Below are 55765 nucleotides of genomic sequence, written 5' to 3' on the forward strand. Positions count from 1 at the left end.
TTGAAGGGTTGTTCACCGCCGAAGAAGGCAAGCTGGGCGTGCTGGTCACGTTCCTGGCGGTGCTGGAACTGGCCAAGGAGCAGCTGCTGGACATCATCCAGGAAGAACCGCTGGCGCCGATCTACGTGAAGTCATTGGCCGCCGGCAACACCAACGCCCCGCTGCAGTTCAGCAGCGAGTTCGACGACAACGACGCCGCCAATGCCAACGAGTGAGCGCTGACTGCCGATGGATCAACCGCTGATCGACCGCATTGTCGAAGGTGCGCTGCTAGCCTCCAGCCAGCCGCTTACCCTGGCCCAGCTGAAGGACCTGTTCCCGGAAGAGGAACCGGCACCGCCGGGCAGCATCGAACGTGCGCTGGAACGCCTGCGCGACGCCTGCGCAGGCCGCGGCGTGGAACTGGTCGAGGTCGCCTCAGGCTTCCGCTACCAGGTCACCGGCGAAGTGCACGGCTGGATCAGCCGGCTGTGGACCGAACGCAAGACCCGCTACACCCGCGCCACTTTGGAAACCCTGGCGCTGATTGCCTACCGGCAGCCGATCACCCGCGGCGAGATCGAACAGGTGCGCGGCGTGGCGGTCAGCAGCAACATCATCCAGGCGCTGGAAGAACGCGAGTGGATCCGCGTGGTCGGGCACCGCGACGTGCCTGGCAAGCCGGCATTGTTCGGTACCACCAAGGGCTTCCTGGACTACTTCGGCCTGAAGCGACTGGATGAACTGCCGCCGCTGTCGGAACTGAAGGACCTGGGCGAACTGGAGCCGCAGCTGTCGCTGGACCGCGATGCGCCGCCCCGGGCTGGCGCCGAAGGCCCCGATGTTTCGGCCGGTGGTCACGATGACGCCGCCAATGATGACGCCGGCCTGGCCGGCAGTAGCACCCCCGATTCCGCCGATGCAGCCCCTGCCTCGGCCTCCGATGAGCAAGCACCTTCGCCCTTCGATGATGGGCATCCCGATTCCGCGCCGGGCGAGCGCGCGGTGCCAGTGAACGAACGCGAAGACAACGCCGTCGCGATGACGACCGTGGCTGTTGACCAAGCCGATTCCAAACCAGAGGCCGACCCCGAAACCGTCGGCCGGAGCAAAACTGATGAGTGACACCCCCCGCAAGCCCTCGTTGAACAAGCTTTCGCTCAAGCGCGAAGCCACCTCCGAGCAGTTCAAGCTGGAAGAACGCCTGCACAAGGTCCTGGCCCAGGCCGGCCTCGGCTCGCGCCGTGCGCTGGAACAGCGCATCGCCGAAGGCCTGGTCAAGGTCAACGGTGAAGTCGCGCAGACCGGCATGTCGGTCAAGAGCGGCGACAAGATCGAGCTGGACGGCCGTGGCTTCGTCGCCACCGCCCTGGCCGAGCCGTCGCGCGTGCTGGTCTACAACAAGCCGGAAGGCGAAGTGACCACCCGCGAAGACCCCGAAGGCCGCCCGACCGTGTTCGAGTCGCTGCCGCCGCTGAAGGGCGCGCGCTGGATCGCGGTCGGCCGCCTGGACATCAATACCACCGGCCTGCTGCTGGCCACCACCGACGGTGAGCTGGCCAACGCCATGATGCACCCGTCGTTCGAGGTCGAGCGCGAGTACGTGGTGCGCGTGCGTGCCCCGGAAGGCGAAGAGAAGGTCTCCGACGCCATCATCGACCGCCTCGGCCGCGGCGTCGCGCTGGAAGATGGCCCGGCCAAGTTCGACGAGATCGAACGCATTGGCGGCACCGATTCGCACGACTGGTTCCGTGTTGTGGTGAAGGAAGGCCGCAACCGCGAAGTGCGCCGCCTGTGGGAATCCCAGGGTTGCCAGGTCAGCCGCCTGAAGCGCACCCGCTACGGCAAGGTCACCCTGCCGCGCGAACTGGCCCGAGGCCATTCGGTGGAGCTGGGCAGCGCCCAGGTCGAAGCCCTGCGTGCGCAGCTGAAGCTGGAAGAAGGCGCGCCGTCGGCGCTGACCCTGCAGCCGGTGATCGGCCAGCGCCGCGCCGCCAAGACCACCGTGCGCGTGCGCGAAGGTGGCCGTGGCAATGCCTACGTCAACGGCCACAACACTGCCGACGAAGGTCGCGAGCTGCGTCGTTTCGACAATGTCCGCGAAGACCGCGGCCGTGGTCGTGGCGGCAAGGGCGGCGGCTTCAAGGGCGGCCTGACGGTCAGCGGCGAAGCGGCGGCCAAGCAGTCGCAGAAGCCGTTCAAGCAGCGCGCACAGAAGAACGATCGTTCGCTGCCGGAAGGCAACCCGGCGGCATTCCGTACCTGGTATGTGCCGGACGGTGTCAGCACCGGCCCGAGCGGCCACCGCAATGCCGGTCCGGGTGCTCGTGGCCCCGGCGCACGCGGTCCGGGTGCAGGCGGCCAGGGCCGTCCGTACGGCAAGCCGAAGGGTCCGGGCGCAGGCGCCGGCGGCCAGGGCCAGGGCCGTGGTGGTTTCGGTGGTGAAGGCCGTGGCGGCGCTGGCGGCCAGGGGCGTCCGACCGGTGCCGGCAACCGCTCGCAGGGCCAGGGCAACAAGCACCCGTACGGCCATCCGGGCAATGCCCCGAGCTTCCCGTCCGACCACGCCACCCCGGGCTTCAACCCGTATGGCAGCCCGAAGCCGGCGCAGGGCGCCCGTCCGGGCGGTCGCGGTCCGGGCGGTGGCAACAACCGTGGCCCGGGCGGTAACCGTGGTCCCGGTGGTCCGGGTGGCAACCGAGGCCCGGGCGGCCCCGGTGGCAACCGCGGTCCGGGCGGCCCGCGCCGCAGCGGCCCGCGCGGCGGCTGATCAGCGATCCGACTGAAATGAAAAACCCCAGCTCCGGCCGGGGTTTTTCTTTAAAAAGGGGACGGAGGGGATTAAGTCGTTTTTGCCACGGCGTGTGTCGAAGGGGCGAAAGCGACTTAATCCCCTCCGTCCCCTTTTGCGTGGCGCTGGAACGCGGCGGGTGTGGTGCCGGTCATGCTGCGGAAGAAGGCGATGAACGGGCTCTCGGCGGAGAAGCCGGTATCCTGCGCCACATGCGCGACGCGATGGCCGAGCAGCAGCAGCTCCATGGCCCGCATCAGGCGCCATTGCTGACGCCAGGCCTGGTAGCTCATGCCGGTATCGCGTTGCATCAACCGACCGACAGTACGCGCGCTCAGGTCCGTGCGCGCGGCCAGCTCCCCCAGTTCGGGCGGCAGCTGTTCGGCCAGCGGCAGACAACGTGCGATCCGCGGATCACGCGGCAGAGGCAGGTCCATCGGCGCCACCGGTGCAGCGACGATTTCCAGCACGCACAACGCCAGTTGATGGTGTGCGCGCGGCGACTGCCAGTCATGGTCGAACGGTGCCTGCGCGATCGGTTCCAGCAAGGCCTGCAGCAGCGGACCTACGCCGATGATGGCCGGCTGGCGGGGCAGCTGGGCCGACAGGGTGGCGTCGAAGTACAACGAACGGTAGTCGACCGCCTGGCGCATCTGCGCGCGATGGCGCAGCCCACCCGGAATCCACGCTGCGCGCGCGGGCGGCAGCAGGCTGACGCGATCACCATAGGTCAGGCGAGTACAGCCCTGCCGGGTGTACAGCAGCTGCGCGCGCGCATGCTGGTGCCAACCCGAATCGTGATCCGCCAATGAGGCCGCGATACCCAGCACCGGAGCGCCCCAGGCATCGGCGTCGAAGTGTGCATCCGGCTGCAACCAGGCCATGTCTTATTTCATGTATTCGATGACAGGATATACAGAGTGCGCCATTGCGGACGCGACCACAATGCGCGGCCCTGTTCCTGGAGCGCCCGCATGTCGCGCCGCCTGTTGCTGCTCACCATTGCACTGCTGATGTTTCCGCAGTTGGCACAGACCCTGTACAGCCCGGCCCTGGCCGATCTGGCCGAACGCTTCGCCCTGCCGCCGAGTGCCGCCAGCCAGGCCATGAGCCTGTACCTGTTCGGCTTCGCTGCAGGCGTGCTGCTGTGGGGGCGCCTGGCCGATCGTATCGGTCGTCGCCCTGCCCTTCTCTGTGGCCTCGGCGTTTTCGCAGCGGGCGCATTGGGCGGGCTGGTGGCTGGCAGCTTCGGCCAGGTGCTGCTGGCCCAGGCGTTGGCCGCAGTCGGCGCCGCCGCCGCTTCGGTGGTGACCCAGACCGTGCTGCGCGACCATCTGCAGGGGCCAGCGTTGGCCCAGGCATTCTCCTGGATCGGCATGGCCCTGGCCCTGAGCCCGGCCATCGGTCTTGCACTGGGCACGCTGCTGGTCGCCGCCAATGGCTATGTCGGCGTACAGTCCGGCCTGCTGCTGATAGCTGTCCTGCTGGCAGTCGCATGCCTGGCAGGCCTGCGCGAAAGCCGCCCTGCACATATCCCGCACACGCCCATGCTGCCGCTGCTGCGGGAACTGCTGCGCGATCGCTGGATCTGGTCACACGCGTTGCTGGTGATGGCCTTCAACGTGGCGATGTACAGCTGGTATGCACTCGGCCCCTTCGTGTTTGCACGCCTGCACTGGCCAGCCACCTGGTTCGGCGCCAGCGGCGCGGTGCTGGCATTGGGCTCGGCACTGGGCGCGTGGGGCAATGGCCGCCTGCTGCGTGCAGGCGTTGCCGCAACCACGCGCATCCGCATCGCCGCAGGCCTGGTTCTGACGGGAGGCCTGCTGGCCGCGCTGCTGCATGATCACCCTGCCCTGGTCGCGGCGATGGTGCCGGTGGTGACGGGCTTCGGCCTTGCCATTCCCAATGTGCTCGGCCAGGCCCTGCGCGGCTATCCGCATTGTCTCGGCAGCGCAGGCGCGCTCTTCGGCCTGCTCTACTACCTGTTGATCGGTGCGGCAATGGCGCTGGTCGGTGCAGTGCAGCTGCTGGCACCGACCCTCATCGTGTGTGGCCTGCTGGCCTTGTGGCTGCAGCGGCGGCGTCCCGCTGCAGCCTAGGAATTGCTGCAAAAGCAGCGCACTGTGCGCGACTTCCGGGAACGGCTTTGATTCCCTGGCTATCGTGCGCGCTCTCCCACACCAGGCAGATGCCCATGATCACCATTACCGCCGAACAGGCACGCGCCAACGCCGATGCCGCCAAGCGCCCGATCGAGCAGTTCTGCCGCGACCTCGACAACTCGATCCAGATCGGCTCGGAGAATGGCCGCCGCTATCTCGTGTTCGGCTTCAGCCAGGTGATGGCCAGCGAGCAGCTCGTCGAAGACGTGACCGCACAACTGCTCAAGAATGGTTTCGGTGTCGAACGGTTGTTGAGCGATTCCGAACAGCACTACATCCGCATCAGCTGGGGATCTGCCGAGCCGTCGCGCCTCAGCGCCGGCTGAGGGTGAACGCGGTGCCGTCCACGCCCAGGTCCCAGCCCTTGCCGGTACCGGACAGGGCCAGCGAGATGTCGCCCTTGGTCATCACCTGCGCGTTGCTGGACTTCACCGCACCGGCGTGCGCACCCACCGAGGCGTAAGTACCCAGTAGTTCGTTGACGCTGACCGCGCCGGTGAAGCTGCCACGCCCGTTGGTGATCTTCGACTTGCCCACGGTCAGGCCGCCGCCCTTCATCTGGATGCGCACCGGCATGCTGGCGCCGTTGCTGCAGGTGACCGTGCCATTGCCGGAGGCGGTCTTGTAGATCAGCGACCAGCCGGACAGGTTGTAGCGCAGCTGGCAATCGAGGTTGCCGGCGGCGTGCGCGGCCGGGGCCAGCGATGCGGCGGACAGGGCCAGCAGCAGGGCGAAGGACGTGTTCATGGCAGGACTTCCAGTTCGGTCGGACTGGCGGCGAATCTAGCAGCGCGCGCGTGCACGTTGAATGCAGGCGCGCGTGCTGGTGCGGCGGCGTTCAGGCCATCGCTCAGGCCTGCTCGTCCAGGTGGAAGGCATCGGCATCAAGCATCGCCGGGAAGCGCGCACGGTGTGCGGCCAGCGCCTCGGCCGAGATGGTGGTGGTGACCACCTGTTCGCGCTCGCGGATTTCCACCTGTGGCTGGCCGAGGAAGTCGATCACCGCGCTGTCACCGGCGTAATGCAGCTGGTTGCCATCGACGCCGACACGGTTCACCGCGGCAACGAAGCACAGATTCTCGATCGCACGTGCACGCAGCAGTGTCTTCCACGCATAGGCGCGTGCCGACGGCCAGTTGGCGACGAATATCTGCAGGTCGAAATCCAGCTGCTGTGGACGTTCAACGTTGTAGCGGTTGCGGCAGAACACCGGGAAACGCAGGTCGTAGCAGACCTGCGGATTGATCCGCCAGCCCTTCCATTCCACGCTCAGGCGCTCGCGACCGGCCGCATAGCGCTCGTGCTCGCCGCCATAGCGGAACAGGTGGCGCTTGTCGTAGTACTGCAGCTCGCCGTCGGGCGTGGCGAACAGCAGCCGGTTGTAGACGCCTTCGCCATCACGCAACTGAACGCTGCCGATCACCGCCGCGTTCAAGGCTCTGGCCTGTTCGCGCACCCAGGCCACGGTCGGACCATCCATGCCTTCGGCCTGGGCGATGGCGTCGTTGGAGAAGCCACTGGTGAAGGTCTCCGGCAGGATCACCAGGTCGGTGGTGCCCGCCAGCGGTGCCAGCAGCGCGCCGTAGTACTCACGGTTGCCCGCCGGGTCGTGCCAGCGGGTGTCGCCCTGGACGAGGGAAATGCGCAGGTCCTGCATGTTCAAGCCTCGCTCAGAGCAGGCGCAGGCGTTCGATCGCCGCGTCCATCGTTGCTTCATTCTTGGCGAAGCACAGGCGCACCAGGCGCTGGCCGGCCGGCGGATTTTCGTAGAACGGCGACAGCGGAATGGCAGTGACGCCCTTCTCGATGGTCAGCCACTTCACGAACTCATGGTCCGGCAGGTCGCTGATGGCCGAGTAGTCGACCAGCTGGAAATAGCCGCCCGGCACCGGCAGCGCCTTCAGCCGGGTGCTGGCCAGCTGCTCGCGGAAGCGGTCGCGCTTGGCCTGGTAGAACGCACCCAGCTCCAGGTGGTGTTCGGGCTCATCGCGGATCATCGCGGCGAAGCCGTACTGCGCCGGGCCGAAGCTGGTGAAGGTGTTGTACTGGTGCACCTTGCGGAACTCGGCGGTCAGCGCCGGCGGGGCGATCGCATAGCCGATCTTCCAGCCAGTGCAGTGGTAGGTCTTGCCGAAACTGGAGATGACGAACGCGCGTTCGCGCAGTTCCGGGTAGCGCAGCGCCGATTCATGGCGGCGGCCGTCATAGATGATGTGTTCGTACACCTCATCGGAGATCAGGTAGATCTGCGTGCCACGCAGCAGCTCGGCCAGCGCCTGCATGTCCTGCGCCGACAGCATCGCACCGGACGGATTGTGCGGGGTGTTGACGATCAGCATGCGGGTACGCGGGGTGATCGCCGCACGCACGCGGTCCCAGTCGACGGCGAAGGTCTGCGGATCCAGCGACACATGCACGGCCTTGGCGCCGGCCAGATCGATCGCCGGCTCATAGCAGTCATAGGCCGGGTCGAGCACGATCACTTCCTCGCCGGCACGCACCACGGCGTGGATGGCGTTGAAGATGGCCTCGGTACCGCCGCTGGTGACAGTGATCTCGCTGTCCGCATCCACCTGCGCGCCGTAGCAGTCCAGCGCTTTCTGCGCGATGGCCTGGCGCAGCGGCGCCACACCCGTCATCGGCGGGTACTGGTTCAGCCCGGCGGCCATCGCCCTGGCGGTCTCGTCGATCAGACGCTGCGGCGCCGAAAAGTCCGGGAAACCCTGGCCCAGGTTGACCGCGCCGTGTTCGGCAGCGAGCTGGGACATCACGGTGAAGATCGTGGTACCGACCTTGGGCAGCTTGGTGTTGGGTTGCATCGGCCTGGGGATATGGGGAGACAGGCCCCTGAGTTTACGCAATCCCTGCTTCGGTAGTGCCGGCCGCTGGCCGGCAATCCGGGACTATCTGCGACGCTTGGTCGCGCCTGCCGGCCAGCGGCCGGCACTACCGTATGCATTCACCGCTACAATTGCCGCCGCACTCCGGCATGAAGACCCTGCCCCTTGAACACCCCTGCATTGCTGGCCGCCAGCGGCCTGAGCTTCTCCCGCAATGACGAGCCGGTGTTCGGCCCGCTGGACTTCCATGTGGACGCCGGCGAGGCGCTGCTGGTGCAGGGCGGCAATGGTGCCGGCAAGACCACCCTGCTGCGCGTGCTGGCGGGCCTGGCCCGGCCTGGCGCCGGCCAGGTGCAGATCGATGGCAGGCCGGCCGGCAATGCCGACCGCGCGCGTTACGTCGCCTACCTCAGCCATCTGCCGGCCTTGAAACCGGACCTGGATACGCTGGAGAACCTGCATTTCCTGTGCGGCCTGCACGGTCGCCGCGCGCGGCAGATGCCGGGCAACGCGCTGGCCATCGTTGGCCTGGCCGGCTACGAGGACACCCTGGTGCGGCATCTGTCGGCCGGACAGAAGCGGCGTCTGGCACTGGCACGCATCTGGCTGTCGCCGGCGCCGTTGTGGCTGCTCGACGAACCCTATGCCAACCTCGACCTGGAGGGCATTACCCTGGTCAACCGGATGATTTCCGCGCATCTGCGTGCCGGCGGCGCTGCACTGGTCACTACCCACGGCGCCTATGCCGCACCGCCGGTGCGTACCCGCCAGCTCGACCTCGGCGGTGCCGCATGATCGCGCCGGGTACCGAACCGGGCCTGTGGCAGACCGCAGGTGCACTGCTCAAGCGCGACCTGCGCCTGCTCTGGCGCCGACGCGGCGATGCGCTGCAGCCGCTGCTGTTCGCGGTGCTGGTGGTGGTGCTGTTCGCGTTGGCCCAAGGGCGCGAGCCGCAACTGCTGTCCGCCACCGCTGGTGCGGTGCTGTGGCTGGCCGTGCTGCTGGCGGGCCAGCTGTCGCTGGATTCACTGTTCCGCTCCGATGCCGAAGACGGCTCGCTGGAACAATGGCTGCTGGCGCCAGTGCCGCTGGCCTGGCTGGTGCTGGTGCGCGTGCTGCTGCACTGGGCCACCACCGCCCTGCCGTTGATCGTGGTCAGCCCGCTGCTGGCCGAAATGCTGCATCTGCCGCATGACCAGTTGCCGATGTTGCTGGCATCGTTGCTGCTGGGAACACCGCTTCTGAGCCTGATCGGTGGCGTGGTCGCGGCACTGACCGTAGGCATCCGGCGCTCTGGTATTCTCGTGGCGTTGCTGTCGTTGCCGCTGTACGTGCCGGTGCTGGTGTTCGGTGCAGGCAGCCTGGCAGCGGCGGGACGCGGACAGGATCCGGTCGGTGCACTGCTGATGCTGGGCGCCGGCCTGCTGGTCGCGCTGGTGCTGGCGCCGTTGGCCACCGCTGCTGCAATACGTATTTCTCTGAGTTGACCGAGCTGAGAGCCAATCCACCCCTGCTGGATAGCCGCCACGCATGAATCCGATTGTCCGCTGGTTCCACCAACTCGGCTCGCCCCCCACGTTCGACCGATTCGCTGCCCGCTGGTCGCGGGTGTTCTACCTCGCTGCGGTGCCGGTGCTGCTGGTCGGCATGTGGCAGGCACTGCTGGTGGTGCCGCCGGAAGCCAAGCAGCTGGACAGCTTCCGCATCCTCTACATCCACGTGCCCAGTGCCTGGATGAGCCTGTTCGTATTCGCGCTGATGGCGCTGTATGCCGCCATCGCCCTGATCTGGCGGATCAAGGTCTGCGAGATCCTGGCCATGGCCTGCGCGCCGATGGGCGCCGGCTTCACCCTGATCACCCTGCTCACCGGCAGCATCTGGGGCAAGGGCACCTGGGGCACCTGGTGGGACTGGGACCCGCGCATGACCAGTGAACTGGTGCTGCTGTTCCTGTACCTGGGCGTGATCGGCCTCTACCACGCCATCGAGGACCGTCGCAGCGCCGCTCGCGCGGCTGGCCTGCTGGCCATCGTCGGTGTCAGCCTGCTGCCGGTGATCCGCTATTCGGTGGACTGGTGGGGCGGCCTGCACCAGCGCCAGTCGATCAACGTGTTCGGTGAATCGGCGATCAGCAGCGCGATGATCGCGCCGCTGTGGTGGATGGTGATCGGCACCAAGTTCTGGTTCGCCGGTTCGGTGCTGGCCAAGGCCCGCGCCGACAATCTCGACCGCGAGGCCGGCAAGGCCTGGGTCGGTGGCCGGGTCGATGCCGCACGCCCGGCCGGGGAGGCCCAGCCATGACCCATCTGCCTTACGTGATCGGCGCCTACGCCGCGTTCGTGCTGGTGCTCGGCGCCGATGCCATCGGTTCGTGGCTGCGCCTGCGAATGGCCCGTCGCCTGGCCCTGGCCCGGCAGCAGCGGCAGCAGACCCGCGCCGGCAAGCAGGAAGCCGCGTCGTCGTTGCCGACGGAGCTGGAACGATGACCCCGGTACAGCGTCGCCGCCTGGTCTGGGTGCTGTTGGCCCTGCTTGCGTCCGGCCTGGCCACCGCGCTGGTGGCGATGGCACTGGAGCGCAACATCGCCTACCTGTACACGCCCTCGGAGGTGCTGCGCGGGGATGTCGATGCGCAGTCGCGCTTCCGCCTGGGCGGCATGGTGGTGAAGGGCTCCTTCAACCGCCCGGTCGGTTCGCTGGAAGCACGTTTTGAAGTGACCGACGGCGATGCCCAGCTGGCGGTGACTACGTCGCGGATCCTGCCGGACATGTTTGCCGAAGGCACTGCCGTGGTTGCCAGCGGCCGCCTGCAGGACGGAATCTTCGTCGCCGATGAAGTCCTGGCCAAGCACGATGAAAAGTACGTGCCGAAGGAAGTGGCCGACAAGATGGGCGATGCCCATCGCAAGCATGATGTGCCGGTGACGGCACCCGAGGTGCGCTGAGTGCTGCCCGAACTGGGTCAGATCCTGCTGTTGTGTGCGCTGCTGGCCTCGCTGCTGCAGGCCGGCCTGCCGCTGGCCGGCGCGCAGCGCAACAACACGGCATGGATGGCGGTGGCACGACCGGCCGCATTCGCACAGCTGCTGCTGCTTGCCGGCGCCTTCGCGGTGCTCACCGCCGCGTTCGTGCAGCAGGACTTCTCGGTGCGCTATGTGGCCGAGAACTCCAATTCGCTGCTGCCGATGATCTACCGCTATTCGGCGGTCTGGGGCGCGCACGAGGGCTCGCTGCTGATGTGGGCGCTGGTGCTGGCGCTGTGGACCGGTGCGGTGGCGCTGTTCTCGCGGCACCTGCCAGCACCGGTACAAGCGCGCGTACTGGCGGTGATGGGTGTGGTCAGCGTTGGCTTCCTCGCCTTCCTGATCTTCACCTCCAATCCGTTCCTGCGCCTGAACCCGGCGCCGCTGGAGGGTCGTGACCTCAACCCGCTGCTGCAGGACCCCGGGCTGATCATCCACCCGCCGATGCTCTACATCGGTTACGTCGGCTTCGCGGTGCCGTTCGCGTTCGCGGTGGCCGCACTGCTGGAAGGACGCGTCGACGCCCGCTGGCTGCGCTGGACGCGGCCTTGGACCAACGTCGCCTGGGGTTTCCTGACGCTGGGGATCGCGCTGGGCAGCTGGTGGGCTTACTACGAGCTCGGCTGGGGCGGCTGGTGGTTCTGGGACCCGGTGGAGAATGCGAGCTTCATGCCGTGGCTGGTCGGTGCGGCGCTGATCCACTCGCAGGCCGTCACCGAGAAGCGCGGCACCTTCGGCAGCTGGACGTTGCTGCTGGCAATCGCCGCCTTCGCGCTGTCACTTCTGGGTACGTTCCTGGTGCGCTCCGGGGTACTCACCAGCGTGCATTCGTTCGCTGCCGATCCCTCGCGCGGCCTGTTCATTCTGGTGTTCCTGTCGGTGCTGGTCGGCGGCAGCCTGCTGCTGTATGCGCTGCGGGCGCCACGTCTATCGGTGAACGCCGACGATCCGCGCCGTGGCTTCACCGCGACATCGCGCGAAACCCTGCTGCTGGCCAACAACCTGCTGCTGGCCACTGCCTGCGCCATGGTCCTGCTCGGCACGCTGTACCCGCTGCTGGCCGATGCGCTGTCGCTGGGCAAGATCTCGGTCGGCCCGCCCTACTTCGGCAGCCTGTTCCTGTTGCTGATGGCGCCGATGATCCTGCTGCTACCGTTCGGCCCGCTGGTGAAGTGGCAGCGCGACCAGCCTTCGCGTGCATTCGCGTTGCTGGCACCGTGGCTGGGGCTGGCCATGTTGCTCGGCGCGCTGGCCTGGTGGCAGGCACCGCAGAATGGCTGGAAGGCTGGTCTCGGTGTCGCTGCAGCGGCCTGGGTCGGGTTGGGCACCGCCCGCTTCGTCTGGCAGCGCCTGCGCGGCAACGGCCGCTTCACCGCCGAAATGCTTGGCATGATCGTCGCCCATGCCGGCATTGCCGTGTTCCTCGCCGGTGCGCTGCTGGTGGAAGCACTCAACGTGCAGCGCGAAGTAGCGCTGGCACCCGGGCAACAGGTGGTGGTCGGCCGCCATGAAGTGCGCTTCGAAGGCGTGGACCATCGCGAAGGTCCGAATTTCATCGCCGACCGCGGCCATCTGCGCGTGTTCCGCAACGGCCGCGAACTGGCCCTGCTGCATCCGGAGAAGCGCCAGTACGCCAGTGGCGGCCAGGTGATGACCGAGGCCGGCATCGATGCACGCTTCGACGGCGATGTCTACGTGGCATTGGGCGAGCCACTGGGCAACAATGCATGGGCGGTACGGGTCCACATCAAGCCGTTCGTGCGCTGGATCTGGCTGGGCGCGCTGCTGATGGCCCTGGGCGGATTCATCACCGCCGCCGACCGCCGCTTCCGTCGTCCGTAGGAGTTCCCATGTCCGAGTCCCCCGCCCCGCGCCCCTCCCGCCCGCTGCCGCCGGTAGCCATCGTGATCGGCGTGCTGTTCTTCTTCGGCCTGCTCGGGCTGATGATCTACGGGGTGATGAAATCCGGCGACCCGCAGCGCGACGTGCTGCCGTCGGCCCTGATCGACAAGCCGGCGCCGGCGTTCGCGCTGCCGGTGCTGCACGACCCGGAAATGATCGTGCACAGCGATGAGCTGCGCGGCGCGCCCTACCTGCTGAACGTGTGGGGCAGCTGGTGCGCGGCCTGCCGCGAGGAACATCCGGTGTTGACCCGTTTCGCCGAGAGCAAGCGCGTACGCGTGATCGGCTACAACTGGAAGGACGAACCGACCGATGCCCTGCACTGGCTGGAGCAGCTGGGCAACCCGTTCATGGTCGTGCTCAGCGACATTGAAGGCCGCACCGCGATCGACTGGGGCGTGACCGCTGCACCGGAAACCTTCCTGGTCGATGGCAGCGGCATCGTGCGCTGGAAGTACAGCGGTGCGATGACCCAGCGCGTGGTCGACGAGAAGCTGATCCCGGCCCTGGAGAAGATCGAGAAGGCCCAGGGCAATGCCGGCAACACTCTGCATACGGCGCCCTGAACCGATGCGCTGGCTGCTGGCGCTGCTGCTCCTGATGCTGCCGTTGGCCGCGCTGGCCCAGCAGCCACTGCACGACCCGCAGCCGCTGCAGTTCCGCGATGGCGCCGAGGAACGCCGCTTCCACGACCTGGCTGCGCAGCTGCGCTGCGTGCAGTGCCAGAACCAGTCGCTGGCCGACTCGAACGCGCAGATCGCCCAGGACCTGCGCCGCGAGGTGCTGCAGTTGATGCAGCAGGGCCACGATGACGCACAGATCAAGCAGTTCCTGGTCGCCCGCTATGGCGAGTTCGTGCTCTACCAACCACCCCTGCAGCCGGGCACCTGGTTGTTGTGGGGCGGTCCGCTGCTGGTGCTCGGTGCCGGTGCGCTGGTGGTGGTGGGTATCGTCCGCCGCCGTGGCCGCTCGGTCGGCGCTGCACCAACCGGCAAAGCCGATGAGGGAGATGGCTGGTGAGCCACTGGTTGCCGCTGCTGGCAGGTGTGACCGCTGCATTGATGGCAATCCTGGTGCTGTGGCCGCTGCGCCGTCACGGCCGCCGCGGTTTCGCGCTGGCGGCACTGGCGCTGGGCGTAACGGGCGCCTGCCTGTACCTGCTGGTGGGAGACCCGCGTGCGGCGCAGGTGCAGCCTGCGCCGTCGGTGGCCACCCTGCGTGACGGCGTGCAGGCCCTGCAGGATGCGTTGCAGCGTGATCCGCAGCGCGCCGACGGCTGGGCGTTGCTGGGACGTTCGCAGGCCGAGCTGGGCAACACGCCGGCTGCGGCGGAGGCCTTCGCACGTGCCGCCGCCCTGGCCCCGGATGACCCCGGCGTGCTGGTGGAAGCGGCGCAGGCACGTGCGCAGGCCGATGCCGGCAAGCAGTTCGATGACACCGCGATGGCCTGGTTGCAGCAGGCTCGTGCGCTGGCGCCCGATGCAGAGCGCGCCAGCTGGCTGCTGGGCATCGCCCTGCGCCAGCGCGGAAAGAATGCCGAGGCTGCCGACGTCTGGAGCGGCCTGCTGCCACGGCTTGAGCCCGGCGCCGCGCAGGCGCTGCAGGCGCAGATCGCCATCGCCCGCGAAGCCGCCGGCCAGGCGCCCGATGCTGCCGCTGCGGCGCCACCGGCGCTACTGCAGGTGCGCGTGCAGCTGCCGGCGCTGAAGAACACCGAGTGGCCCGCCAGCACCCAGGTATTCGTGCTGGCCCGCGCCGTGGGTGGACCGCCGATGCCGGTGGCCGCACGCAAGCTGCCGCTGGCGGGCTTCCCGGCCACGGTCGGGCTGGGCGACGCAGACAGCCCGATGCCGACCGCACCGCTGTCGGCCCATCGCGAAGTGGAAGTGCTGGCGCGCATCTCGCGCAGCGGCAGTGCCAATCGCAGCGAGGATGACCTGCAGAGCACGCCGGTGAAGGTGAGCCTGCCGCATGAAGGCGTGGTTGAGTTGCGGTTCCCGTAGTGCCGGCCGCTGGCCGGCAACCACGCGGGCGCATCCAGATTCATGAGGTTGCCGGCCAGCGGCCGGCACTACCGGGTGCATCGCCGATGGAAACCAGCGTGTCGCCAGCTCCACATGCGGCCCCGCTAGAATGACTGCATGACCGAATTCATCCCGCCCGGCACCCGCTTCCACGCCCTGCCCTCGCCATTCCCGTTCAAGCGCGGCGGCGCCCTGCACGGTGCGCGCGTGGCCTACGAAACCTGGGGAACACTGGACGCCGATGCCGGCAACGCGATCCTGATCGTCACCGGCCTGTCGCCGGATGCGCATGCCGCCGCCAGCGACGCCAACCCGGCACCGGGCTGGTGGGATGCGATGGTCGGCCCCGGCAAGCCGATCGACACCAACCGCTGGTTCGCGGTGTGCGTGAACTCGCTGGGCAGCTGCAAGGGCTCGACCGGCCCGGCTTCGCTCAACCCGGCTACCGGCCAACCCTATCGCCTCGACTTCCCGGAGCTGTCGATCGAGGACGGCGCTCGCGCAGCCATCGAGGTGGTGCATGCGCTGGGCATCGAACAACTGGCCTGCGTGGTCGGCAATTCAATGGGCGGCATGACCGCGTTGGCCGTGCTGATGCTGCAGCCGGGCATCGCACGCAGCCACATCAACATTTCCGGCAGTGCACAGGCGTTGCCGTTCTCGATCGCGATCCGCTCGTTGCAGCGCGAGGCGATTCGCCTCGACCCGCGCTGGAACGGCGGCCACTACGATGACGATGCGTACCCGGAATCTGGGATGCGCATGGCGCGCAAGCTGGGCGTGATCACCTACCGCTCGGCGCTGGAATGGGATGGCCGCTTCGGCCGCGTGCGGCTGGATTCGGACCAGACCGACGACGACCCGTTCGGCCTGGAATTCCAGGTGGAAAGCTATCTGGAGGGCCACGCACGCCGATTCGTGCGCTTCTTCGATCCGAACTGCTATCTGTACCTGAGCCGCTCGATGGACTGGTTCGACCTGGCCGAGTATGCCGACGGCGATGTGCTGGCCGGGCTGGCGAAGATCCGGGTGGAGAAGGCGTTGGCGATCGGTGCCAACACCGACATCCTGTTCCCGGTGCAGCAGCAGCAGCAAGTAGCAGATGGCCTGCGCGCCGGCGGCGCCGATGCGCAGTTCATCGGCCTGGAATCACCACAGGGCCACGACGCCTTCCTGGTCGATTTCGAGCGCTTCGGCCCGGCCGTGCGCGGCTTCCTCGACACTCTCTAAGTGGCCTGGCGGCGTAACCTCGCGCTGGCCGCGTTCGGCGCGCTAGTTGCGCTGATGATCAGCGGCGTGCTGCCACTGTGGCTGGGCGGCTGGTGCCTGCTGGCCAGCGCAGTGTCGTTCGGCCTGTACGGCCACGACAAGCGCGCGGCGCAGCGCAAGCAATGGCGGATTCCCGAGCGCACCCTGCAACTGCTGGCCTTTGCCGGCGGTTGGCCCGGTGCGCTGCTCGGCCAGGCGCTGTTCCGCCACAAGCATCGCAAAGCCGAATTCCAGTGGGTGTTCTGGCTGTGCGTGCTGGCCAACGTGGCCTCGATCTCGGTGATGCTGCGCGAGTTTTCGCGGTAATCGTTCGAATGGGTAGTGCCGGCCGCTGGCCGGCAATTCCGTATCCGTATCAATTGCCATGAGGTTGCCGGCCAGCGGCCGGCACTACCATTCACGCTTCGCGGTTCAGAACCCCATCACGCAACCGATACTGCACATCGACCACGCCCTCGGGCAGGTCATCGTGGGTGATCATCAGCAGGCTGCGGCCGTCCAACAGGCTGGCCAGATCCTGCAGCAGCGCGCGCGCGGTATCCACGTCCAGGCCCTCGGTCGGTTCGTCCAGCAGCAGGATCGGCGCATTGCGCAGCAGCGCGCGCGCCAGTGCCAGGCGCCGTGCCTGACCGGCCGACATGGTCGCGCCGTTCTCGCCCACCCAGGTCTGCAGGCCACCATTGTGCTCGGCCCATTCGCCCAGGCGCACGCGACGCAGCACCGCCCAAAGCGCCGCGTCGCTGGCATTGGGATCGCCCAGGCGCAGGTTCTCGGCCACACTGCCGGCAAACACCGGGGCGTTCTGCGGCAACCAGGCCAGCTGCCGATGCCAGTCGGCCTGGGCGAAGTCGCGCAGGTCACGGCCACCGTAGGTCAACCGCCCCTGCTGCGGATCCCACAGCCGCAGCAGCAGGCTGGACAGTGTGGTCTTGCCACTGCCGCTGTCGCCGCGGATGGCGATGCGCTCACCCGGTGCCAGGGTCAGCTGCAGGCCGGACAGCACCGGACGCACCGCGCCTGGCCACTGGAAATGGATGTCATCCCAATGCACGCGCGCCGCTTGCGGTACCGGCTGCGGCGCCTGCGGGTCTTCCACCGTCGGCGGCTGCTCGACGATGGCCTGCAGCCGCGCAGCGGCGATGCGCCCGGACTGCAGCGACTGCCAGGCCAGGCCCATGCCGGCCCACAGTTCGATCATCGCCACGGTCAGGAACACCAGCCCAGCAGCCATTTCCGGCGCGATCCGCTGCTGCTCCGCTGCATGCAGGGCCAGTGCCAGCATCGCTACCAGGCCCAGCCCGGCAACCAGGCCGTGCAGGGAGGAGGCCGCGATCAGGCGCCAACGCCGGCGACGATCACGCGAGGCCAGCTGCTTGGCGGCCACCCGCACTTTCAGCTGCCATGCGGTGCTGGCATGCAGTGCGGCCAGATCACCCGCGCCTTCCAGTCCTTCGAACGCGGCGGTGCGCAGCGCAGCGCGATGTGCGGCGCGATCGGCCTCCTCATCGTCACGGCCACGCACGCCCAGCCACGGCACCCCGAAGCTGATCAGCACCGCCAGTACCGCCAGCAGCACAGCCGCCGAAGGCAGGATCACAGCGGCCGAAGCCACTCCCACCAGCGACAAGCCGCCCAAGGCCAACAGCGGGCCGATGGCGCGCACCAGCAGGCCATCCACCTCGCCGATGTCACCCAGCAGCCGTGCCAACAGCTCGCCGGTACGCGTCGCGCCCAACCGCGCCGGTGCCAGCGGCAGCGCGCGTCGGAAGAACCACACGCGCAGGTCACGGGCGATGCGCAGGGTCACGTCGTGCCCCACCAGCTTTTCGAAGTAGCGCGACGCGATGCGCGCCATGGTCAGCCCACGGATGCCCGCCGAGGGCGTGAAGAAATTGAAGCCCTGACCGAGGCCGGCGGCACCGGCCAGTGCTGCCGCGGTCAGGAAGCCGCCGGACAACCCCAGCAGGGCGGTGCCGGCCAACATCGTGGTCCACAGCAGCAGCACGGCCAGCAACAGGCGCGCGCGATGGCGCAGGAACACCGCACGCAGCGAATCCGGCGAACGGCTCATGCGCGCACCGCCTGTGCCGGTTCGACCAGCCGCCCTTCGGGCAGCAGCAGGCAACGATCGGCCCAGGCAATCACCGCTGGGCTATGGGTGGCGACCACCACGCTGCGCCCGCGCGCATAGGCGGCCAGGCTGCGCAGCAGCGCGGCTTCGGTGTCGGCATCAAGGAAGGCGGTGGGCTCATCCAGCAGCAGCACCTGTGGATCGCGCAGCAGCAACCGGGCCAGGCCGATGCGGCGTGCTTCACCACCGGACAGCCCGAAGCCGCGCTCACCGATCACGGTATCCAGCCCCCGCGGCAGGCGCTGTGCGAACTGCAGCACCTGCGCGGCTTCGGCCACCGCACGCAGGCGCGCGTCGCTGGCACCCGGATCGGCCAGCCGCAGGTTGTCGGCGATGCTGCCATGGAACAGGTAGGGCCGCTGGCTGGCATAGGCGACCTGCAGCCCCGGCCGCAGCTGCACCTTGCCCGCACGAGGTGGCAGCCAACCGGCCAGCGCTTCCAGCAACGTGCTCTTGCCACTGCCACTGGAGCCCACCAGCGCCAGCCGCTGGCCCGGCTCCAGTGTCACATCGAGGTCCTGCAGCACATCGTGCGGCGCACCCAATGGGCGAAGCACCAGCCCCTGTGCCTGCAGCGGCGCCATCGCCACTTCGGCCGGCTCCTGTGCCATCGGCGCCATTTCGTCATCGGCAAGAGCCGCTTCTTCCGGCAGCACCTGCAGAAGGCGCTCCACTTCAGCGGCTGCGGCCAGCGCATTGGCACGGTCGTGGTAGTGCGCTGCCAGCCGCCGCAGCGGCGCGTAGAACTCCGGCGCCAGCAGCAGGCAGAACAGGCCCGCACCCAACGTGGGCACCGTCGCATGCAACGACATCAGGCCCAGATAGCTCAGCCCCAGGTACAGCGCGACCATCGCCACGCTCACCGAGGCGAAGAATTCCAGCACGGTGGACGACAGGAAGGCGATGCGCAGTACCTTCATCGTGCGCACGCGCACGCCTTCTGCAGCCGCTTCGATACCGTCCAGCTCGGCCTCGCCGCGGCCGTACAGGCGCAGCAGGCCCAGGCCCTTGATGCGATCGGCGAAGTGCCCGCTCATCCGTGCCAGTTCACCCAGCTGCGCACGGCCGGCCGCTTCGGCACCCCAGCCCACCAGCATCATGAAGAACGGCACCAGCGGCGCGGTGAACAGCAGGATCAGCGCCACCACCCAGTCGACCCAGGCCACTGCGGCGAGGATCAGCAGCGGTACCACCACCACTTCGGTGCGCACCGGCAGGAAACCGCTGTAATAACTCTCAATCGCATCACCGTGATGCAGCATCAGCTCTCCGAGCTCGCCGGTGCGGCGCTGGCGCAGCCACAGCGGGCCGTGGCCCAGCAGCCGCGCGAACACGCGTTCGCGCAACGCCAGCCGTGCGGCGTCGGCTACATCACCCGCTGCGGCCTGGGTGGCGCTGCCCAGCAGCGTACGCACGATCAGGATCACGGCCAGCGTGGCCAGCACCGGCAGGCCCGAGGCCAGCGGTGCACGCTCGACGAGCACCTGCTGCACCAGCCAGGCGATGGCGGCGGCCTGGCCGATCAACAGCGCGCCGGACAGGCTGATGCACAACGAGGCCAACCGCTGGCGGCCACGCGCGGACCGCGCCAGATCGGCCAGCCACGCGCTGCGGACACGTCGCAACCGGGTCGATTCGTCATCGGAAACAGGGGCGTCAGCAGTCGGTTCGGCGGCGCTCAAGGGTCTTCACAGGCAACAGGGCATTGGCAGGCATTGTAGGCGCAGGCAACGGCCTCCCCCTGCGGCCGGCGGTCGCAGTCCTCGGTGGGTTGGCATACGATCCTCCTGAATACCCATTCATACATTGATCTGGATCAAGGCTGTTTGAAGTAGTCGGTCACATCATTCACCCCGTAGACCACCCTTCCCGCCACCTGCAACGGCACTATCCAACGAGGTAGCCAGGCCATGATTGATCAGACAGTCGTAGAACTGTCGCGGCTGCAATTCGCTCTGACCGCGATGTACCACTTCCTATTCGTCCCGCTCACGCTTGGCCTGTCCTTCATGGTGGCCATCATGGAGAGCGTGTACGTGATGACCCGCAAGCAGGTCTGGCGGCAGATGACCCTGTTCTGGGGTGCCCTGTTCGGCATCAACTTCGCCATCGGTGTGGCCACCGGCCTGGTGATGGAGTTCCAGTTCGGCATGAACTGGTCGTACTACAGCCATTACGTCGGTGACATCTTCGGTGCGCCGCTGGCCATCGAAGGCCTGATGGCGTTCTTCCTGGAAGCGACCTTCATCGGCCTGTTCTTCTTCGGCTGGAAGCGCCTGACTCCGGTCAAGCACCTCACCGTGACCTGGCTGATGGCGCTGGGCACCAACCTGTCGGCGGTGTGGATCCTGATCGCCAACGGCTGGATGCAGAACCCGACCGGTGCGGTGTTCAATCCGGAAACGATGCGCATGGAAGTGGTCGACTTCGCCGCGGTGCTGCTGAACCCGGTGGCCCAGGCCAAGTTCGTGCATACCGTCAGTGCCGGCTACGTGACCGGTGCGATCTTCGTGATGTCGATCAGCGCGCTGTACCTGCTGCGTGGCAAGTACAAGGACATGGCCCGCCGTTCGTTCGCGGTGGCCGCAGCCTTCGGCCTGCTGTCCTCGCTGTCGGTGGTGGTGCTGGGTGACGAAAGCGGTTATGCCGCCAGCGAACACCAGAAGATGAAGCTGGCCGCGATCGAAGCGATGTGGGAAACCGAGCGTGCGCCGGCCGACTTCACCGCCTTCGGCATTCCCAACCAGGACACCCATCAGAACGACTATGCGGTGAAGATCCCGTACCTGATGGGCCTGATCGCCACCCGCTCGCTGGACCAGCCGATTCCCGGCATCCTGGAGCTGGTGGAACGTGCCGAGCACCGCATCCGCGGCGGCCAGATCGCCTACGGCGCGCTGGAACGGGTGAAGAAGGACCGCAACGATCTTGAAGCACGCGAGATGTTCGATCGCCACTGGCAGGATCTCGGCCATGGCCTGCTGCTGAAGCGCTACCGCGAAGACATTCTCAACGCGACCCCGGAAGAGATCTCCAAGGCGGCGATGGACACCGTGCCGCGCGTGGCTCCGCTGTTCTGGACCTTCCGCATCATGGCGGGCCTGGGCTTCTACCTGATCGCCTTCTTCGCGTTGGCCTTCTACTTCTCGTGCCGCAACAACTTCCAGGACAAGCGCTGGTTCCTGCGGTTGGCGGTGTGGTCGCTGCCGGCACCGTGGATCGCGATCGAATGCGGTTGGTTCGTTGCCGAGTACGGCCGCCAGCCGTGGGCGGTGGACGGCGTGCTGCCGACCTTCTACGCCGCATCGGGTCTGGCACTGCATGAAATCCTGACCACGCTGGCGGTGTTCACCAGCTTGTACACGGTGCTGCTGATCATCGAGATCAAGCTGATGCTGAAGGCGATCCGCAAGGGTCCGGACGACATCCTGCCGACGCTGCAGGCCGATATCCGCCCTGTTTCCCCCAATGCAGTCGCCCCCGGCCAGGCCTGAGGCAGGAGAATCCAGATGGAATTCATTGCACTTGATTACACCACGCTCCGCGTGATCTGGTGGCTGCTGCTCGGCATCCTGCTGATCGGCTGGGCCGTGATGGATGGTTTCGACCTTGGCGTCGGCACCCTGTTGCCGTTCGTTGCAAAAACCGATGAAGAACGCCGACTGGTGATCAATACCGTCGGCCCGGTGTGGGAAGGCAACCAGGTGTGGCTGGTACTGGGCGGCGGTGCGATTTTCGCCGCATGGCCGCCGCTGTATGCGGTCAGCTTCTCCGGCTTCTACCTGGCGGTGTTTGCGATGCTGTTCGGGCTGATCCTGCGCCCGGTCGGCTTCAAGTACCGCAGCAAGCTGCCGTCCAAGCGCTGGCGCGACAACTGGGACCGCGTGCTGTTTGTCGGTGGCCTGCTGCCGGGCCTGATTGCCGGCGTCGCGGTGGGCAACGTGCTGCTGGGTGTGCCGTTCCACTTCGATGACACCCTGCGCGTGACCTACACCGGTTCGTTCTTCGGCCTGCTCACGCCGTTCGCGCTGATTGCCGGCCTGATCAGCGTCGCCATGCTGGTTTCGCATGGTGCGGCCATGCTGGTGATCAAGACCGACGGCCCGGTGGCCGAACGTGCCGCACGTTACGGCAGCGTCGCCGCCATCATCAGCTTCGTGCTGTTCGCCGTGGCCGGTGCCTGGGTGGCCTTCGGCCTGCCGGGTTACCAGATCACCTCGCAGGTGGTCACCGATGGCCCGACCAACCCGCTGCTGAAGACCGCCGAACTGGGCACGGCTGCCGGTGGCTGGCTGCGCAACTACAGCTCCATGCCGGCGACGCTTGTGTTCCCGGTGCTGGGCCTGCTGGGCGCACTGGCCAGCGCGGTGCTGCTGCGCGCACGTCGTGGCGGCCTGGCCTTCATCGCCTCGGGTGCATCCATCGCCGGCATCATCCTGACCGTCGGCTTTGCGATCTTCCCGTTCCTGCTGCCGTCCTCCAGCCAGCCCACCTCCAGCCTGACCGTCTGGGACAGCTCGTCCAGCCACCTCACGCTGTGGGTCATGCTGCTGGCCACGGCCATCTTCCTGCCGATCATCATCGCCTACACCACCTGGGTGTACCGCGTGTTGAAGGGCAAGACGACGGTCGAGGACATGGACGACAACCCCAACGCCTATTGATTGCCAGCGTGCCGACCCACGGTCGGCACCTGTCTTGCACAGAGGAGATTGAACATGTGGTATTTCGCCTGGATCCTCGGCGCCGGCCTCGCCTCGACGGTCGCCATCCTCAACGGCATGTGGTTTGAAGCCCGCGAGCAGAACCGTATCGAGAAAGAAAATCGTCGCTGAGCTGTAAAAAAGCCTTGCCGCCCTGGTCTTCACACGGTATCTTAGGCGGCTCCTTCGGGGTGTAGCTCAGTCTGGTAGAGCGCTACGTTCGGGACGTAGAGGTCGCAGGTTCGAATCCTGTCTCCCCGACCACTCAAGTGGTCGCATTGAAGCCTGGTGAAGTCGTCCAGGCTTTTTTGTTCCCTGAAGTGGCACTGCTTCGGCAGTGTGAAGAAAACAGCATCCACCCCTTGCCGCCATCGGGGTGAATCGCTAGAATAGGCGGCTCCCTTCGGGGTGTAGCTCAGTCTGGTAGAGCGCTACGTTCGGGACGTAGAGGTCGCAGGTTCGAATCCTGTCTCCCCGACCACTTCGGTGGTCACCAAGAAGCCTGGAAGACATCACTGTCCTCCGGGTTTTTTTGTGCCTGCGGCCCGGGACCGGACCGGCCGGCCGCAACGCCACTGGCCAGCCACGTACAATGGCCGCCTCCCCCACCTGCCGCTTCGGCGTAGACCGATGCCGGCGCTGCATGCCACCACGTCGGCGTGCGACACCTGCAAGGACCACCGATGAGCTCCTCCACTTCCGATTCGCCGTCGCTGCTGCACGGCCGCGTCCTCGCATTCGCCGCGATCCTGCTGGCCGCGATCAACCTGCGCACTGCGGTCACCTCGATCACGCCCCTGCTCGATGTGCTCGGCCAGCAGTTCGGTTTCGGCACCACCATGACCGGTGTGCTGGGCATGCTGCCCACCGCCTCGTTCGCGCTGTTCGGTGTAGCCACGCCGGCACTGGCGCGGCGCCTGGGCCTGGAGCGCACCACCCTGCTGGCCATGCTGATGGCCGCCGCCGGCCTGCTGCTGCGCTCCAGCGCCGGCAACGTCGGCACGCTGCTGCTGGGCTCGGTGATCGCACTGGCCGGCATGGGCATCGGCAACGTGGTGGTGCCGCCACTGGTGAAGCGTTACTTCGCCAACAAGGTCGGCACCATGAGCACGCTGTACATCAGTGTGCTGCAGCTGGGCACGATGATGCCGGCGCTGCTGGCGGTGCCGGTGGCCAATGCGGCCGGCTGGCGGGTGTCGCTGGGCATGTGGGCACTGCTGGCGCTGGCGGCGAGCCTGCCGTGGCTGCTGCTGGCGCGCCGTGCGCCAAAGCCGGCGCTGGACGCCAACGACCCGACCGCACAGCCGCATGGCAAGGTCTGGCGCACGTCGCTGGGCTGGAGCATGACGTTGATGTTCGGCATGACCTCGCTGATGACCTATTCGATGTTCACCTGGCTGCCGCGCATCGTGGTCGAAGCCGGTGGCACGCCCGCCTTCGGCGGGGTGATGGTGGCGGTGTTCTCGGCACTGGGCCTGCTGCCGTCGCTGGTCATCCCATCGATGGCGGTGCGCCTGCAGAACCCGTTCCCGCTGGTCCTGATCGGCTTCTTCTCGTTCGTGATCGCCTTCACCGGCCTGCTGCTGGCACCGATGAAGGCGCCATTGCTGTGGGCCTGCCTGCTCGGTGTCGGCCCGTCCACCTTCCCGCTGGCACTGACCCTGATCAACCTGCGCACGCGCACTCCGACCGGCTCGGCCGCGCTGTCCGGCTTCATGCAGGGTGTGGGCTACAGCTTCAGCTGCCTGGGGCCGTTCCTGGTCGGCTGGCTGCACACCGTCAGCGACGGCTGGACGATCCCATTCAGCTTCCTGTTCGGCTGCGCCACCCTGATGCTGTGCGCCTCGTGGGTGGCGTGCAAGCCGCGCAAGCTGGAAGACCTCTGGTAAGCCTCCACCGGGGCCGCCTGCCGGTCCCGTCTACCGCCGGTCAGTCTTCACGCGCATTTTGACGCCGGGCTGACAATTCCGGGCGGATAGTGCCCACGAATGCCCATCCTTGCCGCGTGCCGGCATCGGGCATGGGGGCGGCAACGCCGTCCAGGCCACCACTCGGTGTGCGGGGGACTCTCGTTTCAGACAAGACATTGCAGGTCGCTGTCCTGGTTCTACCCGTCCTGCTGGATGGGAATGCGCGAGGGAGTGACGCAGGCCACGGCCATCCCAAAATCTGGCATGTGATGTGCGTCACATTTTTCAGGTTGTCTGGTTCGGAAGCCAAGGGGGTCCCCAATGGTTGTCCACCGCCGGCTGGCGCTCTGCGTCGGCCTTGCCTGCTCCGCCCTGGCCTGGGCCAGCGGCGCTGCCCCGCCTGATCGCGAGGCGGCCCTGGCCGAGATCGGCCGCTACCGCGACCAGGCCCGCTGGCTGGACGCACTGGGCGCGATCGAGCGCGCCAGCCAGCAGCAGCCCAACGATGATCTGCTGTTCAAACTGCGTGTACTGACCCTGGGCGACATCGGCAATGCCTGGCGCGCGTGGGAGCTGTACCAGCAGCGCCCGCAGCTGTTCGATGCTGCACAGAAGCAACGCATCGAGGGCGACTACCTGGCCAAGCTGGTGGTCTGGAGCCTGGCCTACAGCAGCAGCGAGGACGCCCGCCTGGAAGAAGCCGAATCGACCCTGGCGCGCATGCAGCGCTACCTCGGCAGCGAAGGCACCCCACCCGAGCAGGCGCCGCTGCGCATCCGCATGGACCGGTTGATCCTGCTCAACCGGCTCGGCCGCCATGCGCAGGTGCGCGAGGAAGCACGGGCGCTGCAGGCCGAAGGTCATGCGCTACCCGACTACGTCCTGCCAGCGGTCGGTGATTCGTTGATGGGCACGCTGCATCCGCAGGAAGCCATCCCGGTGCTGCAGGCGGCCGTGGCCGGCGATCCCACGCGCGACGCCTCGCATTCGGAACTGGCCTATGCCTACCTGGAGAGCGAACAGCAGGAAAAGGCCATCGGCCTGCTGCAGGCGTGGCGCGACAAGGAACCGGCCTGGCGCTGGAGCAACGGCAAATCACCGTATGCAAACTGGTCACGCTACGAGGCCGACCTGAACCTGGCGATGGTGCGCGCCTACAGTGGCGACCTGCCGACCGCCCAGCACGAGCTTGAATTGATGGTTGATATCGCCCCCGGCAACGGTGGCCTGCAGAGCGCGCTGGGCAGCGTGTACATGATGCGCGGTTGGCCACGCATGGCCCTGCAGCGCCAGCAGATGGCGCATGCACTGGACCCGCGTGACATCGAGCCGCGGCTGGGTATGGAAGAGGCCTACGTCGCCCTGCAGCGCGATGACCTGGCGCGGCCACTGCATGACGACCTGCTCGCGCGCTATCCCACCCAGCCTGCCGTCGAACGCATGGACCAGGCCTGGCGTGCACATCGCGGCTGGCAGCTGAAGGCATGGACCGACATCGGCCGCAGCTCCGGCGGTGGCGGCACTTCGCCACTGGGCAACAACGACCGCCATTACGGTCTTGAAGTGGAGACACCGATCCTCGATGACCGCTGGCGGTTGTTTGCGCTCGCAGACCGGCGTTCGATCGACTTCCAGGACCAGCGCATCGATCCGCTGTGGCTGGGCGCCGGCGTGCGCTACCGCTTCGGCCGGCTGGATGCGGAGGCGGCGGTGCTGCGTGCCAACGACCACATCGGTGATACCGGCCTGCGTGCCAGCGTGGGCTGGCAGTTCAACGACTACTGGCATGCCGGACTGATTGCCGCACGCAATGATCCGGAGGCCTCGATGCAGGCGCGCGCTGCCGGCATCACCGCCGACAGCGTGAGTGCACAGGTGGACTACCGGCGCAGCGAACGCACCCACTGGATGTTCGGCGCCAGCCGCTTCCGCTACGACGACGGCAATCATCGCGAACTGTTCAGTACCCGCGTCGAGCAGCGGCTGCTGACCCGACCGCGCTGGCTGATCGATGGCCTTGCCAGTGCCTATACCAGCCGGGGCAGCCGCGACGATGCACCCTACTTCAACCCCAGTCGTGACCGCATGGTCGAGATCGGCCTGCGCATCGACCAGCAGCTGTGGCGGCACTATGAACGCCATTTCCGGCACCGGCTGACGGTCTCGCTGGGCGACTACTGGCAGGACGGCTTCGGCAGTGCACTGGTGCCGTCGGTGTCCTACCTGCACGAGTGGCAGATCGGCCAGGGCCGCGTGTTCGAGTATGGCGTGCGCTGGTCGCGGCCGGTCTACGACGGCCACCGCGAGCGTCACATCGGCTTCGAAGCCGCACTGCGCTGGGGAGACTGACATGACCCGCATCCTGCGACTGATCGTGCTCCTGCTGCTGGGCGTCACGCCACCCGCCCTCGCGCAGCAGGCCGTGCATCTCGACGCGGCCGACAACGGCCTGCTGATCCTCAGTTATCACGACATCCGCGACCAGGTCGCAGCCAAGGGCGACGCCGATACCTATGCGGTGAGCACGCAGAACTTCGCCGCACACCTGGACTGGCTGGGCGCGCATGGCTATCACCCGGTGTCGCTGTCGCAGCTGATCGCGGCCTCGCAGGGCCGCGCCACGCTGCCCCCGAAACCGGTACTGCTGACCTTCGATGATGGCCTGCGCAGCGTCTACGACAAGGCCTTCCCGCTGCTGCAGGCCTACCGCTATCCGGCCCTTGTAGCAGTGATCACCGACTACGTGGACATGGCGCCGGGCCGCACCATCGATTACGGCTACCGGCCGTTCGGCCGCGATGACTTCGTCACCTGGGCACAGCTGAAGCAGATGCACGACAGCGGCCTGATCGAGGTGGCCAGCCATACCGACGACCTGCACCATGGCGTGATCGCCAACCCACAGGGCAACTCCACCCCAGCGGTGGTCACTCGTGTCTATACGCCCGCGACCCACAGCTACGAGAGCGAAGCGCAGTACCAACAACGCCTGCGTACCGATCTCTCGCGCAGCGTGCAGCGCATCGAGCAGCACCTGGGCGTGCGCCCGCGCGCCATCGTCTGGCCGTATGCCGCGTACAACCAGCTGAGCAACGATATCGCCGAGCAGCTGGGAATGCCGGTCTCGTTCGACCTGGAAGGCCGCAGCACGCCGGTGGCCAGCGATCTGCACGGACTGGCGCGCTTCCTGGTCAGCGACAACCCGACCGTGGAGGGACTGGCCTACGAACTTCGCCGCGACGTCGCACTTGATGGCGTCCGCGCCCTGCAGGTCGACCTCGATGCTGTCTACGATCCCGATCCTGCACAGCAGGCGCGCAATCTGGATGCACTGATCGAGCGGGTCAAGCGGATCGCGCCGACCCACGTCTACCTGCAGGCCTTTGCCGACCCCGATGGCAACAACACCGCCGATGCCGTGTACTTCCCCAACCGGCACATGCCGATGCGCGCGGACCTGTTCAGCCGCGTCGCGTGGCAGCTGAAGTCACGTGCCGGAGTGAAGGTGTACGCGTGGCTGCCGGTGCTCGGTTTCGAGCTGCCCGATCCGGCGCAGCGACAGGCGCTGGCGATCCGCAATGGCGATGCCGATGGCATGTACCGGCTGGACTTCACCAACCCCCAGGCACGCCAGATCATGCTCGACATCTACGAGGATCTGGCGGTCAATTCCTACTTTGAAGGGCTGCTGTTCCATGATGACGGCTACCTGCGCGACACCGAGCTGCCCGCGCTGGGCGCAGGCAGCGATGGCAGCGCGCGTACGCAGGCGCTGATCGACTTCACCCTGGCCCTGCGCGACCGCGCACAGCGCTGGCGGCCGAAGCTGGCAACGGTGCGCAACCTGTACGCCGAGCCGGTGCTGCGCCCGCAGAGTGAAGCCTGGTTCGCGCAGCGCCTTGACCTGTTCAACAAGGCCTACGACCAGACCGCGCTGATGGCGATGCCGTGGATGGAAGGCAGCAGGCACCCGGAGCGCTGGCTGGACCAGCTGCTGGCCGATGTACGCAGGCACGATCCGCAGCTGCAGCACACGTTGTTCGAACTGCAGACTGTTGACTGGCGCAGCGGCCAGCCGATTCCGGCCGATCGCCTGCGTGCACAGATCCGCCAGCTGCAGGCGCAGGGCGTGCATCACTTCGCCTGGTACCCGGATGACTTCATCGCCGGCCAGCCCTCCACCCACGATGCCCGTGCGGCCATGTCCGCCGGCAACTTCCCGTACCCGGAGAAGTGACATGGACATGCATCCGTTGCTGCAGGTCCTGTTCCAGTTCGCCTTCTATTACCCGATGGTGATGGCGTTCTTCTGGATGTCCGGCGGGCTGTACTACTACTTCCGGCGCGAACGGCATTCGCGGCCGCGCAATGATCCACCGCTGATGATCGATCCACCGTTCGCCAGCCTGCTGATTCCCTGCCACAACGAATCGGAGAACCTGGACGACACGCTCGGCGCGGCACTGGCACAGCGCTATCCGGCCGACTACGAGGTGATCGCCATCGACGATGGCAGCAGCGACGACACCGGTGCCCGCCTGGATGCGCTGGCCGCGAAGCACCCGCGGCTGCGCGTGCTGCACCTGGACCGCAACCTGGGCAAGGCCAATGCACTGCGCATGGGCGCGCTGGCGGCACGCTCGGAATACCTGGTGTGCATCGACGGTGATGCGATGCTGGAGGAGCACGCGCTGCACTGGATGATCTGGCACCTGGTCAGCGGCAGCCGGGTCGGCGCGGTCACCGGCAACCCGCGCATCCGCAACCGCTCCACCCTGCTGGGCCGGCTGCAGGTGGCCGAGTTCTCCTCGATCATCGGCATGATCAAGCGCGCGCAGCGCGTGTACGGACGCATCTTCACCATCTCGGGGGTTATCGCCGGCTTCCGCCGCACCGCCCTGCACCAGGTGGGGTGGTGGTCGGATGACATGGTCACCGAGGACATCGACATCAGCTGGCGGCTGCAGCGTGCGCACTGGGACATCCGCTACGAGCCCAACGCGCTGTGCTTCATCCTGATGCCGGAAACGCTGAAGGGGCTGTGGCGGCAGCGTCTGCGCTGGGCCCAGGGTGGCGTGGAGGTGATGCTGCGCCACGCACGTTCGCTGCTGCACTGGAAGGAGCGGCGCATGTGGGGCGTACTGCTGGAGTACGTGCTGAGCGTGATCTGGGCCTACACCATGCTGTTCATCGTGGTGCTGTGGGCGTTGGGCAAGTTCATCGAAATGCCGCCGCAGCTGTACATCGCCAGCCTGCTGCCCCAGTGGCATGGCGTGATCCTGGCGCTGGTCTGCCTGCTGCAGTTCGCCAGCAGCCTGATCATCGACCGCCGTTACGAAACACAGATTGGACGCAACTACTTCTGGGTCATCTGGTACCCGATGGCGTACTGGCTGATCAGCCTTTCCACCACCCTGGTGGCACTGCCGAAGACACTGCTGCGCCGACGCAGCAAGCGCGCTACCTGGACCAGCCCTGACCGGGGAATCCGATGAGCACACAACACCCATCCAACCGCTTCGATTCACGGATGATCCGCAAGCCACACCACCAGCCTCGTTTCCAGCGCACTGCATGGGGCTTCGTCACCCTGGCGTTCTGGGGCTTCTACTTCTACCTGTGGGCCCCACTGGTCACCCTGGTGTCGTGGCTGGTCGGCGGCCAGCTGGCCTGGCAGCAGCTGTACGAACGACAAAGCCAGTTCGATCCGTATGTGCTGGTGGCGCTGCCGCTGATGCTGCTGTGCGCCAGCGTGCTGCTGATCGGTTGGGCCGAGTACAACCGCGCACGCTTCCGTGGCCACGAGCGGCGCCTGCCGCGGCCGCTGGCCAGCCTCAACGAGGTCGCCGCCGACCTGGGTGCCAGCACCGGCCTGGCCGAACGCCTGCTGGGCTGCAAAGCCGCCACCCTGCACATGGATGAGCATGCGCGGCCGATCGGCATCCGTCGCGAGGTGGTGTGATCCTGCGCTTCGCCGGGCATGGCCCGGCGCTACCTGATGGGCGGCGGTAGCGCCGGGCCATGCCCGGCGTCCGTCGCGCTCAGGTGCGGGTCTGCCCTTCCCCGCGCACGACAAATCGTTCGACGGTGAGCGCTTCCAGGCCCATCGGGCCGTAGGCATGCAGGCGCGTGGTGGAGATCCCGATCTCGCTGCCCAAGCCCAGCTGACCACCATCGGAGAAACGCGAGGACGCATTGACCATCACCACCGCAGAGCGCAGCGCAGTGACGAAGCGCTCGGCGTTGCCCGCGTCCTCGGTGGCGATTACTTCGGTATGGTCGGAAGTGTAAGCACGGATGTGCGCGATGGCCGCATCGAGGTCGTCGACCACGCGCACCGCCACCACCAGATCAAGGAACTCGGCGGCGTAGTCGTCTTCGGTGGCCAACGTGCTGCCCGGCAGCAGCGGCTGCGCCAATGCATCGGCGCGCAGCTGCACGCCGCGCTCGCCAAGCGCCTGTGCCACGCGCGGCAGGAATGTATCGGCCACGGCACGATGCACCAGCAGGGTCTCCAGCGAATTGCAGGCCGCCGGACGGCTGCACTTGCCATCCACCAGCAGGTCAATGGCCTTGCCGGGGTCGGCACTGGCGTCCACGAACAGATGGCACACGCCCTTGTAATGCTTGATCACCGGCACCCGCGCGTGCTCGGCGACGAAGCGGATCAGGCCTTCGCCGCCACGCGGAATGGCCAGGTCGATCAGCTCATGCAACTGCAGCAGTCCCAGCATCGCTTCGCGGCGCAGGTCGGTCAGCACGGTTACCGCAGCCGGCGGTACGCCGTTGGCCTTCAATGCACCGGCCAGTGCCTGGGCGATGGCGGTGTTGGAATGAATCGCTTCGGAGCCGCCACGTAGGACCACGCCGTTGCCGGCCTTCAGGCACAGCGCCGCGGCTTCGGCGGTCACGTTCGGACGTGCTTCGTAGATCATCGCGATCACGCCCAGCGGCACGCGCACCTTCTGCACACGGATGCCGTTAGGGCGCACGTCGTCGCGGGTCACCTGGCCGACCGGATCCGGCAATCCGGCCACTTCGCGCACGGCCTCGGCCATCGCGAACAGGCGCGCGGGGTCCAGTGCGAGGCGGTCGAGCATGGCACTGCCAACGCCCTTGTCGCGCGCGGCGGCGAGGTCACGCGCATTGCCGGCCAGGATCAGCCCGGCATTCACTTCCAGTGCCTGCGCCATTGCCAGCAGCAGCGTGCGGCGCGCCGCACTGTCGAGGCCGGCAACGATCTGGGCCGCGTCACGGCAGGCACGCGCCTGCGCTTCGATTTCGCTCATCGGGGAGTCCTTCAAACCGGTCATGGCAGCACCAGATCGTCGCGATGGACGACACTGCCACCGTAGTTGTAGCCCAGCACGGCCTCGATGTCGCGCGAATGGCGACCGGCGATCCGGCGCACATCATCGGCGGCGTACTGGCTGACACCGCGGGCGATGCAGACACGGCCCTGTGGTGCATTCCAGCACACCTGCACCATATCGCCACGCCGGAACGCGCCCTCCGCACCGGTGATGCCACCGGGCAGCAGCGAGGCGCCCTTCTCGCGCATGGCCTGTGCCGCACCGGCATCGATCACGATCGCGCCTTCGGTCAGCGGTGCATGCCGCAGCCAGTGCTTGCGGGCCGCCTCGCGGCTGCGCGCGGCGTGGATGCGAGTGCCGAACAGGCGGTCCTGCGCCAGTGCACGCACCACGTCGCTGCTGCGGCCGTTGAAAAGGTAGGTCTCGATGCCGAGACGACCCGCCTTGGCCGCCGCCTCAAGCTTGGTCCGCATGCCGCCGGTACCGGCGCGCGACCCTGCGCCGCCGGCCATCGCCAGCACCTCGTCACTCAGTTCCGGCACGTCGTGCAGTGGCCGCGCATCGGCCACGGTGCGCGGGTCCGCGCTGTACAGGCCGTCGATGTCGGTGGCAATGAACAGTGCATCGGCATCGACCAGCGCGGCCACGGTGGCGGCAAGGTTGTCGTTGTCGCCGAGCTTGAGTTCGTCCACCGACACGGTGTCGTTCTCGTTGACCACCGGCAACGCGCCCAGCCGCAGCAACTCATTGAGCGTGGCGCGTGCGTTGAGGTAGCGGCGGCGGTTGCGCAGGTCGTCGTGGGTCAGCAGCACCTGCGCCACGGGGCGCTCGAAGAAGCGCTGCCAGAGCCCGATCAGCTGGGCCTGACCGAGCGCGGCCAGGGCCTGCCGCGCCGCCATCGCCGCACCGGGTTCATCGGCCCGCGGCAGGATCGCGCGCCCCGCCGCAACCGCACCGGAGGAGACGATCACCACCTCGCGCCCGGCCAGGACGTTGGCGGAAACAAACTGGGCCAGGCCCAGCGCGTGGCGAGGTGACAGGCCGCCGCCATCGGCAGCCAGCAGGCTGCTACCGACCTTCAGCACCGCACGCCGCCACGGCGGCAGCGCTTGTTCGGGGAACGGCGAGGCGACGTGGGCAGCGTGCTGGATCATCGGTCAGGCTCTCAGCGGGTGTTCCATTCGTGCACGGTCAGCGCGGAGGCCTGCATCGTCACCAGCGGATCGGTGGCGACGATGGCCTGCGCCAGGCTGTCCACGTTGCACAGCACATAGGCGCCACCGCTGCCATCGGCAAAACCGCCGGTCAGCTGCAGCTTGCCCTGTGCCTGCAACGCATCGAGAAAGTCACGGTGCGGCTGCACGGCGGCGGCGTTGAAATCGGGCCGGCGCATGGCCAGCACCAGATAGACGGTGCCGGCCATCAGGACAGCGCCTGCCAGCGCGCGTGCAGTTCGTCCAGGCGCAGGTCGGCGGCCGAACCCGGCGATACGCGTGCGGCCAGGCTGCCTTCCGGGGTACGCCCCTGCCCTGCGCTGTCGGCACCGGCGGCAGCAGCCTTGTAGGCCTCGCGGAACGGCACACCGGCCACCGCCGCTTCCACCGCCACATCGGTGGCGTACATGCCCGAGTCGATTGCCGCGCGAACCTTGTCGTCGCGCCATTCCAGGTTGGCCAGCAGCGCCGGCAGCAGTTCCAGCGCCGACAGGCCGCGACCGAAGCCGTGGAAGATGGCGCCCTTGGACGACTGCAGGTCGCGGTGATAGCCCGACGGCAGCGACAGCAGCTGCTCGATCTCGGTACGCGCGGCGGCGACGCTGGCGTGGGTCGCGCGCATCAGCTCGATCACGTCCGGATTGCGCTTGTTGGGCATGATCGAACTGCCGGTGGTGTACTGCGCCGGCAGCGCGACGAAGCCGAACTCGGCGCTGGTGAACAGCGACAGGTCCCAGGCAATGCGGCGCAGGTCCAGCGTGGCGCCGCCCAGCGCTTCCAGCGCGGCCAGTTCGAACTTGCCGCGCGACAGCTGCGCGTAGATCGGCGAGATCTGCATGCGGGCGAAACCGAGCGCGGCCGTGGTGTGCTCACGGTCCAGCGGCAGGTTCACACCGTAGCCGGCAGCCGTGCCAAGCGGATTGGCGTCGACCAGCGCATGGGTGTCGCGCGCGCGGATGGCGTTGTCGATGAAGGCCTCGGCCCAGCCGGCCCACCACATGCCGGCCGAGGACACCACGGCACGCTGGATGTGCGTATAGCCGGGAATCGGCAGGTCTTTCTCGGCCTGTGCGCGGTCCAGCGCAACCTTGGCCACTTCGGCGCTGAGCTGGGCCACGCGCTGTAGCTTCTCCTTCAGCCACAGACGGGTGGCGACCAGGATCTGGTCGTTGCGGCTGCGGCCGGTGTGGATCTTGCGGCCGGCATCGCCGAGGCGTTCGGTCAAGCGTGCTTCGATTGCCGAGTGGCCATCTTCGTACTGCGTATCCAGCACGAAGCGGCCTGCGCGGAAGTCCTGCGCCAGCACGTCGAGCTCGCGCAGCAGGCCCGCCAGCTCATCGGCGCTGAGGATACCGATGTGCTGCAGGCCCTGTGCGTGCGCGGCGCTGGCGGCGATGTCGTGCAGGAAGAACTCGCGGTCGAGGATGACGTCGTCACCGGCGAGGAAGGTCTGGATCTTGGCGTCTACAGCGACACCGGGCTTCTGCCAAAGAAGGTCTGCCATGGGGGGCTCCGGAAGCGTGGTCAGTGCGGGATCGACGTCAGTTCGTCGATGCCCAGTGCGAGATTGAGGTTCTGCATGGCCTGGCTGGCCGCGCCCTTCAGCAGGTTGTCCAGGGTCGCCACCACCACCACCCGCTTGCCGCCCGGGGCCAGCGTGAAGCCACCGACCTGGGCACCGTGGCGGCCGGCAATGCGGCTGACCCACGGTGCTTCATCCACCACCTCGATCAGTGGTTCGCCGGCATAGGCCTGCTGGAATCGCTCGACGATCTGCTCGCGGGTCTGCACGCGATTCAGCCACAGATTGGCGGTCAGGGTGATGCCACGGAAATGCGGGGCCACGTGCGGCATGAACTCGACCGCCACGCCCATCTGCACCGACACCTCGCGCTCATGCACATGGTTGGTCAATGCATACGGCATCAGGTTGTCGGCCAGCAGTTCGACATTGTTCTTGTCCGAGGGCGTGGTGCCGGCACCGGAGTAACCGGACACGCCGAAGCACTGCGGCGGACCGGCCAGCAGGTCCAGCAGCGGGTGGATCGCCAGCTGCATCGCGGTGGCATAGCAGCCCGGATTGCTGATGTGCTTCTGGCCGTTGTAGCGACCGCGGGTCAGCTCCGGCAGGCCGTAGTACCACGCATTGTCGAAGCGGTAGTCGGCCGACAGGTCGACAATGACGGTGTCCGGCTTAGCCGCTTCCAGCGCGGCCACGAACGGAGCGGCCAGGCCGTTGGGCAGGGCCAGGATCACCGCGTCCACGCCCTTGGCCGCCACCGCGTCGGCGTCCAGGTTCTCGTACCGCAGTTCGCCCTGGAACTCGGGATGATGGTCAGCCAGGCGCTGGCCCGCGCGTTCGCGCGAGGACACGAAGGCCAGCTGCAGCCGCGGATGCGCTGCGACCAGCTTGATCAGCTCGGCGCCGGTATGGCCTCGGGCGCCGACGATGCCCAGGGTGAATATCGAATCGTTCATGCGTGGCTGTCCAGGCGGTGCTGCAGGTGGCGCTTCACGCCTTGCCATTCCGCGTTGATGATGGAGAAGATGACGGTGTCGCGCGGGGTGCCGTCGGGGTGGCGGCGGTGGTTGCGCAGCACGCCATCCTGCTTGGCGCCAATGCGCGCGATCGCGGTGCGCGAGGCAAAGTTGAACCAGCTGGTCTCGAACACCACGCTCAGGCACTCCAGCCGCTCGAACGCATGGCTCAGCAGCATCAGCTTGGTCTCGGTATTGACCCCGGTGCGCTGCGCCGACTCGCCATACCAGGTGTAGCCGATGCTCAGGCGCGGCACGTCCGCTTGCAGATCGTAGCAACGGGTGGTGCCGACAATCTGGTCGTTGGCATCGAACACCACGAACGGCAGCACCTTGCCTTCGGCCTGCGCCTGCAGCGCCGCCTGCACGTAGCCGGTCATGGTCTTCGCATCGGGCACCTGGGTGTACCAGAGCCTGGACAACGCGCCATCGCCGAGCGCGCCGCGCAGGCCATCGATATGCCCCATCTGCAGCGGCTCCAGCCGCGCATGGGTGCCCGCCAGCGTAGGGACTCTGGTCCAATCGGCATGGTTCATGTGTTCAGCCCTCCAGGCTCGGCGCACGCACGCCGCAATGGTCGACATAGGTCCTGATGCGGTCGATGCCATCGGCGCCGTACCAGAACACCTTCCAGTGGCCCTGCTTGTAGCAGCCATCGGATTCGGCGTAGTAGAAATGGTTGATCGGGTTGCCATTGCGCGAACGCCAGAACAGCTGCGGCGTCTCCTCGCGCATCACGTTCCAGACAGCGCGCCCCAGGCCTTCGCCCTGCGCATCATCAAGCACCGCGAACTTGTCCAGGTACACGCCCTCGGCTTCATCGGTAAGGATCACCGCCGTGCGGTAGTTCTCGCTGACGTAGGCGCGCAGCAGCGTGGTCTTCTGGAAGTAGTCCGGCACCAGGGTGCGGCCGAAGCTCGACTCGATCAGCTGCTTCAGGCGCGGCAGGTCCAGCTGCTCCCACGCGGTGGCGCGCAGCACCTTCTCACCCTTGCGCACCAGCGTGCCCGAGCCCTTGTGGGTGAACAGTTCCTTGGCCAGGTCGGCCGGACGGGTGATCGACACCGACGATTCCAGCGGCAGGCGATCGAGCAGATCCTTGATCTGTTCGATCTTCACCTTCATGCCGCCGTGGATCCACGGCTGCGCGATCAGGTGGTCGTACTCGGTGGACAGGTTGATCGAGTCGATCACGCTGCCCTGCTCGTCCAGCAGGCCGCCGGTGCCGGTCAGGAAGATGATCTTGTACGGCTGCAGCTCCTGCACCAGCTCGTTGGCAGCGAAGTCGGCGTTGACGTTGAGGATCTGGCCGCCAGCAGTCTCGCCCAGGCTGGTGATGACCGGAATCGAGCCGGCGCGCAGGCTGGCCTCGATCGGCGCGAGGTTGACCTTCTTCACCTCGCCAACCAGGCCGTAGGTGTCCACGTCCAGGTACTCGGCTTCGAACACGCCGCCGGTGATCGAAGTGGCGCGCGCGCCGTTCTGCTGCAGCGCTTCGACCAGGCGCAGATTGGACTGCTGGAACACCCGGCGCACGATCGCCAGCGCTTCCGGCGAGGTCACGCGCAGGCCGTTGACGGTCTGCTTCTCGATGCCGGCCGCGGACAGCTCGGCATCCAGCTGCGGGCCGGCGCCATGCAGCACGATCGGGGTCAGGCCGACTTCCTGCAGGAACGACAGCGACGAGGTCAGCGCGTCAAGGTCGTCGCGCAGGACGGCACCGCCGACCTTGACCACGGCGAAGCGCTTGGCGTCCAGCTGCGAGAATCGCTTGAGGTACTGGCTGATCTCCTTCGCGCTGGCCATGCTGGAAAGCAGGCGCACGATGGTCTGGCGGGTCTGGCGGTGGGGCTGGAGGGCAGGAGACATTTCGGTTTCGTCACAGGCGGCGGTCGCCGCGTTGCAGTTCCACCGTGCCGGAGCACGGCGGCGTTGTGGGGTCGATCAGGCGCCGGCAGCAATGATGCGGTGAACGGCGTCGGTGTAGCGCTGCAGCTGGTCCAGCGTTACGAACTCATCGGCGGTATGGGCCTGGGCGATGTCACCCGGGCCGAACACCAGCGTGGTGTAGCCACCGGCCGAGAACAGCGAGGCCTCGGTCCAGAAGTCCACCGCGTTGCCGATCGGCAGCTCAAGTGCGTCGGCCACGTCGCGCGCCAGCAGGCGGCGGTTCTCGGCCTCGGCGATGTCACCGGCCGGCAGGCTGGGGCCACGGAACGTCTCGGTGAACACAGCAGCTTCCGGTTCGGCGAAGCCGGCAAAGGTCACCAGCAGGCCATCAATGTCCATCGACGGCAGCGGGCGGAACCCGAACCGCACTTCGGCGGCCGGGGCAATCATGTTGGCCTTGATCCCGCCCTCGACACGGCCGATGTTGAAACGCAGCCCGGTGAGGCCGCCGAAGCGCGCCGAGGCCAGCGATTCCACATGGTCCAGCGCACGGTTGCCCCAGCGCATGGCCTGATGCAGCGCGCTGGCGGCCGCATCCTGCTTGCCCGAGGCATGCCCGGCGCGACCGGCGAACTGCATCAGCACCGAGCTGATGCCCCGGTGCGCCAGTACGGCTTCGCTCATGGTCGGCTCGGCCACCAGCACTGCTTCATACGGAATGCCACGGGCCAGGAACGCGGCGATGCAGCGTGGATCGTTGGCTTCCTCGTCGCTGGAGAACAGGAATGCAGCGTCTCCGTCGCTGGCATTGGCCGCGGCCACCAGTGCGGCGGCGGCGCCCTTGATGTCACACACGCCGAGGCCGACCACGCGGTCGTCCAGGCGGCGCATCACGTGCGGGTCGGCACTCCAGTGCGGCGAGTCCGGCACGGTATCCAGGTGCACGTTGAACAGGTACTTCGGCGTACCGCGCACCGCATACAGGCTGATCGCACCGGCACCGTGGTCGATCACCTCGACGTTGAACCCGGGCAGGTTCGCACGCAGGTAATCGAAGATGCCGCCGGTGGTGATCGCACGCGGCGGGTTGCGGGTGTCGAAGGACACCAGGGCCTGCAGATGCGAGATCGTCTGTTCAAGCATGAATCAAAGATCCTTCAGTACAACGTGTACCGGCTGGAGGAGAGCCCCCTTGATGTTCAAGGGGGCGCGCCAACGGCGCGGGGATTAGGTGGAATGCGCGGGAGACGCGCGCGCAATTCAATCGCTCAGCGATTGACTTGCGCGTATAGCGTCGAGCTCATGCCGAACAGCTTGATGAAGCCTTCGGCCTCCTCCACGCCCCAGTCGGCCGACTGCGCGTAGGTGGCGCCCTTGGTGTTGAGCAGGTGCGGCGACTTCACCGCCACTGCATCGACGCGGCCGCCACGGGTTTCCAGCACCACTTCACCGTTGACCTTGGCCTGCGAGGACTTCAGGAAGGCCTCGATGTCGGTCTTCAGCGGGTCGTGGTAGAAGCCTTCGTACACCAGCTCCACCCACTTGCGCGCCACGTCCGGCTTGAAGCGGTTCTGCTGCTTGGTCAGCACCGCATCTTCCAGCGCGCGGTGCGCGGCCAGCAGCGAAACCAGGCCAGGCGCTTCGAACACGATGCGGCCCTTCAGGCCGATCACGGTGTCACCGGTGTAGACGCCACGGCCGACGCCGTAGGGAGCGAACAGCTTGTTGAGCTGGGCCAGGATCTGCTCACCCGGCAACGCCTTGCCGTTCAGTTCGACGGCTTCGCCTTCAACGAACTTCAGGGTGACGGTCAACGCCTGCTCCGGCCATTCGCTGCGCGGTGCGCACCAGCCACGGGCGCCCTCGCCCGGCGCTTCCCAGCGATCGATCTCACCGCCGGACATGGTCAGGCCCAGCAGGTTCTCGTTGATGGTGTAGGCCTGCTGCTTGGCGCGCACGCCGAAACCGCGCTCTTCCAGGTACTTCTGCTCGTAGGCACGGGTCTGGGTGTGTTCCTTCTGGATCTCGCGGATCGGCGCGATGATCTGGTAGTCGCCCAGCGCCTTCACTGCCAGGTCGAAACGCACCTGGTCGTTGCCCATGCCGGTGCAGCCATGGGCGATGATGTTGGTGCCCAGTTCAGCGGCGCGCTTGAGCGCGGCATCGACGATCAGGTAGCGGTCGGAGACCAGCAGCGGGTACTGGCCCTGGTAGCCTTCGCCGGCCCACACGAACGGCTTGACGAAGCCGGCCCAGATGGCCGGGCCACCATCGACGGTGACGTGGCTGGCCACGCCCAGTTCGGCGGCGCGCTTTTCGATGAAATCGCGCTCTTCATCATCCACGCCGCCGGTGTCGGCGAACACGGTGTGCACGTTGTAGCCACGCTCCTGCAGGTACGGCACGCAGAAGCTGGTATCCAGGCCGCCGGAGAAGGCGAGAACGACGTCTTTGTTGCTCATGGGGGTAATGTCCAATCAGGTGGGGTAGCGCCGGGCCATGCCCGGCGGATTGTTTCAATGCTTGGGAATCAGCGCCCGGCAACAGCCGCCATGATCGCCTTCTGCACGTGCAGTCGGTTCTCGGCTTCGTTGATGGCGATGCACTGCGGCGAATCCATCACCGCGTCGGTGGCCTTGACGTTGCGGCGCAGCGGCAGGCAGTGGCTGAAGACACCGTTGTTGGTCAGCGCCATCTTCCGTTCGTCCACGATGAAGTGCTTGAACTGGTCGCGGATCGGCTTTTCCGGTTCCCAGTTGCCGAAGAACGGCAGCGCGCCCCAGCTCTTGGCGTAGACCACGTCGGCACCGGCGTAGGCGCTGTCGATGTCATGGCTGATCTTCAGCGAACCGCCGCTCTCGGCCACGTTCTGCTCGGCCCAGCCCATGTAGCGGTCGTCGAGGATGTAGTCGGCGGTCGGGCACAGCAGGGTCACATCCATGCCCATGCGGGTGGCGATGGTCAGCGCCGAGTTCGCCACCGCGGTGTTCAGCGGCTTCGGGTGGTAGGTCCAGGTCAGCACGTACTTCTTGCCACGCAGGTCCTGGGTGCCGAAGTGCTCCTGCAGCGCCATCACGTGGGCCAGTTCCTGGCATGGGTGGGTGATGGTCTCCATGTTGATGACCGGCACCGGCGAATACTTGGCGAAGCTGTTGAGGACGATGTCCTGGCGGTCGTAGGCCCAGTCGATGAACTTGGGGAACGCACGCACGGCGATGATGTCGCAGTAACGGCCCAGCACCTTGGCCACTTCAGCGATGTGCTCTTCGGTATCGCCGTCCATCACCGTGCCGAGGTTGAACTCGATCGGCCACGCATCCTTGCCCGGCTGCAGCACCACCGCGTGGGCGCCGAGCTGGAACGCGCCCAGTTCGAAGCTGGTGCGGGTGCGCATGGACGGATTGAAGAACACCAGCGCGATCGACTTGCCCTTGAGCTGGTCGCCGAGCTTGTTGCGCTTGAACAGCGCGGCCTGGGTCAGCAGCGCGTCGAGATCGCTGCGGCTCCAGTCCTGGGTGTTCAGGAAGTGCTTGGGGGACATCATCTTTCCTTGCGTGGCGGCGCCGAAGGTCGACGCGGTGGAAGGGAAACCAGGAACCAAAGGTGGTACGAAAAGGTTGCAGTTGCAGCTTTCATGACGCGGAAACGAAAAAACCCAGCCGGTGGGCTGGGTTTTTTTCGGACGAACAGCAAAAAGCTCCGGTTACCCAGCGAGGATGTGGGGTTCCGGTCGACGCGCACGCGAGGTCATGCCCGACGCCTGTCGGGCTGCGCTGCTGTCGTGCTGGAAGTCGGTGAGCTTCATGGCCGGGCATCTTTGCATGCGGCCGGGACCGGCGCAAGGGGCGTGGGTCGCGGAATCAGGGATTGCTGGCAGTGTTCTGTTCGGGACCGACCCATGGGGTGATCGAGACCCGGACCTTGAGCCGGTTGCCGGGATCTTCCGGCAGCCGCGAGCGGTACTTGGTGCCCTTGTAGACGTAGTCCACGTCGTAGGCGATGGGCCGGCGGAATTCACGTCCCACCGGCACGATGCGGCAGTCACGGGTCAGCATCGGCCCGTTGTTGGCCGGCGCCGGGGCCGGCGCGGGCGTCTCGACGGCGGTCTCCTCGGCCCCCTCTTCATCGCTGCGCTTGAACATCGAGCGCACCGAGTCCCAGAAGCGACCGATCCGGCCCTTGTCCTCGGCAGGCTCCTCACCGGTGACATTGACCGGCGCCAGGGTCCGGGTCGAGACCGGCTCGCAGTGTTCTTCGGTGCGGGTCGCACGCAGGGTCTGGAACACGGGTTCGACGTTCAGCACCTGCGCGTAGTCGAACTTCACGTTCTCCACGATCACCACCCGGTTGCGGGGCTCGGCCTCCTGCGCCTGGGCCACGGCGGGCAGCGCCGACAGGCAGGCCAGGGTCAGCAACGCGGTGGATTTCATTGGCGACGGGAGCAGGGACACGGCGATAGTGTAGGCAGTGGCGAGCGCAAGGGGCTGAACATTACCCGTCCGCGCCGCTCCTGCCCACCCCACCTTGGGCGGGCTTCAGGTCCACCGGTGGCAGCGCGTCGCCCCAAAGCGCCCCGACACGTTCTAAAATCACAGGCTTGTCCCCCAGTCACAGCCCCATGACCCTGCGCCTGCACAACAACCTGACTCGCCAGCTCGAACCGTTCACCCCGCTCGACCCGGCCTGTCCGACCCTGTATGTGTGCGGCCCGACGGTCTACAACTACGTGCACATCGGCAACGCCCGTGGCCCAGTGGTGTTCGGGGTGCTGGCCGACCTGCTGCGGCGGCGCTTCGGTGGCCTGCGCTACGCGCGCAACATCACCGACGTGGACGACAAGATCAACAACGCCGCGCGCGAACAGGGGGTGCCGATCAGCACCATCACCGATCGTTTCGCCGCCGCCTACCGTGAAGACATGGCCGCGCTGGGCGTGGCACCGCCGGACATCGAGCCGGAAGTGACCGCGCACATCCCGCAGATCATCACCATGATCGGGCAGCTGATCGCCAGCGGCCACGCTTACCCGGCCGAGGGCCACGTGCTGTTCGCGGTCAGCAGCTTCGAGGGCTATGGCAAGCTCTCGCGCCGCGATCCGGAGGAAATGCTGGCCGGCGCCCGCGTCGATGTCGCCCCCTACAAGCGCGACCCGGGTGATTTCGTGCTGTGGAAGCCGTCCAGCGATGACCTGCCCGGCTGGGAATCGCCGTGGGGCCGTGGCCGCCCGGGCTGGCACATCGAATGCTCGGCAATGGCCGCCGCCCACCTGGGCGAGACCATCGACATTCATGCCGGTGGCGTCGACCTGCAGTTCCCGCACCACGAAAACGAACTGGCCCAGAGCGAATGCGCGCATGGCGGCAGGATCTTCGCCCGCTTCTGGCTGCACAACGGCATGCTCAACTTCGGCGGCGCCAAGATGAGCAAGTCGGTCGGCAACATCGAGCGCGTGCACGATCTGGTTAGCCAGCACCCGCCGGAAGCGCTGCGCCTGGCCCTGCTGTCGGCCCACTACCGGCAGCCGCTGGAGTGGTCCGATGCGCTGATCGAACAGTCGGTGCGCACCCTGGACCGCCTGTACGGCACCCTGCGCGAGCTGGCGTCGGTCGTGGCGGTCGTGGCGATCCCGGCCACGGTCGAGGCGACCCTGGATGACGACCTGAACACCCCGCAGGCACTGGCCGAAGTGGCCCGCATCGCCGCCGACGCACGCCGCGCCACCGACCCCACCGAACAAGCGCGCCTGAAGGGCGAACTGCTCGGCGCCGGCCTGGCGCTGGGCCTGCTGCAGGCCGACCCGGCGCAGTGGTTCGGCACCGCCGCCAGCGATGACGGCGACGATGCGCGCATCCAGGGCCTGATCGACGCGCGCGCCGCCGCCAAGCAGGCACGCGACTTCGCCCGTTCCGACGCCATCCGCGACCAGCTGGCCGCCGAAGGCATCGTGCTGGAAGACACCCCGCAGGGCGCGCGCTGGTCGCGCAAGCGCGGCTGACCCACCCTGCCCCGTGGCCGGTCCGCCGGCCACGCCCCACCGTAGAGACTGTTGTGACCGACTCCCCGTTCCCGCTTGAACCCACCGCCGCCGAGGCCCAGACCGCCATCGCCGAGGAATTCGGCTTCTTCGGTGACTGGTCCGAGCGCTACCAGTACCTGATCGACCTCGGCCGCAAGCTGCCGGTGTTTCCGGAAGAATGGAAGACCGAAGAGCATCGCCTGCTCGGCTGCCAGTCGATGGTCTGGATCGTGCCGGAAGGCAACACGCAGTCGCTGCGCTTCCACGCCATCAGTGATTCGGCCATCGTCTCCGGCCTGATCTTCCTGGCCCTGCGCGTGTACTCCGGGCGCTCGGCGCAGGAGATCCTCGACACCGAGCCCAGCTACATCCAGGACATCGGCCTGGCCCGCCACCTGTCGCCGACCCGCAGCAACGGCGTGGCCGCGATGCTGGCCTTCATCCGTGAGACCGCGCAGGCGCAGCTGCAGCGCGAGCCCTCGTGAGCGAGCCTGCCACAGCCCAAGACACCGCGCTGGGCCTGCTGTCCCGGCCCGGTTTCGCCAGGCTGCTGGCCTACCGCATCTTCGCGATGCTGTCCTACCAGGTGGTCGCGGTCACCGTCGGCTGGCATATCTACGAAGTCACCCGCAATCCGTTCTCGCTGGGCCTGATCGGCCTGGCCGAAGTGTTGCCGTTCTTCTGCGTGGCGCCGTTCGCCGGCTACCTGGTCGACCACCTGCCGCGCCGCCGGTTGGGCATGGTCGCCTGTTCCGGGCTGATCGCCACTGCGCTGGTGCTGACCAGCGTGGCGATGGGCTGGCTGCCCGTTGACGGTGTGTGGCCGATCTATGCCGCCATTGCGCTGACCGGCATGGTCCGCGCCTTCCTGTCGCCGATCTACAACGCCCTGTTTGCCCGCGTACTGGCCCGCGACCAGTTCGCCCGTGGCGCCGGCCTGGGTGCGGTGGTGTTCCAGGCCGGCATGATCGCCGGCCCGGCACTGGGTGGCGTACTGGTCGGTTTCGCTGGCAAGGGCCTTTCCTATGCGGTGGCCACCCTGTTCGCGGCAGTCGCGATGGGCTGCCTGGCCACGCTGAAGGTGGAAGAGCCCGTGCATTCCGGCCCGGCTGCGCCGATCTTCAAGAGCATCGCCGAAGGCGCACGCTTCGTGGTCGGCAACCGGATCATGGTCGGTGCGATGGCGCTGGACATGTTCTCGGTGCTGCTGGGTGGCGTGGTGGCGATGCTGCCGGCATTTCTGCACGAGATCCTGCACCACGGTCCTGAAGGCCTGGGCATCCTGCGCGCGATGCCGGCGCTGGGTTCGGTCTGTGTCGGCCTGTGGCTGGCGCGCCACCCGCTGCACCGCAATGCCGGCCGCGTACTGCTGTTCGCAGTGGCGGGCTTCGGCCTGTGCGTGATCGGCTTCGGACTGTCCCAGCACTTCTGGCTGTCGGCGCTGATCCTGTTGTTCTACGGGGCGTTCGACGGCGTGTCGGTGGTGATCCGATCGACCATCCTGCAGCTGGCCACGCCGGAAGAGATGCGCGGACGGGTGTCGTCGATCAACGGCATTTTCATCAGTTCCTCCAACGAGCTCGGCGCGTTCTATGCCGGCACGATGGCCAAACTGCTGGGGCTGGTACCGGCGGTAGTGCTGGGCGGCTTCGCGGTGCTGAGTGTGGCTGGGATCACGGCGTGGAAGAACCCGACGCTGCGGAAATTGAATCTTCGCGACCTGCAGTGATCGCGGCGGCGCCGTGCTTTTCTGTAGAGTCGAGCCATGCTCGACTGGTGCCTCTGGAAAGCAGCCGAGCATGGCTCGACTCTACAGAAGAGCCTGCCGAGCATGGGCTCGGCGCTACAGGGGACAACCAGCCGCCCAACAAAAAACCCGGCCGAGGCCGGGTTTTTCGCATGACCATACAACGACCGGGAATCAGTCGCCCTGCTGCTTCTGCAGGTGCTCCCAACGCTCCTGGGCGTCGATGGTGCGCTCGGCGGTGAGGCGCGCTTCCAGGCGCTCCAGGCCGATTTCTTCACCGGTGTCCACGCAGTAACCGTAGTCGCCCGCTTCCAGGCGCTTCAGGGTGCTGTCGATTTTGCCGATCAGCTTGCGGTAGCGGTCACGGGTACGCAGTTCCAGCGAGTTCTCGGTCTCGCGGGTCGCACGCTCGGCTTCGTCGCCGATGTCACGCACTTCCTCGCGCAGGTTCTCGATGGTCTGCTTGGACTCTTCCACCAGGTCCGCACGCCAGTTCTGCAGGCGCTGGCGGAAGTATTCCTGCTGCAGCGGGCTCATGTATTCCTCTTCCGAGGACGGCTTGTAGCCAGCCGGCAGGATCGGGCGGCCAGTGGCCTCATCGGTCTTGTATTCGACCACCTTGTACTTGCTGCGCGGGGCCGGCGCGGCCGAGCGGGCGGCGACGGCCACGGCGACCTTGCCGACAGGACGCGGCACGGTCTTCGGGGCGGAATCGGATTTCACGGCGGTTTTGGCAGGCGATTTCGAAACGGGCACGGGATTCTTGGATTGCGGGGCGGTCGATGCTGCAGGAGCGGCGGCCGGGGCCGGCTTGGGAGCCGGTTGGGCTGCTGCCACTGCCGCGGTCTTGGCCGGGACAGACTTGGCCGGAGCCGGCTTCGCAGCTGGCTTCGGTGCGGACTTCACAACGGGGGCCGGAGTCGGCTTTACGACCGGCGCGGCGACATTCTTGGCAACTTTCTTTACAGCAGCAGGCTTGGCCGCAGCGACCTTCTTCGCTGCAGGCTTGGCGACCGGCTTGACCGCAGCCTTCTTCACCACTGCCTTCGGCGCTGGCTTGGCTGCTGCCTTCTTCGCCACCGGCTTGGCGGCGGCCTTCTTCACCGGCGCAGCCTTGCTGATGGCTTTCTTCAGCACCGGCGCCTTCTTGCCGGCAGCGGCAGGCTTGGCCTTGGCAGGCGCAGCGGCCTTCTTCGCCGCCGGCTTGGTTGCCTTCACCGGCGCTTTCTTTGCGGTGGCCTTCCTGGCCGCCGGTTGCGAGGACGCTGCCTTGGTCACCGGCTTGCTGGCCGGTTTCTTGGCAACGGGCTTTGCCGCCAACTTCTTCACAACAGGCTTGGCGGTTTTCTTGGCGGCCGTTACGGCCTTCTTTGCAGTTTTTTTAGCAGCCACGAAACGCTCTTCCTTGGATTCCCCGGGGCCCGGGAAAGCGGGCCTTTATAGCCTACCCGACCCGCAGCAGCAACCTCGGTGGCCCACTCCATTCAGTCCAGGAGACAACGGGCCCAAGGTGCGGTCCGACCAACACGGACCGCCCTGCGCGGTACGGAACCTGTCCGGCACCTGGAGGGTGCCGCGAGCGGTCGCAGGCCATTGGCGACATGCGACCAACGGCCCATCCTGCACAAATGCGGCCTTCATGCCAACTGGCATAAGATGACTGGGTGATCTCGCGCCTGCTCATCGCCCTGCTGCGCTTCTACAAGCGCTTCATCAGCCCCCTGCTGGGGCCGCGCTGCCGTTTCGTACCCAGTTGCTCTGAATACGCGATGGAAGCGATCTCGCGCCATGGCCCGCTGCGCGGCAGCTGGCTGGCGGCACGACGGCTGGGCCGCTGCCATCCGTTCCATCCTGGCGGCTTCGATCCAGTGCCCGAATCTCCCAACGCCCCCTCTTGCCGTTGCACAGGAAAACACTGACATGTCCTCCACGCTCATCACCAACGCCCGCCTGGTCAACGAAGGCCGCACCTTCGACGGCGACCTGCGCATCGAGAACGGCCGCATCGCGCAGATCGGTTCCGGGCTGGCGCCGCGCGACGGCGAGCAGGTGGTGGACGCGGCCGGGCGCTGGCTGCTGCCCGGCATGATCGACGACCAGGTGCACTTCCGCGAGCCAGGCCTGACCCACAAGGGCGACATCGCCAGCGAATCGGCGGCGGCCGTGGCCGGTGGCCTGACCAGCTTCATGGACATGCCCAATACCAATCCGCCTACGCTGGATTCGACCATCCTCGAAGCCAAGTATGAGCTTGCGCGCGGCCGTGCCTGGGCCAACTACGGCTTCTACCATGGCGCCAGCAATGACAACCTGGAGGCGATCCGCGCACTGGACCCGAAGAAGGCACCGGGCGTGAAGGTGTTCATGGGCGCCTCCACCGGCAACATGCTGGTGGACAACCCGGAAACGCTCGATGCGATCTTCCGGGAATGCCCGACCCCGATCATCACGCACTGCGAAGACACGCCGATGATCGATGCCAACCTGAAGGCCTTCCAGGAGAAGTACGGCGATGCGCTGACCCCGGACATGCACCCGGACATCCGTTCGCGCGAGGCCTGCATCAAGTCCACCCGCCTGGCAATGTCGCTGGCACGCAAGCACGGCACCCGCCTGCACGTGCTGCACATCTCCACCGCCGATGAGCTGGCGCTGTTCGAGAAGGGTCCGCTGATCCGCGCCGACGGCAGCCGCAAGCAGATCACCGCCGAGACCTGCGTGCACTTCCTGCATTTCGCGCGCCCGGATTACGCGACCAAGGGCAACCTGATCAAGTGCAACCCGGCGATCAAGGACGTGGCCGACCGCGAGGCGATCACCGCCGCGCTGGCCGATGACGTGCTGGACGTGCTGGCCACCGACCATGCGCCGCATACCTGGGAAGAGAAGCAGAAGCCGTACGCACAGGCGCCCTCGGGCCTGCCGCTGGTGCAGTACGCGCTGGTGGCCGCGCTGGAACGCGTGCACGAAGGCAAGCTGACCCGCGAACAGGTGGTGCAGAAGTTCGCCCATGCCCCGGCGCAGCTGTTCGACGTCGAGGAACGCGGCTTCCTGCGCGAAGGCTACTTCGCCGATCTGGTGCTGGTTGAGGACGTGCCGTTCACCGTCAAGCGCGAGGACGTGCTGTCCAAGTGCGGCTGGTCGCCGTTTGAAGGCACCACCTTCCGTTCGCGCATCGCCTCCACCTGGGTCAACGGCCAGCAGGTGTGGGACGGCAGCAAGCTGGTGGGCGAACCCGCCGGCCAGCGCATGACCTACGACCGCTGATGCGCTCCGCTCTCCTGATCGGGGCGCTGCTGGCGGCGCCCTTGTTTTCCGCACCTCCGGCGCAGGCACAGGATGGCATCGGCAGCCTGATCGACAGCCGCGTGGTGTTCCCGGCCAGCGCGTCGCAGGGCGCGCTGGTGATCGGCAAGGTACCCGCCGGCAGCCGCGTGCAGTACGCCGGCCGCCAGTTGCGGGTGAGCGGCTATGGCAGCGTGGTGTTCGGCATCGGCCGCGACGAGAAGGGTCCACTGCGTGTGCAGGTACAACGCCCCGATGGTGGCAGCGAGACCGCGACGATCACGGTGACACCGCGCGACTGGCCCACCGAACGTGTCAACGGCGTGCCGCCGAAGACGGTCAATCCGCCGCCGGCGATTGCCGAGCGGATCAAGCGCGAACAGGCGCAGGTGACCGCTGCACGCGCCCGTGACGACGACCGTACCGACTTCACCCAGACCTTCATCTGGCCGGTGGAGGGCCGCATCAGTGGCCGCTTCGGCAATGCCCGCGTCTACAACGGGCAGCCCGGTGCCGGTCATTCCGGCATGGACATCGCGGTGCCAACCGGCACTCCGGTGAAGGCCCCCGCCGCCGGCATCGTCACCTTTGCCGGCCCGGACCTGTACCTGACCGGCGGCACGTTGCTGCTTGACCACGGCTTCGGGGTCAGCTCCAACTTCCTGCACCTGTCACGCATCGACGTGAAGGTCGGCGACCGGGTGACCCAGGGCCAGGTGATCGCCGCTGTCGGCGCCACCGGCCGTGCCACCGGCCCGCACCTGCACTGGGGCATGAACTGGTTCGACACCCGTATCGATCCGCTGCTGGTGCTGGAACGGAAGTAACGCGCGACGAACGGCCGCCGGGCATGGCCCGGCGCTACCCGATTACCGCGCCCGGTAGCGCCGGGCCATGCCCGGCGAGCGCAGCGGCATCAGCCGCGCGCGGCCCACCACACGCGCAGCAGCGTGCGTACCGGCGTGGCTTCGATCGGCTTGCCTGCGGCCTGCGCGGCAACGCGTGCACGCGCCAGGCTGGACCACACGCGGCGCGGGCGCGGACCGGGCACGCGACTGCCCCACCCCTTCAACAGATACTGCGCCCAGCGCTGCGCGGCGGTGCTGGAATCCTCGTCCAGCAGGCTGCGCGGCACACCAGCCACGCCGGCGTCCTGCAGGCGCTGGGCCAGGGTCTGCAGCAGCACCGCACGGCCTGCGCCGGTGCGCGGCTTGTCGGCAAAAAGCGCCGCTTCCACGGCGGCTACGGCCTCGGCGTAGTTCGCCAGCGCACGCTCGGCGCCGGCCGCATCCAGCGCGACGGTACGCGCTTCAACCAGATCCGGAAGTGCTTCGGCCAATTGTGCCCACGGCGCACGCACCGGCTCCAGCAGACGGCCCAGCGGATGGCGCGAACGATGCGCGGCCCAGCTGCGCAGCTCCTCGCCCCACCACGCCAGCTTGGCGTCGGCCGGCAGCGGGTCGCCGCTGGTGTTGAGCATGTCGTCGAATTCCTGCAGCAGCGCAAACCACGCCACTGCGATATCGCGTTGCGGTTCGGCCACGAACGGGGCGGCCACCGACCATTCCGGCCAACGGCTGCGCCACTTGTCGAGGAAACTGTCCAGCGCGGTACTGCTCACTACGTGATTCCTTACGGCTGGGCCGGGGCTGCCGGCCGGGTCGGCCAGAGGCTGGCCAGTTGCAGAAGTTCGGCGTTCTCGACCAGCACGTCGGCCTGCCAGGCCAGCGGATCGTCGCTGTGCAGGCGATAGCCCCACAACGCCGCCACCGACGGCATGGCCGCGGCACGCGCGGCGATGATGTCGCGCTCGTCGTCACCCACGTACACGCAGTCTTCGGCGGCGATGCCGATGGCCTGCGCGGCGTGCAGCAACGGCAGCGGGAGCGGCTTGCGCTCGGCCAGGCTGTCACCGCCGACCAGCACCGCACAGCGCTGCTGCCAGCCGTACTGCGGCAGGATCAGCCGCGCCAGGTACTCGGGTTTGTTGGTGACGATGCCCCACACCGTACCGGCAGCGTCCAGCGCGGCGAGCATGCCCGCCACGCCGTCGAACAGCACCGCGTGCTGGCCGATCAGCGCTTCATAGCGCTGCAGGAACTCGGGAATCAGGGCATCGCGTTCAATGGCTTCCAGCTCAGGGAAGGCCACCGACACCATCGCGCGCGAGCCCTTGGACACTACCGGCCGCAGCAGCACTGGATCGACCGGCGCGCGACCACGCTCGGCCAGCATCGCATCAAGGGTGGCGACGAAGTCCGGTGCGCTGTCCAGCAGGGTGCCGTCCAGGTCGAACAGCACCGCGCGCGGGAACTGCACGGTGGTCATGCAGCCTTGACCGCGTAGGCCAGGTAGTTGATGTCGGTACGGCTGCTCAGGCGGGCATGGTTGCGCCACGGCTCGTAGGCCATGCCGCTGACATCCACCAGCTGCATATCGGCCTCGCGCAGCCAGCGCGCCAGCTCGGCCGGCTTGATGAATTCCTGGTAGTGATGGGTGCCCTTGGGCAGCAGCCGCGCCACGTACTCGGCGCCGACGATGGCCACGGCAAAAGCCGCAGCGGTGCGGTTGATGGTCGACAGGAACAGGTGACCGCCCGGCTTCAGCAGGCGCATGCAGGCCTCGATGATCGCGCCCGGATCCGGCACGTGCTCGAGCATCTCCATGCAGGTCACCACGTCGAAGCTGCCCGGCTGCTCGGCGGCCAGGTCCTCAGCAGCCTGTACCCGGTAATCGACCGTGGCACCGCTTTCCAGCGCGTGCAGGCGTGCGACCTTGACCAGTTCCGGTGCCAGGTCGATGGCGGTGACGTCGGCACCGGCCTGGGCCAGTGCTTCACTCAACAGACCACCACCACAACCGATGTCGAGCACGCGTGCGCCACGCAGCGGCACGCGGTCGGCCACGTACTGCAGGCGTACCGGGTTCAGCGCATGCAACGGCTTCTGCGGGCCGTCAGCGTCCCACCAGCGGTTGGCCAGTGCGGCGAACTTGTCCAGCTCGGCCTGATCGAAATTGGAGGATGCGTGGGGGGCAGTCATGGGGAGTCCTTGCAGCGCCGGGTTCAGGCGCGGATATGACGGATGCGCTCGCGCCACTGGCGCGCGTTGGCGATGATGCCCGGCAGGTCCATGCCGACCAGCTCGCGCTGCACCAGCTTCGGCTTGCCGGCAATCCAGACGTCGCTGACCTGCTGGCGGCCGGTGGCGTACACCAGCTGCGACAGCACGTTGTGCAGCGGCTGGGTTTCCAGCGCGGACAGATCAACGCAGACCAGGTCGGCCTGCTTGCCGACTTCGATCGAACCGATGCGGTCGCCGAAGCCCAGCGCACGGGCGCCACCGAGGGTGGACGCGCGCAGCGTGGTCGCCGCGTCCAGCGCGGTGGCATCGTCGGCCACGGCCTTGGCCAGGATCGCCGCGGTGCGGTTCTCGCTGAACATGTCCAGGTCGTTGTTGCTCGCACAGCCATCGGTGCCGATGGCCAGGTTCACGCCGGCGCGCTGCAGAGCGCAGGCCGGGCAGAAACCGGAGGCCAGCTTCAGGTTCGATTCCGGGCAGTGCACCACACTGACGCCACGCTCGGCGCACAGGTGGATTTCCGCATCGGTCAGCTGGGTCATGTGCACCGCGATCAGGCGGTCATTGACCAGGCCGAGCCGATCCAGCCGCGCCAGCGGGCGCTGGCCATGCAGCTTGATCGAATCGGTGATTTCCTGCGCGGTCTCGTGGGTGTGCAGGTGCACCTGCATGTCGAGCTGGTCGGACAGCATCCGCACCCGCTCGAAGTTGGCATCGTTGACCGTGTACGGCGCATGCGGGGCAAACGCGGTGCCGATCAGCGGATCGGTGCGCCACTGGTCATGCAGTTCACCGGCCTTGGCGAAGTACTCGTCATCGGTCCTGGCCCAGGCGGTGGGGAAATCGATGATGACCGCGCCAACCAGCGCGCGGAAACCGTGCTTCTTGTAGACCGCGGCCTGCACGTCGCCGAAGAAGTAGTTCTCGTTGGCGCAGGTGGTGCCGCCGCGCAGCATCTCGGCGATGGCCAGGGTGGTGCCGTCGGCAACGAACTCGGGGCCGATCACCGCCGCTTCCACCGGCCAGATGTGCTGCTGCAGCCAGGTCATCAGCGGCAGGTCGTCGGCGACGCCGCGCAGCAGGGTCATCGGATTGTGCGTGTGCGCGTTGACCAGGCCCGGCATCAGCGCGGCCTCGGGACGGCTGACCACCTGGGTGGCGCGGAAACGCGCACGGGCTTCGGCACGCGGCAGGATGGCCACGATCTCGCTGCCGCGAACGGCCACGGCATGGTCTTCCAGCACCACCGCATGCGGCTCGATCGGAACGACATAACCGGCTTCGATGAGCAGGTCGCAGGCTTCAGGGAGGTGCGGGCTATCGCTCATGCGGGCTCACTGGCTGGGGGGCGGTGGCCCACGATCCCCCGCGGGAGGATCGTGGTCGTGGCGCCGGGCGATACCCGGCGCCGTCCCGCAACCGTTGAGGTGGCGGGGTTGCCGGCCAGCGGCCGGCACTACACAAGGCGGGCCTGCGGCCCAGACCTTACTTCACGCGCGAGGAGTACTCGCCCGAGCGGGTGTCGACCTTGATGATTTCATCCTGGTTGACGAACAGCGGCACGCGGACCACTGCACCGGTTTCCAGGGTGGCCGGCTTACCGCCGCCGCCCGAGGTGTCGCCACGGACGCCCGGATCGGTCTCGGTGATCTTCAGTTCGACGAAGTTCGGCGGCTGCACGAAGATCGGCGAGCCGTTGAACAGGGTCACGATGCAGGACTCTTCACCCTTCAGCCACTTCTCGGCGCCGCCCATGCCGGCCTTGTCGGCCTGCACCTGCTCGAAGGTTTCCGGGTCCATGAAGTGCCAGTACTCGCCGTCGCTGTACATGTAATCCATGTTGGTATCGACCACATCGGCCACTTCCACGTCATCGGTCGCCTTCATGGTCATTTCGACCGTGCGGCCCGACTTGATGAAGCGATAGCGCACGCGGGTGAAGGCCTGGCCCTTGCCCGGCTTGATGAACTCGGTCTCGGAGATGACGGCCGGTTCATTGTTGACCAGGATCTTCATCCCGTTCTTGACATCGTTCATGCCCGCAGTGGCCATGCTCAAGCTCCTCAAATGGCGAAACCGCCGCGCGTGCGGCGAGCCGGATAGAATGGAAAGCCCACCGGAACCCCGGCGGGCAACTGTTTATGTGTCCATGATAACCGCAGGCCCCCTGTCCATGCAGCTTTCCGCCTTCCCCCGGACCCCGTCGCCAGGCGCGCCCGCACGCTGGCAGCAGCTCTGGCGCCAGGCGCTGCGCGACCCGCACGCCCTGCTGGCCCGGCTGCAGCTGGACCCGGCCGCGCTGGGTGTCTCGGACCAAGCCATGGCCCAGTTCGCGCTGCGCGTGCCGGAGGGCTTCGTGGCCCGCATGCGCAAGGGCGATGCCGCCGACCCGTTGCTGCGCCAGGTGTTGCCGATCGACGAGGAAATGCGTCCGGCACCCGGGTTCAGCTTCGACGCGGTGGGCGACGGCGCGGCAAAGAAGGCCACCGGCGTCATCCAGAAGTACCGCGGCCGTGCCCTGCTGGTGGTCACCGGCAGCTGTGCGATCAACTGCCGCTACTGCTTCCGCCGGCACTTCGACTACGGCGCGGAGAATGCCGCCAAGGGCGGCTGGCAGGAGGCGGTGGCGGCCATCGCGGCCGACCCGGACATCGACGAGGTGATCCTGTCCGGTGGCGATCCGCTGTCGCTGGCCACGCACAAGCTGGCCGAGCTGACCGACGCGCTGCGCCAGATCCCGCACATCCGGCGGCTGCGCATCCACACGCGGCTGCCGATCGTGCTGCCGGAGCGCGTGGACGAGGAACTGCTGGCCTGGCTGGGCGGCCTGCCCTGGCCGCTGGCGATCGTGGTCCACGCCAACCATGCCAATGAATTCGATGCCAGCGTGGACACCGCGATGGCACGCCTGCGCGGCATCGGTGCGCAGCTGCTGAACCAGGCGGTGCTGCTGCGCGGGGTCAACGACAGCGTGCAGGCCCTGCAGGACCTGAGCGAGCGCAGCTTTGCCGCCGGCGTGCTGCCCTACTACCTGCATCAGCTGGACCGGGTCGAGGGCGTGGCCCACTTCGAAGTGGATGACACCCAGGCCAAGGCGTTGATCGCCGGCCTGACCGCGCGCCTGTCCGGCTACCTGATCCCGAAGCTGGTGCGCGAACTGCCCGGCGACCCGAGCAAGCGCCCGCTCTGACCGTCAAAAAGGGGACGGAGGGGATTAAGTCGCAAATGCATTTGCGACTTAATCCCCTCCGTCCCCTTTTTTGTCAGAGGCCCGATTCAATCATCCGCACCACTTCGGTGGCGGTCACCGGGTGGCTCAGCCAGTAGCCTTGGCCGAGGTCGCAGCCACGCTGGGCCAGCAGCTCGAACTGCGCCTGCTGTTCGATGCCCTCGGCCACCACCGTGATGCCCAGCGCATGGGCCATGGCGATGATCGCCGTGGTCAGGGCCAGGTCGTCGGGGTCGCGCTGCATGTCGGCGACGAAACTCTTGTCGATCTTTACCCCGTCCACCGGCACCTGGCGCAGATGGCTGAGGCCGGAGAAGCCGGTGCCGAAATCGTCCAGCCAGACCTTCACACCGGTGCGGTGCAGCTTGTCCAGCAGCTGCGCGGCCACCATCTCATCGCCGATCACTGCCGTCTCGGTCAGCTCCAGATGCAGACGCGAGGCCGGCAGCCCGGACTCATGCAGGCACTGCGCCACCAGTGCCGGCAACTCACCGCCGCGCAGCTGCCGCGGCGATACATTGACCGATACGAACAGGTCATCGCCGCCCGCTCCGCGCGGCCACTGCGAGGCTTCCATGCAGGCCGCGCGCAGCACCTTCGGGCCGATGATCTCGATCAACCCGCTCTGCTCGGCCACTTCGATGAACACCGACGGCGGGATCGTGCCCAGGGTCGGGTGCTGCCAGCGCAGCAGCACTTCGACACCCACCATGCGGC

The 55765-nt window shown here is 67.2% G+C and carries 55 protein-coding genes and 2 tRNA genes (2 of these 57 only partly in view); 33 read left to right on the plus strand and 24 right to left on the minus strand.

Annotation, left to right across the window (positions count from 1 at the left end; translation table 11 throughout):
• The 3 genes in view from AC3ITW_RS14920 to AC3ITW_RS14930 are tightly spaced (at most 13 nt apart) and all read left to right on the plus strand, a layout consistent with a single transcriptional unit that may run on beyond the window.
• Positions 1-215, plus strand: partial view of a segregation and condensation protein A gene (locus AC3ITW_RS14920; RefSeq protein ID WP_489389680.1) — the 3' end only. Its footprint begins 691 nt before the window's first position; only the last 215 of its 906 coding nucleotides appear in the window; its start codon lies off the left edge, out of view; the stop codon is at positions 213-215.
• Between the two features lie 13 nt (positions 216-228).
• Complete coding sequence (gene scpB, locus AC3ITW_RS14925) at positions 229-1104, plus strand: SMC-Scp complex subunit ScpB (RefSeq protein ID WP_012511617.1); 876 nt, start codon at positions 229-231, stop codon at positions 1102-1104.
• Entirely contained in the window at positions 1097-2749 is a 1653-nt protein-coding gene (locus AC3ITW_RS14930) for a pseudouridine synthase (RefSeq protein WP_489389681.1), read from the plus strand. The genes scpB and AC3ITW_RS14930 overlap by 8 nt, the downstream gene beginning before the upstream one ends.
• A 116-nt stretch (positions 2750-2865) precedes the next feature.
• Here AC3ITW_RS14930 and AC3ITW_RS14935 read toward each other — a convergent pair whose 3' ends face one another.
• Positions 2866-3654, minus strand: coding sequence for an AraC family transcriptional regulator (locus tag AC3ITW_RS14935; protein ID WP_489389682.1), 789 nt, complete (start codon positions 3652-3654; stop codon positions 2866-2868).
• Positions 3655-3744: 90 nt separating this feature from the next.
• Here AC3ITW_RS14935 and AC3ITW_RS14940 point away from each other — a divergent pair, with 90 nt between their 5' ends.
• Entirely contained in the window at positions 3745-4872 is a 1128-nt protein-coding gene (locus AC3ITW_RS14940; protein ID WP_489389683.1) for an MFS transporter, read from the plus strand.
• A 95-nt stretch (positions 4873-4967) separates the two neighbouring features.
• Complete coding sequence (locus AC3ITW_RS14945; RefSeq protein ID WP_032971499.1) at positions 4968-5261, plus strand: hypothetical protein; 294 nt, start codon at positions 4968-4970, stop codon at positions 5259-5261.
• Here AC3ITW_RS14945 and AC3ITW_RS14950 read toward each other — a convergent pair.
• The 3 genes from AC3ITW_RS14950 to AC3ITW_RS14960 all read right to left on the minus strand — a co-directional run bounded on the left by AC3ITW_RS14950 (position 5248) and on the right by AC3ITW_RS14960 (position 7754).
• Positions 5248-5682: a hypothetical protein gene (locus tag AC3ITW_RS14950; RefSeq protein ID WP_071229733.1), complete on the minus strand. Its 435-nt coding sequence runs from the start codon at positions 5680-5682 to the stop codon at positions 5248-5250. The genes AC3ITW_RS14945 and AC3ITW_RS14950 overlap by 14 nt on opposite strands.
• 103 nt (positions 5683-5785) lie before the next feature.
• Positions 5786-6592, minus strand: coding sequence for an amidohydrolase (locus AC3ITW_RS14955; protein ID WP_489389684.1), 807 nt, complete (start codon positions 6590-6592; stop codon positions 5786-5788).
• A gap of 13 nt (positions 6593-6605) precedes the next feature.
• A complete protein-coding gene (locus AC3ITW_RS14960) occupies positions 6606-7754 on the minus strand; it encodes a pyridoxal phosphate-dependent aminotransferase (protein ID WP_126927525.1) in 1149 nt (382 codons plus the stop codon).
• A gap of 186 nt (positions 7755-7940) precedes the next feature.
• Between AC3ITW_RS14960 and ccmA the strand changes: the two genes are divergently transcribed.
• The 11 genes from ccmA to AC3ITW_RS15015 all read left to right on the plus strand — a co-directional run bounded on the left by ccmA (position 7941) and on the right by AC3ITW_RS15015 (position 16298).
• Entirely contained in the window at positions 7941-8570 is a 630-nt protein-coding gene (gene ccmA, locus AC3ITW_RS14965; RefSeq protein WP_006378249.1) for a heme ABC exporter ATP-binding protein CcmA, read from the plus strand.
• A complete protein-coding gene (ccmB, locus tag AC3ITW_RS14970) occupies positions 8567-9262 on the plus strand; it encodes a heme exporter protein CcmB (protein WP_006378252.1) in 696 nt (231 codons plus the stop codon). Before ccmA ends, ccmB begins: the two co-directional genes overlap by 4 nt.
• Positions 9263-9305: 43 nt before the next feature.
• Positions 9306-10076 (plus strand): heme ABC transporter permease CcmC, encoded by a 771-nt coding sequence (ccmC, locus tag AC3ITW_RS14975; protein ID WP_006378253.1) that lies wholly within the window; start codon positions 9306-9308, stop codon positions 10074-10076.
• Positions 10073-10261 carry a heme exporter protein CcmD gene (locus AC3ITW_RS14980; protein WP_006378255.1) on the plus strand — a complete coding sequence of 63 codons (189 nt, stop codon included), beginning with the start codon at positions 10073-10075 and terminating at the stop codon, positions 10259-10261. The genes ccmC and AC3ITW_RS14980 overlap by 4 nt, the downstream gene beginning before the upstream one ends.
• On the plus strand, positions 10258-10719 hold the full coding sequence (gene ccmE / locus AC3ITW_RS14985) for a cytochrome c maturation protein CcmE (RefSeq protein WP_006378257.1): 462 nt from the start codon (positions 10258-10260) through the stop codon (positions 10717-10719). The genes AC3ITW_RS14980 and ccmE overlap by 4 nt, the downstream gene beginning before the upstream one ends.
• Positions 10720-12639 carry a heme lyase CcmF/NrfE family subunit gene (locus tag AC3ITW_RS14990; protein ID WP_065724273.1) on the plus strand — a complete coding sequence of 640 codons (1920 nt, stop codon included), beginning with the start codon at positions 10720-10722 and terminating at the stop codon, positions 12637-12639.
• 8 nt (positions 12640-12647) lie between these two features.
• Positions 12648-13265, plus strand: coding sequence for a DsbE family thiol:disulfide interchange protein (locus AC3ITW_RS14995; protein WP_006378261.1), 618 nt, complete (start codon positions 12648-12650; stop codon positions 13263-13265).
• Between the two features lie 4 nt (positions 13266-13269).
• Positions 13270-13719 carry a cytochrome c-type biogenesis protein gene (locus AC3ITW_RS15000; protein ID WP_012511626.1) on the plus strand — a complete coding sequence of 150 codons (450 nt, stop codon included), beginning with the start codon at positions 13270-13272 and terminating at the stop codon, positions 13717-13719.
• On the plus strand, positions 13713-14702 hold the full coding sequence (locus AC3ITW_RS15005) for a c-type cytochrome biogenesis protein CcmI/CycH (RefSeq protein WP_197585439.1): 990 nt from the start codon (positions 13713-13715) through the stop codon (positions 14700-14702). The genes AC3ITW_RS15000 and AC3ITW_RS15005 overlap by 7 nt, the downstream gene beginning before the upstream one ends.
• 138 nt (positions 14703-14840) lie before the next feature.
• On the plus strand, positions 14841-15953 hold the full coding sequence (gene metX / locus AC3ITW_RS15010) for a homoserine O-acetyltransferase MetX (RefSeq protein WP_006378293.1): 1113 nt from the start codon (positions 14841-14843) through the stop codon (positions 15951-15953).
• Complete coding sequence (locus AC3ITW_RS15015; protein ID WP_100435002.1) at positions 15954-16298, plus strand: DUF1294 domain-containing protein; 345 nt, start codon at positions 15954-15956, stop codon at positions 16296-16298.
• 91 nt (positions 16299-16389) lie between these two features.
• Here the strand turns inward: AC3ITW_RS15015 and cydC are convergent, their stop codons facing one another.
• Positions 16390-18063, minus strand: a complete 1674-nt coding sequence (cydC, locus tag AC3ITW_RS15020; protein ID WP_197585275.1) for a thiol reductant ABC exporter subunit CydC — start codon at positions 18061-18063, stop codon at positions 16390-16392.
• Positions 18060-19805 (minus strand): thiol reductant ABC exporter subunit CydD, encoded by a 1746-nt coding sequence (cydD, locus tag AC3ITW_RS15025; RefSeq protein ID WP_065724278.1) that lies wholly within the window; start codon positions 19803-19805, stop codon positions 18060-18062. The genes cydC and cydD overlap by 4 nt, the downstream gene beginning before the upstream one ends.
• A 228-nt stretch (positions 19806-20033) precedes the next feature.
• On the opposite strand from cydD, the gene AC3ITW_RS15030 reads away from it, so the two are divergent.
• The 10 genes from AC3ITW_RS15030 (at position 20034) to pgaD (ending at position 30698) form a co-directional block, all read left to right on the plus strand.
• Positions 20034-21617: a cytochrome ubiquinol oxidase subunit I gene (locus AC3ITW_RS15030; protein ID WP_006378378.1), complete on the plus strand. Its 1584-nt coding sequence runs from the start codon at positions 20034-20036 to the stop codon at positions 21615-21617.
• Between the two features lie 15 nt (positions 21618-21632).
• A complete protein-coding gene (gene cydB / locus AC3ITW_RS15035; protein WP_012511632.1) occupies positions 21633-22787 on the plus strand; it encodes a cytochrome d ubiquinol oxidase subunit II in 1155 nt (384 codons plus the stop codon).
• Positions 22788-22841: 54 nt separating this feature from the next.
• Positions 22842-22958, plus strand: coding sequence for a cytochrome bd-I oxidase subunit CydX (cydX, locus tag AC3ITW_RS15040; protein WP_005410354.1), 117 nt, complete (start codon positions 22842-22844; stop codon positions 22956-22958).
• Positions 22959-23013: 55 nt separating this feature from the next.
• Positions 23014-23090, plus strand: a tRNA-Pro gene (locus tag AC3ITW_RS15045).
• Positions 23091-23230: 140 nt separating this feature from the next.
• Positions 23231-23307 (plus strand) — tRNA-Pro (locus tag AC3ITW_RS15050).
• A 202-nt stretch (positions 23308-23509) separates the two neighbouring features.
• Positions 23510-24715, plus strand: a complete 1206-nt coding sequence (locus tag AC3ITW_RS15055) for a CynX/NimT family MFS transporter (RefSeq protein ID WP_012511633.1) — start codon at positions 23510-23512, stop codon at positions 24713-24715.
• Positions 24716-25057: 342 nt separating this feature from the next.
• Positions 25058-27085 (plus strand): poly-beta-1,6 N-acetyl-D-glucosamine export porin PgaA, encoded by a 2028-nt coding sequence (gene pgaA, locus AC3ITW_RS15060; RefSeq protein WP_489389685.1) that lies wholly within the window; start codon positions 25058-25060, stop codon positions 27083-27085.
• 1 nt (position 27086) lies between these two features.
• Complete coding sequence (gene pgaB / locus AC3ITW_RS15065) at positions 27087-28973, plus strand: poly-beta-1,6-N-acetyl-D-glucosamine N-deacetylase PgaB (protein WP_012511635.1); 1887 nt, start codon at positions 27087-27089, stop codon at positions 28971-28973.
• 1 nt (position 28974) lies between these two features.
• On the plus strand, positions 28975-30231 hold the full coding sequence (gene pgaC / locus AC3ITW_RS15070; RefSeq protein WP_489389686.1) for a poly-beta-1,6-N-acetyl-D-glucosamine synthase: 1257 nt from the start codon (positions 28975-28977) through the stop codon (positions 30229-30231).
• Entirely contained in the window at positions 30228-30698 is a 471-nt protein-coding gene (gene pgaD, locus AC3ITW_RS15075) for a poly-beta-1,6-N-acetyl-D-glucosamine biosynthesis protein PgaD (protein WP_065724284.1), read from the plus strand. Before pgaC ends, pgaD begins: the two co-directional genes overlap by 4 nt.
• Positions 30699-30777: 79 nt before the next feature.
• On the opposite strand, the gene AC3ITW_RS15080 is transcribed toward pgaD, so the two are convergent.
• The 11 genes from AC3ITW_RS15080 to AC3ITW_RS15130 form a co-directional block, all read right to left on the minus strand.
• Entirely contained in the window at positions 30778-32049 is a 1272-nt protein-coding gene (locus tag AC3ITW_RS15080; protein WP_489389687.1) for a glutamate-5-semialdehyde dehydrogenase, read from the minus strand.
• Positions 32046-33203 (minus strand): glutamate 5-kinase, encoded by a 1158-nt coding sequence (gene proB / locus AC3ITW_RS15085; RefSeq protein ID WP_049401148.1) that lies wholly within the window; start codon positions 33201-33203, stop codon positions 32046-32048. The genes AC3ITW_RS15080 and proB overlap by 4 nt, the downstream gene beginning before the upstream one ends.
• A gap of 11 nt (positions 33204-33214) precedes the next feature.
• Positions 33215-33472 carry a YciI family protein gene (locus AC3ITW_RS15090; RefSeq protein WP_489389688.1) on the minus strand — a complete coding sequence of 86 codons (258 nt, stop codon included), beginning with the start codon at positions 33470-33472 and terminating at the stop codon, positions 33215-33217.
• The gene (gene argH / locus AC3ITW_RS15095; protein ID WP_489389689.1) at positions 33472-34767 is read right to left on the minus strand and encodes an argininosuccinate lyase; all 1296 of its coding nucleotides are present in this window, start codon (positions 34765-34767) and stop codon (positions 33472-33474) included. Before argH ends, AC3ITW_RS15090 begins: the two co-directional genes overlap by 1 nt.
• 20 nt (positions 34768-34787) lie before the next feature.
• Complete coding sequence (gene argC, locus AC3ITW_RS15100) at positions 34788-35741, minus strand: N-acetyl-gamma-glutamyl-phosphate reductase (RefSeq protein ID WP_489389690.1); 954 nt, start codon at positions 35739-35741, stop codon at positions 34788-34790.
• Positions 35738-36337: a GNAT family N-acetyltransferase gene (locus AC3ITW_RS15105; protein WP_489389691.1), complete on the minus strand. Its 600-nt coding sequence runs from the start codon at positions 36335-36337 to the stop codon at positions 35738-35740. Before AC3ITW_RS15105 ends, argC begins: the two co-directional genes overlap by 4 nt.
• Positions 36338-36341: 4 nt before the next feature.
• Complete coding sequence (locus tag AC3ITW_RS15110; protein WP_046986149.1) at positions 36342-37670, minus strand: acetylglutamate kinase; 1329 nt, start codon at positions 37668-37670, stop codon at positions 36342-36344.
• Between the two features lie 75 nt (positions 37671-37745).
• A complete protein-coding gene (locus AC3ITW_RS15115; RefSeq protein ID WP_489389692.1) occupies positions 37746-38834 on the minus strand; it encodes an acetylornithine deacetylase in 1089 nt (362 codons plus the stop codon).
• Between the two features lie 125 nt (positions 38835-38959).
• A complete protein-coding gene (locus AC3ITW_RS15120; RefSeq protein WP_489389693.1) occupies positions 38960-40153 on the minus strand; it encodes an argininosuccinate synthase in 1194 nt (397 codons plus the stop codon).
• Between the two features lie 68 nt (positions 40154-40221).
• Complete coding sequence (locus AC3ITW_RS15125; RefSeq protein WP_005410369.1) at positions 40222-41232, minus strand: N-acetylornithine carbamoyltransferase; 1011 nt, start codon at positions 41230-41232, stop codon at positions 40222-40224.
• Between the two features lie 319 nt (positions 41233-41551).
• Positions 41552-42121 carry a glycine zipper 2TM domain-containing protein gene (locus tag AC3ITW_RS15130; protein WP_065724288.1) on the minus strand — a complete coding sequence of 190 codons (570 nt, stop codon included), beginning with the start codon at positions 42119-42121 and terminating at the stop codon, positions 41552-41554.
• Positions 42122-42309: 188 nt separating this feature from the next.
• Here AC3ITW_RS15130 and cysS point away from each other — a divergent pair, with 188 nt between their 5' ends.
• Genes cysS through AC3ITW_RS15145 form a run of 3 tightly spaced genes read left to right on the plus strand, consistent with a single transcriptional unit; the run spans position 42310 to position 45436 of the window.
• Positions 42310-43686, plus strand: coding sequence for a cysteine--tRNA ligase (gene cysS, locus AC3ITW_RS15135; protein WP_489389694.1), 1377 nt, complete (start codon positions 42310-42312; stop codon positions 43684-43686).
• 53 nt (positions 43687-43739) lie between these two features.
• Positions 43740-44192 carry a SufE family protein gene (locus tag AC3ITW_RS15140; protein WP_100435013.1) on the plus strand — a complete coding sequence of 151 codons (453 nt, stop codon included), beginning with the start codon at positions 43740-43742 and terminating at the stop codon, positions 44190-44192.
• A complete protein-coding gene (locus AC3ITW_RS15145) occupies positions 44189-45436 on the plus strand; it encodes an MFS transporter (RefSeq protein WP_100435014.1) in 1248 nt (415 codons plus the stop codon). The genes AC3ITW_RS15140 and AC3ITW_RS15145 overlap by 4 nt, the downstream gene beginning before the upstream one ends.
• Positions 45437-45628: 192 nt before the next feature.
• Here AC3ITW_RS15145 and dksA read toward each other — a convergent pair whose 3' ends face one another.
• Positions 45629-46846, minus strand: coding sequence for an RNA polymerase-binding protein DksA (gene dksA / locus AC3ITW_RS15150; protein WP_100435015.1), 1218 nt, complete (start codon positions 46844-46846; stop codon positions 45629-45631).
• A 272-nt stretch (positions 46847-47118) separates the two neighbouring features.
• On the opposite strand from dksA, the gene yidD reads away from it, so the two are divergent.
• Genes yidD through AC3ITW_RS15165 form a run of 3 tightly spaced genes read left to right on the plus strand, consistent with a single transcriptional unit; the run spans position 47119 to position 49566 of the window.
• Positions 47119-47373 (plus strand): membrane protein insertion efficiency factor YidD, encoded by a 255-nt coding sequence (yidD, locus tag AC3ITW_RS15155; protein ID WP_005414016.1) that lies wholly within the window; start codon positions 47119-47121, stop codon positions 47371-47373.
• Between the two features lies 1 nt (position 47374).
• Positions 47375-48721 (plus strand): dihydroorotase, encoded by a 1347-nt coding sequence (locus AC3ITW_RS15160; RefSeq protein ID WP_012511647.1) that lies wholly within the window; start codon positions 47375-47377, stop codon positions 48719-48721.
• Positions 48721-49566 (plus strand): M23 family metallopeptidase, encoded by an 846-nt coding sequence (locus tag AC3ITW_RS15165; protein ID WP_065724293.1) that lies wholly within the window; start codon positions 48721-48723, stop codon positions 49564-49566. Before AC3ITW_RS15160 ends, AC3ITW_RS15165 begins: the two co-directional genes overlap by 1 nt.
• An 89-nt stretch (positions 49567-49655) precedes the next feature.
• Here AC3ITW_RS15165 and AC3ITW_RS15170 read toward each other — a convergent pair whose 3' ends face one another.
• The 5 genes from AC3ITW_RS15170 to efp form a co-directional block, all read right to left on the minus strand.
• Positions 49656-50360 (minus strand): squalene/phytoene synthase family protein, encoded by a 705-nt coding sequence (locus AC3ITW_RS15170; RefSeq protein WP_006379719.1) that lies wholly within the window; start codon positions 50358-50360, stop codon positions 49656-49658.
• A gap of 11 nt (positions 50361-50371) precedes the next feature.
• Positions 50372-51067 carry a phosphoglycolate phosphatase gene (locus tag AC3ITW_RS15175; protein ID WP_489389695.1) on the minus strand — a complete coding sequence of 232 codons (696 nt, stop codon included), beginning with the start codon at positions 51065-51067 and terminating at the stop codon, positions 50372-50374.
• Positions 51064-51780, minus strand: a complete 717-nt coding sequence (gene ubiG / locus AC3ITW_RS15180; RefSeq protein WP_006379724.1) for a bifunctional 2-polyprenyl-6-hydroxyphenol methylase/3-demethylubiquinol 3-O-methyltransferase UbiG — start codon at positions 51778-51780, stop codon at positions 51064-51066. Before ubiG ends, AC3ITW_RS15175 begins: the two co-directional genes overlap by 4 nt.
• 23 nt (positions 51781-51803) lie before the next feature.
• Positions 51804-53147, minus strand: coding sequence for a TRZ/ATZ family hydrolase (locus AC3ITW_RS15185; RefSeq protein WP_012511648.1), 1344 nt, complete (start codon positions 53145-53147; stop codon positions 51804-51806).
• 157 nt (positions 53148-53304) lie between these two features.
• Positions 53305-53871 carry an elongation factor P gene (gene efp / locus AC3ITW_RS15190; protein ID WP_006379771.1) on the minus strand — a complete coding sequence of 189 codons (567 nt, stop codon included), beginning with the start codon at positions 53869-53871 and terminating at the stop codon, positions 53305-53307.
• Positions 53872-53968: 97 nt separating this feature from the next.
• On the opposite strand from efp, the gene epmB reads away from it, so the two are divergent.
• Positions 53969-55009: an EF-P beta-lysylation protein EpmB gene (epmB, locus tag AC3ITW_RS15195; RefSeq protein ID WP_180889278.1), complete on the plus strand. Its 1041-nt coding sequence runs from the start codon at positions 53969-53971 to the stop codon at positions 55007-55009.
• Between the two features lie 73 nt (positions 55010-55082).
• Here the strand turns inward: epmB and AC3ITW_RS15200 are convergent, their stop codons facing one another.
• Positions 55083-55765 carry the final stretch of a putative bifunctional diguanylate cyclase/phosphodiesterase gene (locus tag AC3ITW_RS15200; RefSeq protein ID WP_489389696.1) on the minus strand. 1444 nt of this gene lie beyond the right edge of the window, so the window shows 683 of its 2127 coding nt (coding positions 1445-2127); the start codon falls outside the window, past its right edge — the gene reads right to left on this strand; its stop codon occupies positions 55083-55085.

The sequence above is a fragment of the Stenotrophomonas sp. KH_052 genome (genome assembly GCF_057838755.1).

What these genes read in the sequence shown, in the direction of transcription:
- AC3ITW_RS15105 (WP_489389691.1), bottom strand. Translation starts at nt 36,337, where the DNA reads ATGAACCATGCCGATTGGACCAGAGTCCCTACGCTGGCGGGCACCCAT.
- AC3ITW_RS14930 (WP_489389681.1), top strand. Translation starts at nt 1,097, where the DNA reads ATGAGTGACACCCCCCGCAAGCCCTCGTTGAACAAGCTTTCGCTCAAG.
- epmB (WP_180889278.1), top strand. Translation starts at nt 53,969, where the DNA reads ATGATAACCGCAGGCCCCCTGTCCATGCAGCTTTCCGCCTTCCCCCGG.
- AC3ITW_RS15000 (WP_012511626.1), top strand. Translation starts at nt 13,270, where the DNA reads ATGCGCTGGCTGCTGGCGCTGCTGCTCCTGATGCTGCCGTTGGCCGCG.
- ubiG (WP_006379724.1), bottom strand. Translation starts at nt 51,780, where the DNA reads ATGACTGCCCCCCACGCATCCTCCAATTTCGATCAGGCCGAGCTGGAC.
- pgaD (WP_065724284.1), top strand. Translation starts at nt 30,228, where the DNA reads ATGAGCACACAACACCCATCCAACCGCTTCGATTCACGGATGATCCGC.
- argC (WP_489389690.1), bottom strand. Translation starts at nt 35,741, where the DNA reads ATGAACGATTCGATATTCACCCTGGGCATCGTCGGCGCCCGAGGCCAT.
- AC3ITW_RS15110 (WP_046986149.1), bottom strand. Translation starts at nt 37,670, where the DNA reads ATGTCTCCTGCCCTCCAGCCCCACCGCCAGACCCGCCAGACCATCGTG.
- pgaB (WP_012511635.1), top strand. Translation starts at nt 27,087, where the DNA reads ATGACCCGCATCCTGCGACTGATCGTGCTCCTGCTGCTGGGCGTCACG.
- scpB (WP_012511617.1), top strand. Translation starts at nt 229, where the DNA reads ATGGATCAACCGCTGATCGACCGCATTGTCGAAGGTGCGCTGCTAGCC.
- AC3ITW_RS14940 (WP_489389683.1), top strand. Translation starts at nt 3,745, where the DNA reads ATGTCGCGCCGCCTGTTGCTGCTCACCATTGCACTGCTGATGTTTCCG.
- AC3ITW_RS14980 (WP_006378255.1), top strand. Translation starts at nt 10,073, where the DNA reads ATGACCCATCTGCCTTACGTGATCGGCGCCTACGCCGCGTTCGTGCTG.
- AC3ITW_RS15165 (WP_065724293.1), top strand. Translation starts at nt 48,721, where the DNA reads ATGCGCTCCGCTCTCCTGATCGGGGCGCTGCTGGCGGCGCCCTTGTTT.
- AC3ITW_RS15160 (WP_012511647.1), top strand. Translation starts at nt 47,375, where the DNA reads ATGTCCTCCACGCTCATCACCAACGCCCGCCTGGTCAACGAAGGCCGC.
- argH (WP_489389689.1), bottom strand. Translation starts at nt 34,767, where the DNA reads ATGGCAGACCTTCTTTGGCAGAAGCCCGGTGTCGCTGTAGACGCCAAG.
- AC3ITW_RS15185 (WP_012511648.1), bottom strand. Translation starts at nt 53,147, where the DNA reads ATGAGCGATAGCCCGCACCTCCCTGAAGCCTGCGACCTGCTCATCGAA.
- metX (WP_006378293.1), top strand. Translation starts at nt 14,841, where the DNA reads ATGACCGAATTCATCCCGCCCGGCACCCGCTTCCACGCCCTGCCCTCG.
- cydB (WP_012511632.1), top strand. Translation starts at nt 21,633, where the DNA reads ATGGAATTCATTGCACTTGATTACACCACGCTCCGCGTGATCTGGTGG.
- AC3ITW_RS15055 (WP_012511633.1), top strand. Translation starts at nt 23,510, where the DNA reads ATGAGCTCCTCCACTTCCGATTCGCCGTCGCTGCTGCACGGCCGCGTC.
- ccmE (WP_006378257.1), top strand. Translation starts at nt 10,258, where the DNA reads ATGACCCCGGTACAGCGTCGCCGCCTGGTCTGGGTGCTGTTGGCCCTG.
- AC3ITW_RS15115 (WP_489389692.1), bottom strand. Translation starts at nt 38,834, where the DNA reads ATGCTTGAACAGACGATCTCGCATCTGCAGGCCCTGGTGTCCTTCGAC.
- AC3ITW_RS14995 (WP_006378261.1), top strand. Translation starts at nt 12,648, where the DNA reads ATGTCCGAGTCCCCCGCCCCGCGCCCCTCCCGCCCGCTGCCGCCGGTA.
- ccmC (WP_006378253.1), top strand. Translation starts at nt 9,306, where the DNA reads ATGAATCCGATTGTCCGCTGGTTCCACCAACTCGGCTCGCCCCCCACG.
- AC3ITW_RS15130 (WP_065724288.1), bottom strand. Translation starts at nt 42,121, where the DNA reads ATGAAATCCACCGCGTTGCTGACCCTGGCCTGCCTGTCGGCGCTGCCC.
- pgaC (WP_489389686.1), top strand. Translation starts at nt 28,975, where the DNA reads ATGGACATGCATCCGTTGCTGCAGGTCCTGTTCCAGTTCGCCTTCTAT.
- cydC (WP_197585275.1), bottom strand. Translation starts at nt 18,063, where the DNA reads ATGAGCCGTTCGCCGGATTCGCTGCGTGCGGTGTTCCTGCGCCATCGC.
- pgaA (WP_489389685.1), top strand. Translation starts at nt 25,058, where the DNA reads ATGGTTGTCCACCGCCGGCTGGCGCTCTGCGTCGGCCTTGCCTGCTCC.
- AC3ITW_RS14945 (WP_032971499.1), top strand. Translation starts at nt 4,968, where the DNA reads ATGATCACCATTACCGCCGAACAGGCACGCGCCAACGCCGATGCCGCC.
- AC3ITW_RS14955 (WP_489389684.1), bottom strand. Translation starts at nt 6,592, where the DNA reads ATGCAGGACCTGCGCATTTCCCTCGTCCAGGGCGACACCCGCTGGCAC.
- AC3ITW_RS15125 (WP_005410369.1), bottom strand. Translation starts at nt 41,232, where the DNA reads ATGTCCCCCAAGCACTTCCTGAACACCCAGGACTGGAGCCGCAGCGAT.
- AC3ITW_RS15175 (WP_489389695.1), bottom strand. Translation starts at nt 51,067, where the DNA reads ATGACCACCGTGCAGTTCCCGCGCGCGGTGCTGTTCGACCTGGACGGC.
- AC3ITW_RS15120 (WP_489389693.1), bottom strand. Translation starts at nt 40,153, where the DNA reads ATGAGCAACAAAGACGTCGTTCTCGCCTTCTCCGGCGGCCTGGATACC.
- proB (WP_049401148.1), bottom strand. Translation starts at nt 33,203, where the DNA reads ATGATCCAGCACGCTGCCCACGTCGCCTCGCCGTTCCCCGAACAAGCG.
- cydX (WP_005410354.1), top strand. Translation starts at nt 22,842, where the DNA reads ATGTGGTATTTCGCCTGGATCCTCGGCGCCGGCCTCGCCTCGACGGTC.
- AC3ITW_RS14935 (WP_489389682.1), bottom strand. Translation starts at nt 3,654, where the DNA reads ATGGCCTGGTTGCAGCCGGATGCACACTTCGACGCCGATGCCTGGGGC.
- efp (WP_006379771.1), bottom strand. Translation starts at nt 53,871, where the DNA reads ATGGCCACTGCGGGCATGAACGATGTCAAGAACGGGATGAAGATCCTG.
- AC3ITW_RS15030 (WP_006378378.1), top strand. Translation starts at nt 20,034, where the DNA reads ATGATTGATCAGACAGTCGTAGAACTGTCGCGGCTGCAATTCGCTCTG.
- ccmB (WP_006378252.1), top strand. Translation starts at nt 8,567, where the DNA reads ATGATCGCGCCGGGTACCGAACCGGGCCTGTGGCAGACCGCAGGTGCA.
- AC3ITW_RS15090 (WP_489389688.1), bottom strand. Translation starts at nt 33,472, where the DNA reads ATGGCCGGCACCGTCTATCTGGTGCTGGCCATGCGCCGGCCCGATTTC.
- AC3ITW_RS15080 (WP_489389687.1), bottom strand. Translation starts at nt 32,049, where the DNA reads ATGACCGGTTTGAAGGACTCCCCGATGAGCGAAATCGAAGCGCAGGCG.
- AC3ITW_RS14950 (WP_071229733.1), bottom strand. Translation starts at nt 5,682, where the DNA reads ATGAACACGTCCTTCGCCCTGCTGCTGGCCCTGTCCGCCGCATCGCTG.
- AC3ITW_RS14960 (WP_126927525.1), bottom strand. Translation starts at nt 7,754, where the DNA reads ATGCAACCCAACACCAAGCTGCCCAAGGTCGGTACCACGATCTTCACC.
- cysS (WP_489389694.1), top strand. Translation starts at nt 42,310, where the DNA reads ATGACCCTGCGCCTGCACAACAACCTGACTCGCCAGCTCGAACCGTTC.